This is a genomic window from Paenarthrobacter sp. 10L420, assembly GCF_056395385.1.
Genome location: NZ_JBFTJK010000023.1, coordinates 1 through 55,524, shown reverse-complemented (window position 1 = coordinate 55,524; position 55,524 = coordinate 1). Strand labels below are relative to the sequence as shown.

Sequence of the window (55,524 nt, the reverse complement as noted above, 5' to 3'; positions counted from 1 at the left end):
GGTGTCTGTGAGTTCCGACAATGCTGTGGCAAGTTCCCGCAGGGTCAGGCGATCGGCATCCTTAATGTTCGGTACCGTCAGGCCCCGGGGCGTAGCAGCCGCGATGCCAAGGTTGACGTAGTTGTACTGGATGATCTCCTGGCGCGCCTCGTCCCACCGCGAGTTCAACGTTGGGTTGTTCCGTAGCGCTATCAGGACCGCCTTGGCCGCGATCGTGAGCGGGGTGAGCTTGTAGCCTTCGAACGCTTTGCTGGCCCGAAGCCGCGCGAGCAATTCCATGGTCGCAGTGACGTCGATCGTCAGGAACTCCGTCACATGCGGCGCGGTGAATGCGCTTTGCACCATGGCGGCCGCAGTGAACTTCCGGACACCCTTGATAGGCAAGCGCGTTTCACGCTCGCCGGTCGCTGCGGGCTCTGCTGGTGCTGCGCTTGCGGCTTCCGCTTCACCCGTGAAGTTCTGGACGTCTTCCCGCGTGATCAGTCCTCCCGGACCAGTTCCGTGAACCAACTGCAGGTCAATCCCCAGATCGCGCGCCAGCTTACGGACCGGCGGTGTGGAACGTGGACGCTCAGCCGTGGCTGCGTCAGGGTGAGGGGTTGACTCCCGCGCCACTTCCGCGGGGCGAGCCTGCGGCGTTTCGGCTTGGACGGTTTCGGCTTGGACGGCTTGGACGTGGGCGCGGACGCGGCGCGTCGGCCGTCCGGTGTGCTCGACGACGGCGCCATACCCCACCAGGTTCGGCTCACGTTTGGCGGGACTTGCGGTCGCCCCGCTCGCCTCGACTGGTTGCGACCCGCTGTTCGATCCAGATCCGCTGTTCGATCCAGATCCCCCGTCTGATGCAGGTTCGCTGGTGGACTTCGGTTCGCCGACAGCCTGATGTCCAGCGACAGGTCCGTTGCCCCCGTTGGAGGCTCCGGGGTCGTCCACTTCAAAGGAAACGATCGGTTTACCGACCTCCACCACGGAACCGGGCTGCTCATGCAGGGCCGCCACGACTCCGGCGAAAGGCGACGGCAGCTCGACGACGGCCTTGGCCGTCTCCACCTCCGCAATGACCTGATTGAGGGTGACGGTGTCCCCCACTGCGACCTTCCAGCTCAGGATTTCCGACTCGGTCAGGCCTTCGCCAAGGTCCGGCAGCCTGAATTCCTTGATCATGGTGGCGGTCATCCTTCCAGTCCACTCAGGGAGTTGGGGCGGCCCAAGGTGCGGTCCACGCCATCCAGAATCCTGTCCAGGTCCGGCAAATGGTGCATTTCAAGCTTTGAGTAGGGATAGGGAACATCGAAGCCGGTAATACGGACGGGTGCGGACTCCAGGTAGTTGAAGCAGCGCTCAGTAATGCTGGCCGCAATCTCTGCTCCGAGGCCACCGGATTGTCCGGCCTCGTGCGTGATAACCAGACGGCCCGTCTTGCGCACGGATGCTTCCACCACCGGGTAATCAACCGGAGCCAACGAGCGCAGGTCGATGACTTCCACGGAGACTCCTTCATCAGCCGCAGCCTGGGCCGCATCCTTGGCGGTTTTAACCAGAGGGCCGTAAGCCACCAGGGTGACGTCCGAACCGGCGTTGACCACAGCTGCCTTGTCCAATGGCATCGCTTTGGAGAGGTCGATGGACTCGTCGACGTCACCTTTGTCGTGGTAGCGGCGCTTGGGTTCGAAATAGAGAACAGGATCATCGGAAGCAATGGCCTGCTGGATCATGGTGTAGGCGTCCTGCGGGTTGGACACCGCCACTACCCGAAGCCCTGATGTGTGAGTGAAATAAGCTTCCGGCGATTCCGAGTGGTGCTCCGGCGAGCCAATGCCACCGCCGAAAGGAACGCGGATGGTGATGGGCATCTTGACCCGCCCCTGGGTCCGGTAATGCATCTTGGCCACCTGACTGACGATCTGATCGAAAGCAGGATAGATGAAGCCATCAAACTGGATCTCGCACACTGGGCGGTAGCCCCGGTAGGCCAGGCCCACTGCGGTTCCGATGATGCCGGACTCGGCCAGGGGCGTATCAATCACACGGTGCTTTCCAAAGTCCTTCTGGAGTCCGTCGGTGACACGGAAGACACCACCGAGGGAACCAATATCCTCACCCATGAGGATGACCTTGGGATCGTTTTCCAGTGACTTGCGAAGGCCGGCGTTGATAGCCCGGGCAAAAGTGAGCTGGGACATCAGAGTGCACCTTCCTCGACCGGCTGGTTGAAACTGTTCAGGTAGCACGAATACTGATCCTTCTGGCGTTCAATCCAGGAATTGGGTGTGCTGTAGACGTGGTTAAAGACGTCCAACGGTTGCGGGTCGGGCATGTTGATGCAACCGGTACGGAGCTCGGCGGCAACGGCATCGGCCTTGGCTTTGACTCTGCTCTCAAGGTCTTCGGTGAGCAGGCCCTTGGCGTCAAGGAGCCTCCGCAGACGGAGAATAGGATCCTTTGCAGCCCAGTCCTCCAGCTCATTCGGATCCCGATATCGCGTGGGATCATCGGCGGTAGTGTGCGGACCCATGCGGTAAGTAACCGCTTCGATGAACGTTGGCCCACCGCCGCTGCGGGCGCGGTCCAAAGCCCAACGGGTAGCGGCCATGACGGCCAGGACATCGTTGCCGTCAACGCGCAGGCTGGGGATGCCGAACCCTGTTGGCCTGTCCGCCAATTGAACGTGGGACTGCACGCGGACGGGTTCGGAAATGGCCCAGTGATTGTTCTGGCAGAAAAAGACCACGGGAGCTTGGAAACTGGCGGCAAACACCATGGCCTCGCTCACGTCGCCTTCGCTCGTGGCGCCATCCCCGAAGTAGGCAAGTACTGCCGTGCTGGCGCCGTCCAGTTGGACGCCCATGGCGTAACCGGTGGCGTGGAGGCTCTGGGAACCAATGATGATTTGGGGCGTCGCCATGTTGATTCGCTTTGGATCCCAGGAGTACAGGGCATTTCCCCGCCAAACCTGGGCGATCTCCGAGACATGGGCTCCACGGATGTAGGCGACGCCGCTTTCACGGTAGCTGGGGAAAACAAAGTCGTCGTCGCGCAAGGAACGGCTTGAACCGATCTGGGCTGCTTCCTGTCCCAGCAGCGGCGGCCATAGAGCCAGTTCTCCCTGCCGCTGGAGGGCTGTGGCTTCGGTATCGATGCGGCGGATGACTGTCATGTCCTCCAACAAGGAGCCCAATTGCTCATCGCCGATGTCCTTGATCCAGAGATCAAATTCCGGGTGGCTGATCCGTTCGCCTTCCGGCGACACCAACTGCAGGAGGTTGCCCCCCGTCCGCAAAGGATTATGTGCACTTTGTCCGGGGCGCGGAGCGTCATTTTGCACTCCCTTGCCCGCCTTATCCGTCAACACAGGTGATCGCAACCTTCCGGCTAGGTTTTGTCGGCCCTGCTGGACTTGTGATCCAAGCACAGACCGACCCCCTGGCTCCTTCGCCAGCGTTAATTGTGACCCTACTCACAAGACGCATGGGGTACAACTACCGATGAAAAACTTGAGCATTCTGCCATGTTGGCAGCGGCCAGGCCGTGCTAATCTTGCGCATTATGCAACCTTTGGATGGCACTGACACCCGGCTCCTTTCAGCGATGGCAAAGGATCCCAGAGGGACCGTTGTGGCCCTCGCCCAGAGACTGGGCCTGTCCCGCAATACGGTCCAAGCACGCATGGCCCAACTCGAGAAGAAGCATGCTTTTCTCTCCTTTGAGCGGCGCATCAATCCGGTTGCCCTCGGCTACCCCCTCACGGCGTTCATCACCGTGCATGTCCAGCAACAGAAACTCGCCTCCCTCGCGAAGGATCTTGCGGACATCCCGGAGATCCTGGAAGGTTTTGGCCTCACCGGATCAGCCGACTTGCTCTTGCGGGTGGTGGCGCTGGACGCCGAGGACCTTTACCGAATCAACGGCAAGATCCTTGCGTGCGACGGCGTTGACCGCACCGACACTGCCTTGGCGATGCGGGAAATGATTCCGTACCGAGTGCAACCCCTGCTGGGTCGGCGCTCTGAAGGCTAAACCCCCGGCTTTCACCTGCCGTTTAGTACCTTTTGGCCCTTGCCTGTGGAACCGTGAATGCGATTTGATTCAGATGGACGCATCGGGGGCCGGCCAGCGGTTTCCGGCTACGTGGTGGCGCTGCCGCAGGCTGCCGAAAGGGGCACTACAGTGAGCAACCCGCAGGAACCGAATGGTCGCGACGGACAGCGCAGCGGAAATCAATACGGTGGAAGCGAATACGGCCAGAACCCACCACCCGTTCCGCCCGGCCCCGGGTACTCCCAACCGAACGGGACTCCCCCGCAGTGGCAACAGCCGCCGTCGTCGCCGGGCTCCCAAGGCCAGAACGCCCCTGGACAGTACTCACCGGACCAAAACCCGTACCCGCAAGGCCAGTACCCGCCCGGTCAGTACCCGCAGGGCCAGTACGCGCCCGGCCAGTACGGCCAGCAGTTTCCACCGCCGGCCAAGAGCAGGAAGGTGCTCTGGATTGTCCTGAGTATTGTGGCAGGAGTCATCGTCCTGGCCGTGGTGGGCATCCTGGTGCTGGTGAATGTCGTGGGCAGCGCGACGTCGAAGGCGAGATCGTTGGCTGACGAGTTCACCAACCTGGTTGTTTCAGGGCAAACAGAGCAGGCTTATGACAACTATCTGCACCAGGCCTTGAAGGACGAACTGGATAAGCAGTCCTTCATCGACGGCATTGCCAGCCTGGAACTTGACGACTCATGCAAACCCAATTACAGCTCGGTGAGCGTGAACTCGAACAACGGCAATAATAAAGCGGACATCGCGGGAACCTTGCAGTGCAGTGGCAAGACCATCGATCTCAAGTACGTTTTCGAAGGGACCGACGATCTCAAAATGAGCAGCATCCGCCTCCGTCCATAACGGCGGAAAAATAATCCAGTTTCCACCCATCCGCATCCACTCATGGTCCGAATCACTGTTTGAGAGCCCCGTCCGGGGTTCCACAGGACGGCCGGGAAAGTCCCTGCCATCACCGGAAGGTTCGGACCAATGCGTACTTCGCCCAATCGCTTGATCGCCACCATCTTCGGAGCCGTATACCTCTTGGTAGGCGTGCTCGGATTCTTCGTCACTTCGGGAATCGGGTTCTTCGCCACCGAAGGCGCCAACCTGATCATCTTCGCGGTGAACCCCCTGCACAACGTCATTCACTTGGCCATAGGTGCAGCCCTTCTTTACGCGGGCATGAACAGCGTCACGCTTTCCAAATCCGTTAACAGCGCGGTGGGCGGCGTCTATCTGCTGGTGGGTATCCTCGGCCTTTTCCTCGTGGGTACTTCGCTGAACATCATCGCCCTGAACGGGGCAGACAACGTCCTGCACCTGGCCAGCGCTGTTGTGCTTCTGGGTGTCGCCCTGTCCCAGGACAAGGCCGTCGTCGTCTCGGCCCGCGCCTGATCGCGGAACCCCGCCCACGGAATCCCTGATCGCGGAACCATCGAGACCGAGGACAGCGCCATGGCAGTCAAATATCACCCCACACTGAACGCGGCCGCGTTGTTGTTCGTCTACTTCGCGGCCATGGCCGCCGGGATGGTGGAACTGTCCATTGCGGCTGGCTGCCTGACAGAAGCTGCTGCGCTTGGCTTGGTGGTTGCTGGAATGGTTGCCCTGGCAGCTGGACTCGCTTTCCTGGCGTGGTCTTTATGGGGGCTCCACAGGAACACCCTTGTCTTCGGCCGGCTGGCCTTCCCCGCTCTGGCGGTTGCGGCCGCTACCCACATCGCCGTCGTCGCAGGGGATTTAGCGGCTAGTGAACGCTCGCTTGAAGTGAGCCATCTTGCCGCCTTGGGACTGACGCTGATGGCACTTGGCGGAGGCGGTTGGCTGGGTCGGCAGCAAAAGGCCAACGACGGCGGCGCCCACGGCCTGCCAAGGACCGGGCGGCTTCTGGCAGCCGCGTTCGGGGCCGCCGTCGTTGTTGCGTCAGTTGCCACGCCGGGACTGGCAGCATCCATGGCAGGCCAGCACGCCGTCCCCCACGGCGAACACGGCCAAGCCCCCTCCGAAGGCACACCTCCAGCACAGATTCCAAGCCACCACCACTAGTGGCAATCGCCCGAACCGGCGCACCATCAACATTGCCCACTGTTGATGGTGCGCCCGGTTCGTGGATCATGGAGCCATGGATCCCGTTGAGGCGCTCGAAGAAATCTCCTTTTGGTTGGAACGTGGCCAAGCCCCCACCTTCAAGGTCCAGGCCTTCAGGAAAGCGGCCGACGCCGTTCGGCAGCTTCCGCCCGACGAGTTGGCCAGGCTCGTCCGGAACGGAAGAGTCACGAGCCTGAAAGGTGTTGGGGACCGAAGCGGTGAAGTCATTACCCAGGCTCTGGAAGACAGGGTGCCCGATTATCTGGCCGACCTTCGCGCGCGTGGCGCGGAATCCTTGGCGTCCGGCGGCGACACCCTCAAGGCTGCGTTACGCGGCGATCTGCACAGCCACAGCAATTGGTCCGACGGCGGCTCACCGATTGAGACCATGGTGGCTGCCGCCAAAACCCTGGGCCGTGAGTACCTTGCCCTCACTGACCACTCCCCCAATCTGACCATCGCCAATGGCCTCAGCGTTGAACGGCTAGAGAAACAGCTCGGTGTGGTGGAAGGGATCAATGCCAATCAGGACGGATTCCGCCTGCTCAAAGGCATCGAAGTGGACATCCTGGAGGACGGGACCCTGGACCAAACGCCGGAAATGCTGGACCGGCTGGACGTGGTGGTGGCCAGTGTCCACTCGAAGCTGCGCTCGGACAAGAAGACCATGACCAAGCGGATGCTTGGCGGAATCAGCGATCCCCACACGAACGTCCTGGGGCATTGCACGGGCCGTCTCGTTCAAGGATCGCGCGGCACCCGTCCTGAGTCCGAATTCGATGCCATGAAGGTCTTCACCGAATGTGCCGAGTGGGGCGTCGCCGTCGAAATCAATTCACGGCCGGAGCGGCAGGACCCTCCGGACGCGTTGATCAAGATGGCGCTGGACGCCGGCTGCCTCTTCAGCATTGACAGTGATGCCCATGCCCCTGGCCAACTCGATTTCCTTCAGTATGGCGCCGAACGTGCCGAGGCACTTGGGGTGCCTAAGGAACGGATTGTCACCACATGGCCTTTGGAACAGTTGACCGAATGGCTCAGCCTCAAGAGGTGATTAGTCCTGGCATGCCCGAGGGCTCCCCCGCCGTTTGGCAGAAGGAGCCCCCGTGTTTGGCCCGGATTCTTGTTGAACTTTAGTGATCCACCGCTTTCTCTGCACCAATACCTGTCAGCGAGCGGACTTCCATCTCCGCTTGCTTGGCCGGATCCTCACGGCGCTTGTCCAGGACGGTCCCCAGCCAGCCCAGCAGGAACGCAAGTGGGATGGAAACGATGCCCGGGTTGCTCAGCGGGAAGAACGCGAAGTTGGCTCCCTGGATCATGGACGTCTTTGCACCCGAGACCACGGGCGAGAACGTGATGAGCAGGATGGCAGAAGCCAAGCCACCATACATGCTCCATACGGCACCCTGTGTGGTGAACTTCCGCCAGAACAACGAGTAGACGATTGTTGGCAGGTTGGCCGAAGCTGCCACTGCGAAGGCAAGAGCCACCAGGAAGGCGACGTTCTGGCCGTTGGCGAAGATTCCACCGAGGATGGCGAGAATACCGATGACCACTACGGTGCGCCGGGCCACCTTGACCTCTGTGGTGGCGTCGGCCTTGCCCTTAGAGATGACATTGGCGTAGATGTCATGGGCAAAGGACGCCGCAGCTGTGATGGTCAGTCCCGCTACCACTGCCAGGATGGTGGCGAAAGCGACGGCGGATATGAATCCGAGCAGCAGCGGCCCACCGAGGTGGAAGGCCAGCAGGGGTGCGGCAGAGTTGACGCCGCCGGGTGCGGACTTGATCGTGTCTGCTCCAACCAAAGCCGCTGCGCCGTAACCCAGTACCAGCGTGAACAGGTAGAACAGGCCGATCAGCCAGATCGACCAGACCACGGATTTGCGTGCTTCCTTGGCTGTGGGAACCGTGTAGAAACGCATCAAAACGTGTGGGAGGGCAGCTGTGCCGAGGACCAGCGCCAAGCCCAGGGACATGAAATCCAGCTTGGACGTCTCCGTCTTCCCGTACTGCAGGCCTGGGTTGAGAACGGCCGGGTTGTTGGCGGCCTCGGCCGCGGAACCGAGCAGATTGGAGAGATTGAAGCCGTAGATCGCCAGCACCCAGGCGGTCATGACTGCAGCTCCTGCGATCAGCAGGATGGCTTTGATGATCTGCACCCACGTGGTGCCCTTCATGCCGCCGATCAGGACGTACATAATCATCAAGGCGCCGACGACGATGATCACCAAAGCTTGTCCGCCCCAGTCGCTGATGCCCAAGAGGAGCGAAATCAAGCTACCGGCTCCCGCCATTTGCGCTAGCAGGTAAAAGAAGCAAACCGCAAGGGTGGAGAGGGCTGCCGCTATTCGGACGGGACGCTGGCGCAGTCTGAACGACAAGACATCGGCCATGGTGAACTTGCCGGTGTTGCGCAAGAGCTCGGCGACAAGGAGCAATGCCACCAACCATGCAACGAGGAAGCCGATGGAGTAGAGGAACCCGTCATATCCGTTGATAGCAATGGCGCCAGTGATACCGAGGAACGAGGCCGCCGAAAGGTAGTCGCCCGCGATCGCTGTACCGTTCTGTGAACCGGTGAAGGAACGGCCGGCCGCATAGTAGTCCGCCGCGGTCTTGTTGTTCCTGCTGGCCCGGAAGACGATCACCATGGTGACGGCCACGAAGAGCGCGAAAATACCCATGTTGAGGAGCGTCGTATCCTTCAATGCGGCGACGTTGACCGCGGGGACAAGGGTGCTGATGTGGTTCGTGGTCATTTGGCTGCCCCTCTGATCACATTGCCATCCTTATCGAACTGGTGGCCCTCGATCTCGTTGCGGATCTCGGCAGCGATGGGGTCCAGCTTCCGGTTGGAGTAGCTCACGTACCAAGCGGTGATGCCGAACGTGGTGACAAATTGGAGCAGTCCGAGGATCAGGCCGACGTTGATGTTGCCCCAAACTTTGATGGACATGAAGCCGACGGCGTAGTCGGCCAAGAGAACGTAGGCGAAATACCAAAGCAGGAACGCCACTGCCATTGGGAAGACAAAACTGCGGTGCCGCTTGCGCAGCGTCTTGAACCGTTCCGTTTGCTGGACTTCCTGGAAGTCCACGGACGCTGTTGCGTCCTGGGGTTGGGCCTCATTACCCATGGTTCCTCCTGATTGTGATGTGTCCACATCAGCTCCACACGCTTTGCCAATGTGACTGCAATCACTATCGAACGCGCCGTGCCAGTGGTTCCAGAGAACCAGCTGCCACCGTCGCCCAACGGTCAGGATGCTGCGCCGAACGGTGGGATATCGGAGAACGTTGGGAAAAACGGCGCTGGAAGTGATCGAGCATCGGGAAGAAACCCGGTGGGATATGGGAAAACGTCGGGAAAAACGGCGCAGGATGTGAGCGGGCATCCCGCTACGCTGGCTCTATGCCTGACTCCCCGCTCTTCACCGCAGCTGCGATCGCCGTGATCGTGCTGGCCGTCGCCGTCGTCGTGGGTGTTGGGTTGAAGGTGATTCGCTCCTTCCGGGACCTTGGTACGGATGCTGAACGCGCCACCTACAACACACTCCATGCAGCCTCGCGTGCAGGGCAGCACCTGCGTGGCGGACTGCAAGCCTCTGGCGCGGCCAAGGCGAGCAAGCAACTGCGAATGCTCCTCGGCTGTGATGCGTTGGCCATCACGGACACCGGTTCGGTCCTTGCATGGGATGGGGCTGCCGAGGAGCTGAGGCCCTCCCTCATGCGTCACGCCGCGGAGGTGCTGGCGACGGGCCGGACTGCCGTGGTGCCCCACGCAGGGCATTCGGCGCACGCAAAATCCGAGCACGGCCACCATGACTTCAGTGCCGTTATTGCCCCCATCCGTGCTGGTTCCAGGGTGGTCGGATCGGTGGCTGCCCTTGCGCCTGCGGCTGGCGCCGGACTGGTAAGGGCCACCAGCGAAGTGGCTGACTGGATTGCCGCCCAGCTTGAGCTGGCTGAATTGGAGGCGTCGCGGACTCTGCTCATGGAGGCAGAAGTCCGGGCTCTTCGTGCTCAAATCAGCCCCCACTTCATTTACAACTCCTTGAACGCCATCGCTTCTTTCATCAATACAGATCCAGCACGGGCCAGGGAGCTCGTGGTGGAATTCGCCGACTTCACCAGGTACTCCTTCCGCAGGCATGGCGACTTCACCACGGTGGCCGAGGAACTGCGCTGCATCGACCGCTACCTTCTTCTGGAACGGGCCCGGTTCGGCGAGCGCGTGCAGGTGAGCCTTCGGATCGCACCCGAAGTGCTGAGCACCGTCATACCGTTCCTTAGCCTGCAACCGCTGGTGGAGAACGCGGTCCGGCACGGCCTTGAGGCGAAGGAAGGCCCCGGACACATCACCATTTGCGCCAATGATTCCGGCGCGTTCGCCGAGGTCACCATCGAGGACGACGGTGTGGGGATGGAACCTGAGCACCTGCGGTCCGTGCTTGCCGGACATACGGACGGTGAGCACGTGGGCTTGCGCAACGTGGACGCCCGCTTGCGGCAGGTCTATGGGGACGAGCACGGCCTCGTTATCGAAACGGCCCCCGGTGAAGGAACATTGATCACCATGCGGGTGCCCAAATCCCAGCCAGGACATGACGCCTGACACACCGGGCTAATCTTTAATCATGATCAACGTGCTCGTCGCTGATGACGAACTGCCTGCCGTGGAGGAGCTCGCTTTCCTGCTGGGGCGGGATGCGCGCATCGGGACCATCCATCGCGCCTCGTCCGGGGCCGAGGCTTTACGGATCCTTGACCGGGAGTCCGTTGACGCCGTGTTCCTCGACATCCATATGCCGGCCCTATCTGGTTTGGACATCGCCCGCGCCATCGCGCGCAGCAGCAGCCCGCCCGCCGTCGTGTTCGTCACCGCTGACGAAGACTGCGCGTTGGAGGCCTTTGACCTCGCTGCCATCGACTATCTCCTCAAGCCGCTCCGTGCCGAGCGGCTGGCACGATCCGTGGACCGGATCAGCGAGCTGATCAAGGACGGCGCTCCTGCTCCCGAAATGATCACGGTGGACTTGGGAAGCACTACACGCATGATCCGTCGGGATGATGTCAGCTACGTGCAGGCGCAGGGCGATTACGCCAGGCTGCACACAGCCGAAGCCAGTTACCTGATCCGCGTCCCGCTCAGCGATCTGGAACAGAAGTGGGCCGAAGCCGGTTTTATCCGGATCCACCGCAGCTACCTGATTGCCTTGGACCATGTGGGGCATTTGAAGCTTTCTGCGACTGCCCCCAGCGTAAGAGTGGCTGGCGCGGAACTGCCCATTAGCCGGCGCCACCTGCCATCGGTGCGTGACAAGCTGCAATCCACCCGCATCCGGCCTCAAGGATGACGCGCGTTCGGGTCACGGCACCACACCAAGCAGCCATACCGACCCCCACCCGGTTCCCTTACGGTGGCGAAGTCGCCGAGGATTCGGACGCGGGACGCGTTTTCGTCCGTTCCCTCATCCGCTCGCAACTGCGGCTCGCATTGGTGGTGGCCTGCGGCTTCCTGCTCATTCTCGCTGCGTTCGCCCTGTTGCTGGTCTTCGGACCAGGGGTGGCCGAGACCCGGATCCTGGGCATTCCGCTCGACTGGCTGTTGCTGGGGCTGGGGATCTACCCCGTGATCGGCCTCAGCGCCTGGCTGTACAACCGCGCGGCCGCACGCAATGAAGCCCGATATCGGGACCTTGTGGAGGACAAGTGAACCCTGCTGTTGGTTTGGTCGCCTTTCTGGCAGTTTCGATCACGACGGCGGTCATCGGCTTCTATGGCCTGCGCATCTCACGCACTACTGGAGACTTCTACGTTGCCTCGCGCACAGTCCCGCCGTGGTGGAATGCCTCCGCGATTGGCGGCGAATACCTGTCCGCCGCGAGCTTCCTGGGCGTCGCGGGACTGATCCTGCTCTCCGGAACCGATGCCTTGTGGTTCCCTGTTGGTTACACCGCTGGTTACCTCATGCTGTTGCTTTTCGTTGCCGCTCCCCTGCGGCGCTCTGGCGCGTACACCATCCCGGACTTCACCGAGGCGCGCCTGGATTCCAAGATGGTTCGACGCGTCACAAGCCTGGTAGTGGTGGCCGTCGGCTGGCTGTACATCGTGCCCCAGCTTCATGGCGCTGCGCTCACCATCCGCATCACCACGGGACTGCCGTCTTGGGTAGGTTCGACGGCGGTGGTGCTGGTGGTGTGCCTCACGGTGGTGGCAGGTGGGATGCGGTCCATTACGTTCGTCCAGGCTTTCCAGTATTGGCTCAAGCTGACTGCGTTGGCCGTTCCCGTGATTTTCGTGCTCCTGGTGCTGGCTGGAAACGACACCCCGCACCAAGCCCAGCTCCCGGTCAATCCCACTGGCCAGCCAGCCGCCAGCGCCTACCAGAACATTTCGCTCCTGGTGGCACTGCTCTTCGGGACGTTGGGCCTGCCGCACGTCCTGGTACGGTTCTACACAAATCCAGATGGACAATCGGCACGCCGCACCACATTGATCGTCCTTGGACTGCTCTCTGTGTTCTACCTCTTCCCCACGCTGTCCGGCGCTCTGGGAAGAATCTTCGCCCCGGAGCTGGCACAATCAGGACAAGCCGACGCCCTGGTCCTGCTGTTGCCTGGCAAGCTCGTGGGAGGAACAGCCGGCGAACTCCTCTCAGCCCTCGTGGTTGCCGGCGCCTTCGCCGCGTTTCTGTCCACCACGTCCGGGCTGGTCGTTTCGCTCTCAGGCGTCATCAGCCAGGACCTCTTTGGGGGAAGCGTCCGGGGATTCCGCCTCGCGGCGCTGCTTGCCGCCGTCGTGCCTTTGGGTTTTGCTTTCATGACAGACACTCTGGCCTTGGCCGGGAGCGTTGGACTGGTCTTTGCCTTTACGGCCTCCACCATTTGTCCCGTGTTGCTGCTGGGAATCTGGTGGCGTGGGCTGACCGATGCCGGGGCAATTGCGGGGATGGTGACCGGTGCGCTGCTGTGTGGCGGGGCCATGGTGATGGGCACTGTCATGGGCCAGGGCAATGCTCCTGCCTGGTTGGCGCAACCGGCTGCATGGACGGTCCCCGCTGCTTTCGCAGTGACGGTGGCAGTCTCCGTCTGGACCAAGAACCGTGTGCCGGCTTCCGTGAACCGCGTCATGTCCCGCCTGCACGTTCCAGAACGGCCAGTGGCTACCGAACGCTAGGAAGCTGCACACAAGGCGGCGCCCTGTTGTATTGGCACCCTGTTGTCCGGGCATGGCGCAAGGTGGACAATGACGCCATGTCCGAGGAACCGGGTGCAGCCAGCCCCGAACCGCCCATGACCCTACCGGCGTTGTCGCCCAGCATCAGGGCCCAGCTGCTGGCCACCGAACACTGGAGTCTTCTTGCTTCAAGAAGCACTACACAAGGTGAGGTACTCACGCGCATCAGCATGTTCCTGACGTTCACATCGGCCAGCCTGCTGAGTGTTGCCCTGGTGGGACAAGCTACGCAATTCTCCGAAGCCTTCAGGGCATTCGCGCTGACCATCCTCACCATCGACCTCATGGTGGGGCTGTTAACCCACATACGCGTCATCAGCGTCGGAATGGAGGATCTGATGTACGTCATCGCCATGAACCGGTTGCGAGCCGCGTACGTGGAGCTGGACCCTGGCATGGCGAAGTACCTTATGGCTGCGTCCCACGACGACGAGGAAGGTTCGAAACGTACGTACTACTTCTTCGGCGGCAGGAAGGACTTCAGCCAAGTGGCCGGCAGCAGCATGATATTCATGGCAACTGTAAACGCAGCACTGATCGCCTTGTTGGTTGGCTCGGCGCTGTTGGTGGCAGGACTGCCAGCCGCTGTCGCGGTGGGCGTTGCCGTCGTGGCAGCACTGGCTTTTTTCGTTACAGTGCTGGCTCGAGGGAGGCGCCGTTACCTCGATGTGTGGAAGAACAACCCACCCATCTCCCCAACACCACGTTAGTTTGGAGGCCTTCTCAGTCGATGGCCGCCATCAGTTCAACCACACGATCAAGGAATGCATCCACCTGGGCCTCGTCATAGCCTTCCTCGCCCTTGGCGGCGCGGAAGACGGCGCGGCGAACGGTGTCGACGCTGAGGGGCTGGTCGTGTTCCAGGTAACCGATGAGTTCGGCGCAGAGTGCATCCACGTCCTGGACGTTGTAGCTGCGGACTTTCTTCTTGGCCGGGCGGCGGAATCGTTCGCCGTCGGGCCGGTGCAGCCGTCCGCGAAGGATGCCGGAGAGCTTACCGATCTGCCGCAGCCAGGCTTCCTCGCCCTGCTGGCTGATGAGGTCATCGCGTTCCCGCCTTGCGAAAGCGTCTTCAAGCCGATCCAACGCGGCGTCGACGCTGTTGGCATCGTAACCACCCTTGACCGGGTCAAAAGCTACATCGCGTACATCCGTGCTGGCCACTTGATCGGCGGCACCCACAGGGTTCTCGAAAGAAGTCCTGGCACGGCTAAGGAACGCATCCACTTGCTTGGCGTTGTAGCCATACTTGCTGCGCTCAACGCGATCGAACGTTGCGGGAATCTGGCGACGAATATCCAAAGTCACTAATTTTCCTTCATCGGGGTGTCAGACGCCGCTCAGCAGCGCGAACAGAACATAGGCTACAGGGGCCGCGAAGACGATCGAGTCCAATCGGTCCATGACGCCGCCGTGGCCGGGAAGGATGCTGCTCATGTCCTTCACGCCAAGTTCGCGCTTGACCATGGATTCGGCGAGGTCTCCCGCCGTCGAAGCAGCAACCATGCCGGTAGCCAGCACCAGGCCAACCCACCACGGTTTGTCCAACATGAGGACACACGCAAGAACACCAATGATCATGGCGCCTGCGACAGAACCGGCAAATCCTTCCCAGGACTTTTTGGGACTGATTTTCGGTGCCATCGGGTGCTTCCCGAAGGAGGCGCCCACGATGTAACCGAACGTGTCATTCGATACGACCAGGAGCAGCATGGTGGCGATCTGCCAGGCTCCACCTGGAATGCCGTCCGGCCACAAGCCGACCGGAGTAGCGCCACCGCTGGCATGCAGCGGGAGCGCGGCGAAGCTGATCAGGAACGGTATCCAAGCGAGAGTGAAGACACCCGCGAAGACGCTGCGGGGGGCACCTGCGGCACTCTCAATGGAGCGCCACAGCAGCACTGCGACGCAGCTTGCCGTCATGGTGAACAACAAGCCTTCCAAACCGCCAAAGTAGGCGGAAACAGGCATCACCAGGGTCCCGATCATCACTGGGATGATCGGCATCCTGGTCCCCTGGGCCTCGAGGGCCCTGAAAACTTCCCAAACGCCCAGCACCGCAAACGATGTTGTGAGCAGGACGAATCCGAGCGGGAGGAACAGCAGTCCCCCAAGCACGGCGAAAAGCATGGCAAGCCCGACGCCGATGGCAGCCGGAAGATTACGGCCTGCCTTCGGCGTCGGGTTCCCTCGCAGACGCCTGACGCGTTTGCTCGTATCGCGTGTCGGGACCCGCCCAGCGGGTGCCGGCTCTGCCTGGTTCATTAGACCTCGAGCAGCTCGGCTTCCTTGCGCTTGAGCAGTTCGTCAATGCTGTCGACGTGCTGCTTGGTGATGGCGTCGAGTTCCTTCTCACCGCGTGAACCTTCGTCCTCGCCGGCGTCGCCGTCCTTGACGAATTTGTCGATAGCGTCCTTGGCCTTGCGGCGGATGCTGCGGATGGAGACCTTGGCGTCTTCACCCTTGCCCTTGACGATCTTGACGTATTCCTTGCGGCGCTCCTTGGTGAGCTCCGGGATGGTGACACGGATGATGTTGCCGTCGTTGGAGGGGTTGGCGCCAACCTCGGAGTCGCTCAAGGCTTTCTCGATGTCACGCAGTGCCGTTTTGTCGTACGGCGTGATGAGGATGGTCCGTGCGTCCGGAACTGCGAAGGATGCGAGCTGCTGCAGCGGAGTGGGTGTGCCGTAGTACTCCACGATCACCTTGTTGTAGAGCCCTGGGTTTGCCCGGCCCGTACGGATCGAGGCGAAATCTTCCTTGGCTACCTCAACCGCCTTGTCCATCTTCTCGCCGGCTTCGAGCAAGGTCTCTTCGATCACGGGTTTCTCCTCAGAAAATAGTCGCTGCCCAACTGCGGGCGGCAATGCACGTTACAGGAATGCACAGTAAAGATCCGCCACGAGGGGCGGACGGTCCTAAGAAATATCCTAGCCGCTGCTAGGGAGTAACCAGGGTTCCCAGCGTTTCACCCAGGATGGCGCGGGTAACGTTGCCCTCGCCCTCCATGCCAAAGACCACCATGGAGAGGTTGTTGTCCTTGCACATGGTCATGGCTGTCTGGTCCATGACACGGATGTCCCGGCGCAGGGCGTCGTCATAGCTGAGGACATCAAGCTTTTCGGCGGAGGAATCCTTCTTGGGATCTGCGGTGTAGACGCCATCCACACCGCTCTTGGCCATCAGTACGACGTCGGCGTGGACTTCGAGCGCACGCTGTGCAGCTACTGTGTCCGTGGAGAAGTACGGCAGACCGGCTCCTGCACCGAAGATGACCACGCGGCCCTTTTCCATGTGGCGGATGGCCCGGCGAGGAATGTACGCCTCTGCCACCTGGCCCATGGTGATGGCGCTCTGGACGCGGGTTTCGACGCCCGCCTGCTCCAGGAAGTCCTGCAGCGCGAGGCAGTTCATGACCGTGCCAAGCATGCCCATGTAGTCCGCACGGGAACGGTCCATGCCGCTCTGGGATAGTTCGGCTCCGCGGAAGAAGTTTCCACCGCCAACCACAATGGCTACTTCGACGTCAGCGACGGCAGCGGCGATCTGCTTGGCGATAGCGCGGACGGTCTCAGGATCGACGCCGAGCTTGCCTCCGCCGATGACCTCGCCGGAAAGTTTCAGAAGTACACGGCGGCGGGTCTTCTCGGGCTGGATTGCAGTATTGACGGTTTCCATGGTGCCTTCCCGTTGGTGGACTCTGGCTAGATTATCGTGCTGTGGGTCCGCGCAGATACTACCCGGACGGGTGCATGAAAAAGGGGCGGCCACCGAAGTGACCACCCCTTTTCATGAATTACTAGTTTCCGACTCGGAAACGGGATACTGCGGTTGCCTTGACGCCGGCTTCTTCGAGGACCTGTGCAACGGTCTTCTTGGAATCCTTGGCGAATGCCTGGTCAACCAGGACCTCACCCTTGTAGAAGCCCGTCACACGGCCTTCAACAATCTTGGAGAGGGCAGCTTCCGGCTTGCCTTCAGCCTTGGCAGTCTCTTCAGCGATGCGGCGCTCGGACTCGACCAGTTCGGCCGGGACGTCACCGCGGGTCAGGTAGTTCGGAGCCATGGCTGCCACGTGGACGGCGATGTCGTGTGCTGCGGTGGCAGCGGCTTCGCCTTCACCATCAACAGCGAACAGGACGCCGACCTGTGCAGGAAGGTCCTTGGAGGTCTTGTGCAGGTAAGCGTCAACCGTGGTGCCCTCAACGCGGGAAATACGGCGGACAACAACCTTTTCGCCGAGGACAGCGCCCTCTTCGATGACGATCTCGGACAGCGGCTTGCCGTCGACCTCGGTAGCGAGCAGGGTTTCGAGGTCGGCAGCGCCGGACTCGACTGCAACGTTGAGGACCTTGTCAGCCAGCTGGATGAACTTGTCAGCCTTGGCGACGAAGTCGGTCTCGCAGTTGACCTCGATCATTACGCCCACGCCGTCGGTAACCTTGGCAGCAACCAGGCCCTCAGCGGTGGAGCGGCCTTCGCGCTTGGTAGCGCCCTTGAGGCCCTTGATGCGGATGATTTCGATGGCCTTCTCGGCGTCACCGTTGGCTTCGTCAAGAGCCTTCTTGACGTCCATCATGCCGGCGCCGGTGCGCTCGCGCAGGGCCTTGATGTCAGCAGCAGTGTAGTTCGCCATGTGAACCCCTCTGTCTAGAAAGTTGTGTGATTACGGACTGACAGGACAGCAGCCCACCGTGTGAGCCGCCATCCTGTCAGATGCCCCCGATGCCGTCTCCGGTCTCAGGGAAGGTCCAAATTTACTTGGTTGCTTCGGCTTCGCCGGCTGCAGCTTCAGTAGCTTCGGCAGCGGGAGCTTCAGCAGCCTCGGCGGCCGGAGCTTCTTCAGTCTTGCTGCCTTCGAGGAGCTCGCGCTCCCACTCGGCCAGCGGCTCTTCCGGAGCCTCGGTGGTGCCGGTGGCGCGCTGGTTGCGGGCGATGAGGCCCTCAGCAACGGCGTCGGCAACAACGCGGGTAAGCAGGTTGACGGAGCGGATGGCGTCGTCGTTGCCCGGGATCGGGAAGTCAACTTCATCGGGATCGCAGTTGGTGTCCAGGATGGCAACAACCGGGATGTTCAGCTTCTTGGCTTCGTCGACAGCAAGGTGTTCCTTCTTGGTGTCAACAACCCACAGAACAGACGGGGCCTTGGTCAGGTTGCGGATACCACCGAGGTTGGACTCAAGCTTGGTGAGTTCGCGCTTGAGGAGCAGGAGCTCCTTCTTGGTGTAACCGGAGCCGGCGACGTCCTCGAAGTTGATCTCTTCGAGTTCCTTCATGCGCTGGATACGCTTGGCGACGGTCTGGAAGTTGGTGAGCATACCGCCCAACCAACGCTGGTTCACGTACGGCTGGCCAACGCGGGTAGCCTGCTCGGCAATTGCTTCCTGAGCCTGCTTCTTGGTGCCGACGAACAGGACGGTGCCGCCGTGGGCGACAGTAGCCTTGACGAACTCGTAGGCGCGGTCGATGTAGGACAGCGACTGCTGAAGGTCAATGATGTAGATGCCGTTGCGCTCCGTGAAGATGAAGCGCTTCATCTTCGGGTTCCAACGACGGGTCTGGTGTCCAAAGTGGACGCCGCTGTCAAGCAGCTGGCGCATAGTTACGACGGGCATGCCGACGCTCCTTCCGGCAGGTCATTCATGAGAGAGCCCATGGGGCTGCTCTTACCCTGCCAATAGTTGACGGTTGTTTAGCCTTTGCCCGGACGGGCGCGGCTCCTGGCATCCATTGCACTTCTCATCCGATGTGGGGCCACAAGGCTCAACCGGACCGCAAGAGGCACAATCCTCCGCAGCCTAAAGCCAAGAGGCTTCGCTGGTGGAGGGCTGGATACGCGTAGTCAGCTCTGGACCCTCACATATCTGAATGAGACATGCTCCTGAATTAGCTTGAGGGCACAGCAAACTGCTCCACCAAGTGTACTACAGCAGCACCACTCGTTTGACCGACCGAACGCGATGTTGTCCACATAGGACAGCCCGGGGATGGTACGGCAGGGCGGGAGCGGAAAGCCTTGGTACATGGCCATTTTGAAGCTCTCCATATCCACTTTTGTCCTCGCCGCCACCCTGGCCGGAATCCCGGGTGCAACGGCGCCGGCAGAGGAGCGGTGGGCTTGGCCACTCTCCCCCAAGCCCGCCATCCTTCGCGCGTTCGATCCGCCGGACAAGCCGTGGCTGAGCGGACACCGCGGCGTGGACCTGGGGCCAACGTTCGACGGCGCCCCGGTCACCTCGCCATCCGATGGCGTGGTGACCTTTGCTGGCGTCGTGGTTGACCGTCCGGTCCTGACGATCGATCATGGCGAGGGCCTTCGCAGCAGCTTTGAGCCGGTGATCAGCGACCTAAAACCCGGAGATGCCGTGCAAAAGGGCCAGGTTATCGGCTCCCTGGTCCCCGGACACTGCAGCTCTACTGCTTGCATACATTGGGGCGTCCGCCGCGGCGAGGATTACGTCAACCCTTTGGGATTCGTGGAGGATCTGAGGCCATCCATCCTGTTGCCGCTGGAATAGAGGGCATTGGTGCGGGGCTTTGTACCTGGACGATGGCAGAAAACCTACACGATGGCCGAAACTCCCGTGATGGCGCGTCCAGTCACCAGGGTGTTGATCTCGTGCGTGCCTTCGTAGGAGTAGATGGCCTCCGCGTCGGAGAAGATCTTTGCCATTTCGTAGTCCGTGACAATGCCATTGCCACCCAGGATCCCGCGGCCAAGGGCAACACTTTCCCGCATGCGGGCGGTTGTGAACGCCTTCGCCAACGCTGACTGCTCGTCCTTTGCAACCCCCGCATCCTCAAGCTGGGCCAACCGCACCATCATGCCCATTGATGCCACCGCATTGCCCAGGATCTGAACCAACTGGTTCTGCACCAACTGGAAGGCCGCCAGGGGCCTGCCAAATTGCTGGCGCTCCACCGCGTAGGCTCGGGCCACATCGAAGGCAGCGAGCTGAAGCCCCACGGCTTGCCAGGCGACGGCGAGCCGGGTCACCTTGAGGACTTTGTTGGTATCGCGGAAGCTGTTGCCGTTGGCCAGCTTGAAGAAGTCCGGCACCACCACGTTGTCCAGGATGATGTCGGCGTTCTGCACAGTACGCAGGGAGATCTTGTTCTCGATCTTGCTTGCCGAGTATCCGGGCAGTGAGGTGTCCACGAGGAATGCCTTGACGTGGTTGTCGGCCACATCCTTGGCGTAGATGACCACCCAATCGGAGAACGTGGCGTTGCCGATCCAGCGCTTGGCGCCGTTGAGGATCCAGTTGTCTCCATCGCGCTGCGCGGTGGTCCGGGTACCTCCTGCCACATCCGAACCGCCCAGGGGTTCGGTCAAACCGAAGGCGCCGATCTTCTTCAAGGAGTAGATGTCCGGAAGCCAGGCATCCTTCTGCTCCTGGGAAGCAAGGGTTTCGATGGAGCCGGTGAACAGACCATCATGGACACCCATGAACGTCGCAATGGAAGCGTCGGCGCGGGTCACTTCCGCATGGAGGATGCCGGCGAAGAGATTCGAATAGCCTTGCCGGCGCACAGGGCTGACGAGGTCGATTTCCGCCAACTTAGGGATGAGCTCCATCGGAAACTCAGCGCGGTTCCAGCAGTCCACGGCGATGGGCTTGACCTCGCGGGCCAGGAACTCCCGAACCTCGGCCAGGCGGTCCTGCTCCTTGCCCGTCAGCATCTGCTCGAAGGCGTAGAAGTCACCATCGGCATAAGGAAGGTTGTTGGCGTCGAATGCAGCGTTGGACATGTGCGCTCCTTCAAGGGTGGTCACCTGCGACCACGTCACGGCCCCGGAAGTTACCGGCGAGTAGTAAGTTACTGATGAGTAACATACCGCAGTTGCACGGTTCACCGCAACGAGATGAATGGAGGAATTCAGGCTTCGGGGATTTTCACACCGGGATCCCTTACCCGGCCGATTGCGCACAGCGGCAACGCAAAGAAGCCGTGGCTGACGTATGAAACGCCAACCACGGCTCCCGTGTAAAGGTAGGGCTACTCGGACTTGAACCGAGGACCTTAGGATTATGAGTCCCGCGCTCTAACCAGCTGAGCTATAGCCCCGTGACGCCCCGCCAGCCGCTAAGAAGCAGCTGTTGGGGCAAATGCACTCTAGCAATACTAATAGCTACTTGAGAGTGCTTTTGTCACACCACCATGTCCTCGTAGGAAGCCCCGCGGTAGAGGTCCTCGAACGTCTGGAGTGTCCCGTTGATGCTGTGCGGCTCCACCATCTCGCGGCTTACCTTGCCCATGGCTTTCAGTTGGTCTTCGGGAAGCTCCACCAGCTTGGTGATCTTCGACGCGAGCTCCGTGCTGTCGTTCGGTGTGAAGAGGTATCCGTTTTCGCCGTCGCGGACCAGATGCGGGAGTGCCATGGCATTGGCCAAGAGCACCGGAGTGGAGGCAGACATTGCTTCGAGTGTCACCAACGATTGAAGTTCAGCGGTGCCTGGCATGCAGAAGATGTCGGCCTTGATGTAGGCCTCGCGCAGCTCTTCATCGCTTGCCAGTCCAAGGAATTTCACCCGCTCCCCCAAGCCAAGCTTGGCCACCTGTGCTTCCAAGGCCGGGCGCACTTCCCCGCCGCCCACGATCTCAAGGTGGACGTTGAGTTCTCGCGGGGTCTTGGCAATGGCGTCGATCAGCACATTAACGTGCTTCTCTTCCGCAAGGCGTCCCGCGAAAAGAACAGTCGGATTGGCATGGGGTTCGATCGTCTCGCCGGGCTGAAGCTCATAGGCGCCGGAGTCAATTCCATTGGACAACGGCAAGACCTTACGGAGGAAAGCGTGCTGGTGCATCGCCTTGGCGGCCAGAGGAGTGGGTGTTGTGACGACGTCAGCCTGGCCCATCACCTTGCCCATGTCCTTCCAGGAGATGCGCCCTACGATGTTCTTGAACCACTGCGGGAAGGGCAGGAACGGGTTCAGGTTTTCAGGCATGAAGTGGTTAGTGGCGACAATCCTGATGCCGCGCCTTACGGCCTCGTAGAGTACGTGTTCCCCAATCATGTAGTGGCTTTGGATGTGCACCACGTCCGGTTGGACTTTGTCGAACAGGAGGCTGATTTCCTTCTTGATTTCCCACGGGAAGCAGATGCGGAAGTATTCGTGGGTGAATACTCCATGCGAGCGGAGGCGGTGCACGGTGGCCTCGTCACGGAACTCGGTGTAGCTCTTGCCAGTGTCCGGACGGCAAGCCAACACGTGCACGTTGTGTCCGCGCGCCGTCATTCCCTTGGCCAGGCGGTAGCCGAACTGAGCGGCACCGTTTACGTGCGGCGGGTAGGTGTCCGCAGCGATCAGGATGGTAAGGGGTTTGTTGGTGTCGGGAATGGTCACGTGGAGAACTCCTGATGGTCACGGTGCGGAACAGCGTTGAACGGGTCAATGCCGTGGTGTCGCCGGGTTGCCGGACCGCTGGAAAGCGGCGGCGCAAGTTAAAGCTTTGCCTAGGCCTTCCGGCTTGCAGCCGCCTTCGCGTCCTTCTTACGCTTGGTGACTTCCGGGTGGTGCCGGCTCAAGGCAATAACCCCCACGATAGCAAGGGAAGCTGCGACGGCCATGCTGATTGCCATCACAGCATGGACATCGGGACGAAGCTCACCAAGGATAACGATGCCGATGGCTATGCCCACCATGGGGTCCACCACGGTGAGTCCGGCTATGACCAAATCCGGAGGGCCGCTTGAATAGGCGCTCTGGACGAACCAGGAACCCAGGCCACCGGCGGCCGCGATGGCAATGAGCGTGTACCACTGGACATTGAGCAGGAACAGACCGTTGGGATCCAGCAGATGCTTGCCGATGATTCGGGTCAGGACGGCCACGAAGCCAAACAGTATGCCTGCTCCCAAGATGTAAATGAAGGCGCTCATACGGTGTTTAAACACCACGGCCAGGGTGCCGAAAAGGCCCACGGCCAGGGCCAGGAGCATCACGATTGTCAGTTCGTCTGCAGCGCTGACGTGGTGGTTTTCCTGCGTGACAAACACAGCCAGGAGTACGAACAAGGCGGACCCAGTGACGCAGGCCGTGATGGCCACGACGGTGGCGCGGTTGATGCTCAAGCCTTGATCCTTGGCGTTGACCACAGTGGTAATGACCAGTGCGATCGCACCAATCGGCTGCACCACCGTCAGGGGTGCCGATACAAGGGCGATCGCATTCATCACCATGCCCAGGCACAACAGCAAGAGCCCAAGCATCCATCGTGGATTGCGTAGAAGCCGCAGGAACCCGTTGGAACTCAGGGCCAGGCCGCCGGTATCGGCCTTGACCGCGCTTCCTTGGCGTTGGGCGCCAATGGCAAGGAAAAAGGCACCAAGTACGGCAAGGGAAACCGCCAGCCACACCATCAGCCGTGTCCGCCGTCGTTGGACCGCAGTTCTTTGCCTTTACGCAGGATGGCCCAGTAGTAGTTGTAGGCCGCGATCCAGTGGCCCAGCAGTCCGAGGCCGAGGAAAACCCAGGCGGCGGCGAAGTAGGCGTCCGTGTAGGGAATCGGCAATTTGGAAAGAACCAGCAACGGCGTGCCCACCAGCAGGAACCCGGTGCGGATCTTGCCGATGATGCTCACGGGAAGGTCCGGATGGCTGCGGAAGTAGATCAGGGAGGCAATGGCCAGAATGGCGTCCGGCACCACCAGTGCGGCCAGGTACCACCACTGCACGACGCCGGCAATCGCCAAAGTGACTGCTACGGCTATGAGCGCCGCCCTGTCCGCCAGGGGGTCCAGGATCCTGCCCAGCTTGGAGGTTTGGTCAAAGCGGCGGGCGATGTAGCCATCCACCCAGTCAGTGCTGCCCATGATGACCAGCACGAGCACAGCGAAGCCGTATTCCTTCTGCCACAGGACCAACCACACAAAGAGCGGGACGCCCATGAAGCGCAGAACTGTGAGCATGTTGGGAACAGTGAAGAGGAGGTCGTGGTCCACCTGGGGACGGTCCGGATGCGAACCAGCACCGATAAACCTCATGGTGTCCCCCTTCCTCTACTCCAGTGTGTGCGGTACTGCGGCAGGCTGCTACTTCTTCAGCAGCTTCCGCAGGGCAACCACGAAGACTGCAGCAGCGGCGGCGAAAGCCACGAGGTCCTTCCACCGGGAAGCAAGGCGTCCGGTGAGGTCCTCAGGGACCGCCTCTCCTAGGTCAGCGAACTTCGCTGAAGCAAAGTCCTTTCCCTCCTGGAGTTTCACTGTGGCCGTGCCCAGCAAAGCCTGGCCCTGCTTTTTGACGTCCAACTGCTCGCCAAGTTCATCGCGCACGCCCGTGAGGTGTTCGCGTCGCTTGTCCAGGCGCAGGCGGAGTTCTGCTTCGGTGGGTGCCTTGACGGCGTCCGCTTCCTTGGCTGCTTCCTTTGCGGCCTTTTCTGCCTTCGCCTTTTCAGCGGCAGCTTCCTTCGCGGCCTTCGCCGCCTTGGCAGCGGGCGAATTGGGATCGAGGATCGATTCGTCGAAGGCCGAGCCTTCCTTCGCAATTCCCAGATCGTGCTTGAGTCCACGGATGGTGTCCTCAGGGATCAACGGCATGGCCTTCTTGAACTTGGCGACGCCGATCAAGGCCCCGAGCGCGACGATGACAAGAAAGACCGCTGCAACGATCAACGCCGCAAGCCAACCCGGCATGATGGTAGCCAACCCAAGAATCGCGGCCACCACCAGCGCGATCACAAGGAGCGACATGAAAACAAGGGCTACGCCAAAGAACGCGCCGGCCACCCCAACCTGGGTGGCCTTGCGCTTGAGTTCGACCTTGGCAAGGGCGATCTCATCGTTGAGTTGCCTGGGAGCCAAACGGGCAACGAGCTTGAGGGTCTTCGGCAAAGTACGGATGGCTGGTCTCGTGCTGGTCCGGCCGGTGTGACGTCCACTCATTGGGTTCCGCCTAACTGCTTCCTCTGGGCATCGTGTCGGGCGAACGCGGCCGGAAAGAGATCGCCGCGGGCACCTGTCCTCAAAACTATCATTCAGGTTCCGGCTCAACTTTCGCCCATGACACCGCGGCGCGCCTGAGGTAGCTGCATAAATATGATGTGACGGCCATAGGATAGATGATCGTGACCAATCCCATTGCTCCGGGCGATTCCCTGAGCCGACGCGAAAAGCTTGTCTACATTGTCCTTCTCGGTGCCCTGACCGCTTTGGGGCCCTTCACTGTGGATCTCTACCTTCCTGCGTTCCCTGCGCTGGAGGAGAGTTTTGGCGTTTCAGCCACGGCTATCCAGCTGACACTGACTGGCACCACCGTCGGGTTTGGCCTTGGGCAGCTGGTGGTTGGTCCCTTCAGCGACAAGTTTGGCCGTCGCCTGCCCTTGATCCTCGCCACTGCCCTTCATATCGGATCATCGTTGGGCGCTGCTTTGGCTCCGGACATTGGGTTCCTGTCCCTCTTCCGCGTGCTCATGGGTATCGGTGCCGCCGGTGGCGGCGTCGTCGCAATGGCCATGGTTCGGGACCTGTTCCACGGCTACTCGATGGTCCGCATGTTCTCCCGGATGTCCTTAGTCAACGGGCTTGCCCCGATCCTTGCCCCTATCATCGGTTCCCAGTTGCTGCTGGTGTTCCCGTGGCCCGGTATCTTCTACTTCCTGGCCTGCTACGGCACGTTGGTGATATTGGCCGCGATCTTCTTCATTCGCGAAACCCTGCCGGCGGAACGCCGCGGGAAGTCCGCAGTCACAGTGCGGCAGCGGTACAAGACGGTGCTGACGGACCGGATCTTCGTGGGCATGTTAATGGTAGGCAGCCTTAACTTCGGTGGTTTGTTCGCTTACCTGTCGGCCTCCACTTTCCTGTTCCAGAACATTTACGAATTCTCTCCCCAGGAATACGGCCTCCTCTTCGGCGTCAATTCGCTGGGCATCGTGGCTGGCGTCCAGATCAGCTCAAGGTTGATCCGACGCGTGGCCCCGCAGTGGATCGTGGCCGGAGCCACGGTGTTCATGCTGCTGATGGCGGCCCTGATTATCGTGCTCGATCTCCTGCACGTAGGTCTCTGGGGCATCCTGATCCCGCTGTGGTTCTACATTTGCGCTACAGGCTTCCTGTTCCCCTGCGTCCAGGTCCTCTCCTTGGCGAACCATGGAGCCCAAGCGGGGACGGCGGCATCGCTCCTGGGCGCGGCGCAATTCATGATGGCGGGCATCGTCCCCCCTGTGGTCGGCTGGCTCGGTGTCGATTCAGCGGTACCCATGGGCGCGGTCCAGGCGGTCTGCATCACCGGAGCCATCGCCGCGCTGTGGCTCGTGGTCCGGCCGCGGACGGTCCCTTCAATCCACTAGGCCCGTCAATCCACTAGTACGGCATTCATCAAACCGGACCATAGGCTGTGACCATGACCAAGAAACCGCACCGCAACGGCAGGGGCCTTTTCCTCGGGGCCGTGCTTGGCGCCGTCGTCGGGGCGTTGTTGGGCCGCCTGGCCGGGAGTGCACTGTTCGGGGCGATACTTGGCGCCGTCATTGGAGCCGCCCTGCTGTACCGGGTGAACCCGGGCCCTTGGCATCGGGACTAACCGTAATCGGGCCTATCGGCCCCGGGTCCATCGGCCCCGGGTCTATCGACCCCCGTAAGCCCTCCCCTTAGGGCGCCCGGCAGGGCAGAATGGTGGCCAGCCGGGGGTTTCCCCCGCTTCGCCGGTGAAGGGGACATCACATGAGTGCGGCTGTGGGATATCGGGGCACTGTTTACGGCCTGGCGGCCATACGACGTCTGCCCCTGACCTTGGGACTCGTGCTGTTCCTTTGGCTTGTCGGCGCAGTTACGGGGAGCCTCATCGCCGGCCCCAACGAGGCACTCCTGGAACAAGTCGGGCTGGGTTTGGCGCTGGATCCGGGGCCGGGTTGGTCCATCTTCACCTCGTCATTCTTTGCCTCATCCTTGCTGGACTATCTGGCATGTACCGTTCTGATCCTGGTGGGCGTGGGCATCGCCGAGCGCAGTATGGGTCCATGGTTGGCCCTGGCAGCATTTATCTTTGGTTCCGCGCTCAGCGCCTTGGTGCTGATGGGGCTCGTTGCTTTTGGGACGGACAACAGCGACCAATGGCTTAGTTTCCTGGGTGGCGAGTACGTTGTGGGCGCGTACGGTGGTGCCGCCGCTGCCTTGGGATATTCGACGGCGACACTGGAGGCACTCTGGCGTCGTCGCCTCCGGACATGGCTGCTGGCAGCAACGCTCATGTTTGCGTTGTTTGTAGGCGTCGCACAAACACTGCAGGCCCTTGCCGGCGCTGTCATCGGCATTCTGGCCGGTTGGGCCGTTCAGGCCCTGGTGCTGCGACGGCGTGCGGGCTCGCTTCATTCCTCGAGCCTTCGTGAGACCCGGTTCCTTGTGGGCACTGTGGTGGGTGTCTTCGCCCTTGGCCCCTTGCTCACCCAGTTAACGGGCACGTTGGAGGTGGGGCCGCTTTCTGTGGTTTCCGAGGTGATGCTTCAAGCGAGCCCCAGCGTGGACGAAGTGAAGGAAGCCTGCGACAACGACAAGAGCTGCGTCACGCTGCAGAGCGTTGTGGGCGTGCAGAGTTTCGGTGCCACCATCCTCACAGTGATCCCGGTGCTGTTGCTGCTTGTCTGTGCCGAGGGGCTGCGCCGTGGTCGCCGCCTTGCATACCGACTGACCCTGGTCATCCAGCTGTACCTGGCGTTCGTGACCAGCGTGGCAATCCTGCAGTACGTGACGGATCCGGAAGTGACACTCGGCAATGACGACATCGGCTACCTCCTGCTCTATGCCGTTCCCGCAATCCTGGCACCGCTGATCATCGCGGTCCTGCTGGTGATCAACCGCCACAAATTCCGGGTGGAGTCCAGCGATGCCGGATATCGCGTCCTGGGCAGGACTACCCTCATCATGGCTGCTGTGGCGGCGGTCCTTTACGTGGCCTTCTGGTTCGTAGAGGGCAACCCGAGCCGCTCATCGCTGTGGGACCTCGCAGGGCAATTGACCCACATCCTGGTCCCCTTCCCCGTTCCGTTCGTCGTTGAGCTGCCGCAGGGACTGCTGAGCACTGTTCTCTACGGACTGGGCGGGGATGTCATCTGGCTCTGCATCCTTTTGATGGTCCTGAACAATTTCCAGCGGTTCCGGACGCTGGCAAAAGACCCTGCTGCAGATCTGGGACACACTCGTGAATTGCTTCACGACGGCGGGGGCACCCTGTCCTGGATGGCCCTGTGGGACAACAACCAATACTGGTTCACTCCCGACAGGAGGGCTGGCCTCGCCTACCAAGTGCACAACGGAGTTGCCCTGACCGTGGCGGGTCCGTTCGGGGCCCGCCAGCACCATACCGAGGCTGCGACGGGCTTCCTGGCCCATTGCGCGGCACTGGGCCTCACACCGTGCTTCTACTCGGCCACGGCGGAGCTCGACGAGGCCCTCCTCCCCCGCGGCTTCCGCAAACTGGAGGTGGCCGAAGAAACGCTGCTGAACATCCAGGCGATGACGTTCAAAGGCAAGGAATGGCAGAACGTCAGGACCGCGGTGAACAGGGCTGAGAAGCTGTCCATCAGGGACCACTGGTACCACTACGCGGAGATGCCACCGGGGATCCGGGCACAACTGGCCGAAATCTCGGAAGAGTGGGTGGCGGACAAGGCCCTTCCCGAGATGGGGTTCACGTTGGGCGGACTGGATGAACTGAAGGATCCCGAAGTCATGTGTTGCGTGGCTGTGGACGACGACGGCCTCGTCCATGGGGTCACGAGCTGGCTGCCGGTCTTTACCGACGGCGTGGTGTCGGGTTGGACCTTGGACTTCATGCGCCGCCGAACCACTGGATTCAAAGGGGTCATGGAATTCCTGATCGCCTCTGCCGTTACGCACTTCAAGGACGACGTTCCCCACATCTCGCTGTCAGGCTCCCCGCTGGCCAATACAGGGGCCGCGACGGACGACGGTGACCACAGCGCCTTGGACCGGGTCCTGGCAATGCTGGGCAATGCACTGGAACCCATGTACGGCTTCAAGTCCCTGGCAGCTTTCAAATCGCGGTTCCAGCCCGAGCACCGCACTCTGTACATGTATTACCGGGACCCGCTGGCCCTGCCTTCCATAGGTCTTGCCGTTGGCTCGGCGTACTTGCCGGGTTTGTCTCGCGCACAGAGCGCCGGTTTGCTACGGCAAATGGTTGCCCGGGAGCCGGCCGCGTGACCGCCACCGGACGGATGCGGCAGTCATGAAGGGCCTCCTGGAAATCGAGATCAGCGGCCCGGTGGTCATGACGATAGCCGTGGTCATCGGCGTCGGGCTTTTCCTGTTGCTGTTCCTCAGGCCGTCTTCGCGCTGGGTGATCACTGCAGTGGTTGGCATTGTGGTAACAGCGGCGCTGGGTTGGTTTACGGTCTGGATCGTTGAGGATGTCCTGGACGTCTTCCACGTGGGGCTGACACCTCGCGTGTGGTTCTGGGTGATCACCGGCTTCGCTGCCCTTGGGCTGGCCGTGGTTAGTTTTCGCCACACTCCCCGGTGGCGGAAGGTGGTGGCGGCCATATCGATTCCTGTGTTCCTCCTGGTCACTGCGCTGGGCGTCAACATGGAGTTCGGGCTCAACAGGACCCTGGGCTCAGCGCTGGGGATTTCCACTGAGGAAGCCATCCAACTGAGCAAACCGGACCCGGACGCTCCCCTCCCTTCCGGACCCCTCTGGCAAAACTGGAAACCGCCAGCCAACATGCCAACAAAGGGCGAGGTGGGAACGCAGGTCATTCCAGCCACCGCCTCGGGTTTCAATGCCCGCCCTGCCGGGATCTACTTGCCACCTGCTGCCCTGACGGAGAACCCTCCCCGATTGCCCTTGTTTGTCCTCATGATGGGCCAGCCGGGCCTCCCCGACCCCCAGTACGTTTCGGCCGCGTTGGATGAATTTGCTGCGAAGAACAATGGCCTTGCCCCCATCGCGATCGTGGCCGACCAGATCGGACCGGATCAAGACGACACTCTGTGCCTGGACACAGCCAAATACGGAAACGTGGAGAAGTACATCAACGTTGACGTGGTGAACTGGGCCAAAGCAAACCTGAACATCCTCCCGGACCGCGACCATTGGACCATCGCCGGATACTCCAACGGCGGGCAGTGCGCCATCTCGTTTGCGCTCAAATACCCGAAGATGTGGGGCAATGTGGTGGACATCTCCGGTGAGGAGTTCCCCGGCGCGGAGGATCCTGCAGGCAACCTGGCCGAGATCTTTGGTGGCAACCAGGCAGCCTATGACGCACAGAAGCCCATCAACATCATGAAAGGTAAGCAATTTCCCGACACCACTGCCGTTTTCACCGTGGGCTCGGATGACGTGACGTATGTTGCAGCTGCGAAGGCTGTCTCCACAGCTGCCAAAGCTTCCGGAATGACGGTGACCTATTACGAGGTGCCAAACGGCGGGCATGTAGGCATCGCATTGAACGCCGGCCTGACCAAGGGCTTCGAGGTGCTCTATCCGAGACTCGGTTTGTCCGGTTAGGCAGGGCCTGTTGCCGGCCCGTCCCCGGCGATAAAGTTGAGATGTGCCACATTGGCAAGAGCTGCAGCCGCTTCCGGCACCTTGGCAGCGTCGGGATGAACGCATCCTGCCGCTCTGGTGGGATCGCCTGTGCTCTGTGACCAGTCCCCAGTCCGCGGCGCTCTACGCTGCTGGCCTTTTCACGGATGATCGCCGCCGGCCCATCGCCCAGTGGTACAACCCGGACGTGGACGCCGCGTTGCTGGTTGCCCCGGAGACGTCACCCGAGTGGCCGGTCCAGCGCTTTGGAATCTTCTATGCGCCACCGGGCGGAGGTTTCACCCGCGTTTACTCCGCTCCCCACGAGTGGCATCCTCGTGAACCCCGGACACCCCCGACCGAACAGGAAGCATTCCTGGCAGCCGTGGCCGAAGCCGCACGCTTCCTTCAGGTGGAGATGGATTTCGTGTAAAAAAGGTGGACCCCGCACCAGTGTGAAACCGATGCGGGGTCCTTGCGCTCCTCCGACTGGACTTGAACCAGTAACCCTTCGATTAACAGTCGAATGCTCTGCCAATTGAGCTACGGAGGAATGAAGCGGTTATGACTTTAGCAAAGGTTTTATGCGAATGCGAATCGGGCGGAGATACCCCCTGGGGGTATAAAAATACCCCCGTTCCGAAACTCCGGAACGGGGGTATTGTGCGCTCCTCCGACTGGACTTGAACCAGTAACCCTTCGATTAACAGTCGAATGCTCTGCCAATTGAGCTACGGAGGAATGAAGCGGTTACTAGCTTAACAGGGCCCCGCCGGAAAACGAAATCGAACCTCCAGGCCACTTCCGACGGTCCTCGGCAGGGGCCCTCAGGAGTCTGAACGCAAGGCTCGACGCTGCATTTCCAACACCATCAGTTCCCGGTTCAGGCGCTGGAATTCCTCGGGAAATGCAGTTGCATCAAGGCGCTGCAGTTGGCCCATCTTGTCCGCTTTAATGCGCGTGATCTGCAGCTCGAAAAGCCTTGCCAAAATGTCCCGGCAATATCGTTGCATAGCTTCCGGGGTGCTGGCCGGCAAAGGAGTTACTGCCAACTCAGAAACCAAGGGGCGCAGAGGCTCCGGGACTTCCTGCCTGATGTGCTCCACCCATGCCACGGGATCAGCCGCGTGGGCCAGTCCTGTGGCACGCACGGCTGCGTGGACCGCCGCGTAGGCAGGAGTAGCAAAATGGGACGCCTCAAAGCGCTCCCATGCCCCGTCGCCCAGGACTGAGGGCTCTTGGAGGACCACTTCCAACGCTTGGCGCTCCATGCCTGCCACGGGGTCCCGCGGGTCGGGACGGTTGAAGGCCTGAATGTTCGACGCCTGACCGTTCGACGATGCTGCCGTCGTCGTCGTGGATTGCTCCGCAGCGCCGGACTGAGCCCCGCCAGATGAAGCAGCGCCAGATGAAGCAGCGCCGGATGCCGCGCGCTTGGCTGCGGCCCCAACGTAGCGGCTGACTTCCTCAATCGGCATGCCCAACCAACCGGCTAGTTCGCGGATGTAGGCGGGGCGGATGGCGGAGTCGCGGATTTGTGCCACAACGGGCGCCGCTTCCCGAAGCGCCGCGACGCGACCTTCTACCGTGTCCAGGTTGTGCCTGCGGAGCGAGGCCCGAATGGCGAACTCGAAGAGCGGCTTCCTGCTATCGATGAGTTCACGTACTGCGGCATCGCCCTTGAGTTGACGAAGATCACAGGGATCAGCGCCAGTGGGCTCTACCGCGACGTACGTTTGCGCGACGAATCGTTGGTCTTCCTCGAAGGCGCGGAGGGCGGCCTTCTGGCCGGCGGCGTCTCCGTCGAAGGTGAACACTACTTCTCCCCCGGTGCCGTCGTCCGAAAGCAGGCGCCGGGCGATCTTGATGTGTTCGGTGCCGAACGCGGTGCCGCAGGTGGCGACCGCCGTCGTGACTCCTGCCAGGTGACAGGCCATGACGTCGGTGTACCCCTCAACCACCACCAGCTGCCGGTCCTTGGCAATGTTGCGCTTGGCGATGTCGATCCCATAGAGGACCTGGGACTTTTTGTAGAGAGTCGTTTCAGGGGTGTTCAGGTACTTTGGACCCTGATCGTCCTCGTAGAGTTTCCGGGCGCCGAAGCCGATGGTATCCCCGGCAATGTCCCGGATGGGCCAGATGAGCCTGCCACGGAAGCGATCATAGATGCCCCGGTTCCCTTCGGAAAACATGCCCGTAAGTTTGAGTTCGGCATCCGTAAACCCACGGCCGCGCAGGTGCTTGAGGAGCGAGTCCCAGCCCTGCGGCGCATAGCCCACGCCGAAGTGCTCGGCGGCCGCGCGGTCAAAGCCCCTGCCGTCGAGGAAGTTGCGGCCCTCGGCGGCTCCGGGCGTCAGCAGTTGGGCACGGAAGAACTCGTCGGCGATCTTATGGGCATCCAGGAGGCGCTGGCGCTTGCCCACTTCTTCACGGTTCGGACCGGTGCCGCCGTCCTCGTAACGCAGCTCGTAGCCGATCCTGGCGGCCAGCTTTTCCACTGCCTCGTGGAAGGAACTGTGGTCCATTTTCTGGACGAAGGAGATGGCATCCCCGTCTTCGCCGCAGCCGAAGCAGTGATATCTGCCCACTTGGGGGCGGACAGTGAAGGATGGTGAGCGTTCGTCGTGGAAGGGGCACAGGCCCTTGAAGCTGCCCAAGCCAGCGCTCTTCAGGGTGACGTAACCGTCAACGACTTCCTTGATATCCGTGCGCTGGCGTACTTCGTCGATATCTTCACGTTTGATCAAGCCAGCCACGTGACCATCCTAGCCGCTTGCCCCAGGAATCCCCGCCGTTAACGGACCGACGGAAGCGTTACCAGAGTGACGGCAGGCTCCCCACCAGGCGCTCGTACATGGCCAGCGCTGAACCATCCGTCAGCGACGCTACTTGGTCAATCACTACCCGCAGCCGCGCACCGTCGTCGGCGGCGTCACGCCAGTCAGCGGCGAACATCGGTTCGAGGTGGCGGTCGCCTGTGGCGTTCAGCACGCCCACCAGGGCGTGCAGGACTTCGCGCTGGCGTTCATAAACGGGCTGGCGGTGGTCCGTGGAAATGACGAACGTGGTGGCCAGGCCCTTCAGGACCGCGATTTCGGTCACAGTGTCCTCCGGGACCATCAGCTCGGCGCCATAGCGGGTCAGGTTGGCCGGGCCAAAATGGTCACGCGTGGTTTCCATGGCGCTTTGGCAGAACCGTCCGATGAGCTGGCTGGTCATATCCTTCAGCGCCGCCATGGACTTTCGGCTGCCATCGGCCTCACGGACCCACACCGTGGTGGCCTCAAGCCTGGAAAGGGCAGCATCAATGTCAGCAGGATCGTTGTGTGGGAGGTACCACTGCTTGGTGTAGCCCACGACGCGGGCGCGGTGGTCCGGATTCTCCATCCACTTCAGTTGGAAGTGGCCGGCAACGATTGCGTCCTCGACGTCATGGACGGAATAGGAAATATCGTCCGCGAGGTCCATCACCTGGGCCTCAATGCAGGAACGGTTGCCCGGAGCGCCTTCACGCAGCCATTCGAATACGGGAAGATCGTCCTCATACGCGCCGAACTTGCTGGTGCGGTGGCCATGGATGACGGGGGCGTCGACGGCGGACCACGGGTACTTGGACGCAGCATCAAGGCTGGCGCGGGTCAGGTTGAGCCCGGCGGGCCTGCCGTCCTCAGCAAGGACTTTCGGTTCCAGGCGCGTTAACAACCTCAACGTCTGCGCGTTGCCTTCGAAGCCACCAATGGTGTGTGCCACCTCATTCAGGGCAGATTCACCATTGTGGCCAAAAGGTGGGTGACCGAGGTCATGGCTAAGGCACGCGGTATCCACGACGTCCGGATCGCAGCCCAGCGAACGGCCAAGCTCGCGGCCCACCTGCGCAACCTCCAGGCTGTGCGTCAGACGGGTGCGAACGAAATCGTCCGTGTCCGGGGCAACAACCTGCGTTTTCGCCCCCAGCCGTCGCAGGGCGGAGGAATGCAGGACCCGTGCCCGGTCGCGTTCAAAATCGGAGCGGTACGTGGTCTTTCGCGACTCTTCGACCCACCGCGCAGAATCCGCTTCGGTGTAGCCCGGAATTGCCAGCACGTAGTCGTGTGGCGTTCCGGTGCGGCCCAGCATCGCTTCGGTTCCCATGGGTATCTGCCTCCTTCAAGCGCCGTTGTAGTGGTGCCTCTTGAGCCAGTCTTACACGTGTGAAGCTAGCCGCCTGACACGTCCAGCTCAGCTGCGGAGATTTCGGCACTCTGTTCCGCGTTCAGCTGACGGCTCACGAGCCAATCCTTGGGCAGCGCCGGCTTTTTCGGTGATCCGGCACGGCCACGCGGACCCTCGGAATCGATGCCTGGATACGGCAAATCCATGTCAAGCTCTTCGAGGAGTCCGCGCAGGACCTCAAGGGTAGGAACCGTGGCCAGCTTGGCGCGAAGTTCCCCGCCCACCACGTATCCCTTGAAGTACCAAGCCATGTGCTTTCGGATTTCCCGCAACGCCTTGTACTCGTCGTTGCCGAAGGTTTCCACCATGAGCTCTGCATGCCGGTACACGCCTTCGGCGACCTCCCGCAGGCCCGGACGGTGCCGCTGGTCGCTGCCTTCGAAGGCCGCCTGCAGATCACCGAACAGCCACGGACGGCCCTGGCAACCACGGCCTACCACCACGCCGTCCACACCGGTTTCCCGGACCATGCGGACAGCGTCCTCGGCGGACCAGATATCACCGTTTCCCAGCACCGGAATGTCAGGCAGCGCCTCACGAAGACGCGCAATGGCGGACCAGTCAGCCTGGCCGGAATAGAACTGGGCGGCCGTCCGGCCATGGAGGGCGACGGCGGCCACTCCCGCATCGCGGGCGATACGTCCGGCGTCGAGGTATGTCAGGTGGTCCTCGTCAATGCCCTTGCGCATCTTGATGGTGAGCGGAATACCGCCCTTGGAAGCTTCTTTAACCGCGGTCTGGACGATGGACGTGAACAGGTCGATCTTCCATGGCAGCGCGGAACCGCCACCCCTGCGGGTGACCTTGGGTACCGGGCAGCCGAAGTTGAGGTCGATGTGGTCAGCCCGGTCTTCCTCGACGAGCATGCGGACTGCCGCGCCGACCGTTACGGGGTCAACACCGTAGAGCTGCACGGAACGCACTTTCTCATCCTCGTCATGGGAGATGATGCGCAAAGATTCCGGAGTCCGTTCCACCAGCGCACGCGATGTCACCATCTCGGCCACGTACAGGCCACCACCGTATTCGCGGCAGAGCCTGCGGAAGGCTGAGTTGGTGATGCCCGCCATGGGGGCAAGGATCACGGGAGTGTCCACGGTGATCCCGCCGAGTTGCAAAGGCGGAAGCTCAAGCTTTGGGGCAGGGGGCGTTGCTACTACAGTCACCCATCCATTGTCGCAAATCAGGGCAAATCGGCTCCCGGGCGACTATTCGGCACAGCACGTTCCCGCGTCTGTTCCGTAATTCCCTACAGGAGCCAACCGTTATCGGCAGCGATTCGTACCGCCTCGGCTCGTGTCCTTCCGCCGGTCTTGGCCATCGCCGCCGAGAGGTAGTTCCGCACCGTCCCTTCGGAAAGGATCGCCGTCCTGGCAATGTCCGCAACAGTTCCACCGGCAGCGGCAGCCCTCAACACTTCCGTCTCACGCTCCGTCAGGGGGCTGTCGCCGGACGTCAGCGATTCCGCAGCGAGTGCCGGATCCACAACTCGAAGCCCCCGGTGAACGCGGCGCACCGCATCGGCCAGTTGTCGCGCCGGGGTATCTTTGACGACAAACCCCGATGCTCCGGCCTGCATGGCGCGTTTTAGGTAGCCAGGCCGCCCAAAGGTGGTAACCATCAGTACCCGGCACGAAGGCGCCGCCCGGCGTACGGCAGCTGCTGCGCTGATTCCATCCAGGCCCGGCATCTCGACATCCAGCATCGCGACGTCCGCGGAATGCTCCACCACAGCAGCGGCGACGCCCGTGCCATCGCCCAATTCTGCAACCACCTCAATGTCTGGCTCCAACCCCAGCAATGCCACCAAAGCCCCACGCACCAGTGCCTGATCGTCAGCGATCACCAATCGGATACTCATACGTCAACTGCCAATCTGAACCCTCCAAGGTCACTGGTGCCGACGCTGACGCTTCCGCCAGCCACAGCCGCCCTCTCCCGTATGCCATCCAGCCCGCTTCCCGGACGGGCTTCGGGAGCCGGCCCCACGCCGTCGTCCTCCACCAGGACCCCGGACGCCGTCAGCAGGACGCGGCAACGCGCGGCGCCGGAATGCCGCACAACGTTGGTGATGCCTTCCCTCAATACCCAGCCGAAGAGCTCGCGATGCCGGGCGGGAACTTGCTCAACCGTCCCAGGCAACTCGGCCTCGATGCCTGCCGATTCCAGCGCACTCCTGGCAGCTGCGAGTTCGGCGAGGACATTGACGCCGCGATAACCGGCGACAGTGGCCCTCACATCAGCGAGGGCGCCGCGGGCAAGGTCCTGCACGTCGCTGATTTCCGCCGCTGCCCTGTCCAAGGACGGCCCAGCGGCTCCTTCCATCAATCGGCCGGCCAATTCAGCCTTGACGGCGATCACCGTCAGTGAGTGTCCCAGGATGTCATGCATGTCCCGGGCAACCCGGCTCCGCTCGGCAGCAACGGCCGCATCCGCCAGTTCGCTTTGTGCCGCCCGCAACTGGGATGTTTGCCGGATCATCCGTGCAAAGGAAGACATCATAAGACCCAACGACAAGATGAGCGCGGGCTGGGAGAAGGCCTGCTCCGGTGCGCCTGTGGACAGACCAGTAGCCAAAGAGACTGCGGCAAGCGCCATGATCAAGGCGAAGTCGACGCGGGGCGGCAACACGGTCATGGCAATCGCGCACGCGAGGAACGGCCACGTCCAGAGTGCCTCCGGGCCGACCAGGAAAATCACCAGGCCGTTCAGCGCCAACAGAATGCTGACGCACAACAGACCGGTCCCGCTTCCCCGGCGTCGGCTGTACATCGGAAGAATGGCATAGGCGGCGAAGAAGGCGATCAACGATGTGGAGGCTGCAAGCTTCCAGGGAAGTGGTTCGTCGACCGACCACACCAGGTTCCACGTAGGCCAAGCCCAGAGAAGAATGGAAAAGCCTGCGCCCACAAACCATCTTCTGGGTCCAGGCCCACGGAACATGCCACCGGTCTTCTCGGAGCTCATGACTCCCACCCTAGTCAAAGTGGACAGGATCAGACGCGCTTGGTGTCGCGGCGAAATGCCAGCGCGGCTCCACCAACGAAGATCGCCAGCCAGATCACGACGTTAACGATCCACATGGCGTCGAACTGTCCAGTTATGGGGCTCCTGGCCAACTGCCCGATCCCATATGCCGGGGTGAACTTGGCGATGGCACCAAAGGTCTCGCCCATGATCTCGATCGGCATAAAGAGCCCGCCAAGCATGGCCAGGATAGCCAGCGCCGGGCCCAGGATCTGCATGACATTCTGGCTTGGCATGAGATACCCCACGAACAAGCCCAGCGCGGCGAAGACCAACGAACCCAGCCAGGCAACCAATCCAGCTGTCACCCATGTCTGGAGGTCCATGGTGACCCCGGCCAAAGCGCCGATGACGAATTGGGCGATCACAGCGACGAGCGACAACGTCAGGGCTGCCGCAGCCTTGACAGCAATATAGGCACCGGGAAGCAGAGGAGTAAGCCGGAGCTGCCTGCTCCACCCTTGCGCACGTTCCACCGCCACCTGGCTGCCGGCTCCGGTGGCCGCAGTCATGGCTGCGTACACCGTCAGACTGATCAGGATGTACTGACCATAACTATGGCCGTTGGGCAACTGCTGGTTCTTGTTGGACAGGCCGAAGATGAAGAAGAAGATCGCGGGCATGACGACTGTGAAGATGACTGTCCTGCGGTTGCGGAGCATCCGCTTGATCTCGATCCACAGGAACGTCCGGTTGATACCGCCCGCGGAGGGCTTGCGGTCCTGCATTGCTGTTGCCGTACTCATGCCCGGTCTCCTTCGAGTGCGGGTTCAGTGGTTTCTGATTCTGCTTCATCCCCTGTGAGCGCCACGAAGGCCTCCTCAAGGTTGTTGGCCACGACTTCCAGATCGTGGGCTGCGGTGTTGTTCAGCAGGTAGCGGACTACGGAGTCCGAGTCCGCCGTTCGCACGGTGAGTCTTCCGGCGTCGTAGTCCAAGCTGTCCGATGTTGGGAGTCCAGCCAGAAGATGCTGGTCGGCAGCTGGCAGGGAAGCCTTGACCGTGCGGCCGGAGGCAAGGTTCTTGATCTGGGCCGCCGTGCCATCGGCAACTACGGTGCCTTGACGGACCAAGACGATCCGATCCGCGTAAGCGTCCGCTTCCTCAAGGTAGTGGGTGGCGAAGATTACGGTGCGGCCCCGCGAGGCGTCCGCCCTGATGGCGGACCAAAAATCGCGGCGGCCAGCGACATCCATGCCGGTGGTCGGTTCGTCCAGGATGAGCAGTCCGGGATCCGACACCAGGGCCATGGCAAACCGCAGGCGCTGCTGCTGGCCGCCCGAGCATTTCTCCACCTTGCGGTTGGCGATATCCAGGATGCCGGCACGAGTCAGCGCCTCCTCCACAGGTCGGGAGGAGTCAAACATTGCTGCGGTTAACTGCACGGTTTCCCGAACAGTGATGTCCCGAAGCAATCCGCCGGTCTGCATGACGGCGGCCACTTGCCCTCGGGCGATGGCGCCGCGGGGCGAGTGGCCGAAAATCGAAACCTCACCTTGGTCGGGGGTGCTAAGACCGAGGATCATGTCGATGGTGGTGGTCTTGCCTGCACCATTGGGCCCCAGGAATGCCACCACTTCCCCTTGTTGCACGGTCAGATCCAAACCACGGACGGCACGGACCTCCCCGAAGCTCTTGTGCAGTCCGACGGCGTGGACTGCCGGCACTCCCGTGATTCCCATTGTTCTCCCTGATTGGCGGTCTTGTTCCACCATCCATTCAAGCCGGGATTGCCCACCTGCACCCGTGGAGGGTGTCACCGATCGGGGATGACAAATGTCATGGCCCCGCCGTCACATGGAGTTGCGCGCACCATCATCGTCTCCGCGGCGCTCCGCCTCACGCTGGGCACGGCGACTCCCCGGGCGGGCAGACTTGCCGACCGCGCGGGAGGACCCGCCGTCGTCGAGCCTTTCCATTCGGCCAGAACCCACGACGGCGGCCGCGGCAGCGAGGGTACCAGTATCGTCCACGTCGTCCGGATTCACGGACAGAGCCGGCGCCGGGGCGGCACCCTTCACGCCAGTGGCCTTGACCACCAGCACCGCGATCAGCGTAGTCACGGGAATGGCCAGCACCAGGCCGATGGAGCCCACTAGCGTGCGGATGACTTCTTCGGACAACTCCGCACTGGTCAAGGCCTCTGCAAGTGGGCGGTCGTAAAGCATCACGATGATGAGGATCGGGAGGGCGGCGCCAGCGTACGCGAAGGCAATCGTGTAAACAGTGGAGGCGATGTGGTCCCGGCCAATCCGCATTGCCGATGAAAACAGCTTGCGGGCACTGGTATTCGGGGCCAGTTCGTAAAGCTCCCACACAGCAGAGGACTGGGTAATGGTGACGTCGTTGAGGACGCCGAGGCCTGAGATGATCAAGCCGCACAGGATGATGCCGGAGATTGAAATCTTGTCCGACATATTTATCAGCGTCGCGGCGTCATGGTCGCCGACGCCCGCAAGGTTTGCGGCATCTGTTGCCCACGCCGCCAACAGCGCAGTAATGCCCAACCCGAAAATGGTTCCCAGCAGGGCTGTGGAGGTCCGCGCCGAGAATCCGTGGGCGAAGTACAGGACCCCGATCATGATCACCGTGGAACCCACCAAAGCCAGCATGAGCGGCGGCTTCCCCTCCACAAGCCCCGGCAAGATGAAGCTGACGAGCACGGCATAAGCGCCAACCAGGCCAAGGAGGGCCCGGAAGCCACGCCAGCGCGCCACAGCGATCACTACCACCGCATAGAGCACTGCCAGCAGGGCAATCGGCAGGCTCCGCACGAAATCCACAAAAACGTACGACGGCGAGCCGTTGCCCTGCGATGCGCCTTGGACACCGGAAAGGTTCAAATAGCGGATCGAGTCCCCCACATCCACCCCATGGGACTTGGCGACGTCGGGGTTGATCACTACCTTGACTGGTTCCCCACCCTTGTCCGGCTGGGTGAAGGCAAAGGTGCAATCGGATCCGCCGGGCTGGCCTGCACCGGGTTGGCCCGCACCGGGTTGGCCCGTTTGACCGGTATCTGTTTGTCCCTGCGTGGATTGTCCGGTTTGGGTGCAGCTTTCCTGCACCACGCTCTGGATCTTGCCGGTGTCAAAGGTCACTCCCGGGGCAGCCTGGTAAGGGCTCGCGAAGGAGATTCCGTCCCGGCTGCCTGAGGGCCACATCACCATCATGGCGATGACAGTGAGCACACCAAGTGGAACCAGCACGGCAGCCAGGAGCCAGTTGGCGCGCTTCCGGGATGCAATTGCCTGGGGGGTTGGCTCGGAACTTTCAGAATGACCGTGACCGTGGGAGTGTCCGTGACCCATCAGCTGCAAAACCTCATGGCTTCAAGCCTAGCCGGGCAACATGCAAACCCTTCCCTCAGGCGGGTTTGATGTTCTGGTTCACATGGAAAAGGTTGCCGGGATCGTACTTGCTCTTGACCTCCACCAGACGATCCCAGTTGGGGCCATAGTTGTCAGTGATCCTGTTCTGGTCTTCAGTGTCCATGAAGTTGATGTACCCGCCCAGCGCCGAGTGCGGTGCAAGGGCCGCCGCATAGCCTCGCGCCCAGGCGATGTTGGCTTCGTTATCCGTAGGTTCCATCCATTGCGCGGCAATGACCGGCGCGAACTTCATGTCCCGGTGCGCAAAAGCTGTGTCGTGGACGCCAACGCGTGAGACGGCGCCGTCGATCGGGTAAACGTGGACGGACGTATTGACGCTGGTGACCGTCGCGCCGTGTTCAGCGTGAGCTTGGATGGCGCCATCACTGAGCTCGGGAAGGAAGTTCGCTTTCCAGTAGCCCTGCATTCCTTTCTGGTTCAGGGCGTCGAAAGCCACGTTCAGGGCTGGATAAGGCATAGGAGCTACCAGCGAGCCGGCAACAGGAGCGGCGTCCAGGAAGGGCTGCCACCGTGCTTCGCCTTCTCCCATGTCCCCTGTCCACATCCCCACCACCACACAGACAGGCTTGCCGTGCCACTCTTCGGGAAGGAACGGGACTGGCGGGCCTTGGTGGAAGCCCAGAAAGGCGCCAAACTCTTCCGGCGCATTCGCAATGTAATCGCGGTAGAAGCGGGCAACAGTGTCCGTATGCTCGGCACTGTAGAGAATGACTCCGGCATGAACCATATCAACGGGATGGAGTTTGAACTCGAAGGAGGTCACCACGCCAAAGTTGCCGCCACCACCCCGGAGCGCCCAGAACAGGTCCTCGTTTTGGTCTTCGCTGGCCACCAGGAACTTTCCATCCGCCGTGACCACATCGGCGGAAATGAGGTTGTCGCAGGAGAGGCCGTACTTGCGGGCGAGGTAGCCAATCCCGCCGCCCAAGGTCAGGCCGGCCACTCCCGTGGAACCGACGATCCCGCCAGTGGTCGCCAGTCCGAAGGCATGGGTTGCGTGGTTGAAGTCAGCCCACGTGGTTCCACCTTCGGCCCGCGCAGTGGCGGTTTCTGGATCCACCCGGACCCCTGTTCGGTTGACGAAGTCCAGCACCAGGGCGTCATCCGCTGTTCCAAATCCAGGGGCACTGTGTCCGCCACCCCGGATGGCGAGGGGTATGGAATTCTCCCGTGCGAAGTTCACCCCCGCGATCACATCCGCCACTTGGGCCACCCGGACGATTCCCGCCGGACGTTTGTCGACCATGGCGTTAAAGACTGCCCGTGCCGAATCATATTCAGGGTCTTCAGGAGTGATGAGCTGTCCACGCAGCTGATCCCGCAGCCCGTCCAAGGCCGTACCGTTCATTTGTTGTTACCGCCGATTCAGAGGAGACCGGAGCTGGTCCACAGACGCCGCTTCCCTCCGAGTGTGCCGGCGCGTGGCTTACGTCGCCTTCCTACTCCTGCGCCATGGCCGCGTCAAGGCTTTTCCACCATGAATGCGGGCTGAGCTTAAAGCCAGGATCCCGCCCTGCCCATCGGCGATGGGCAAAGCGGGATCCGGACGTGCGAAATACGTGGTCAGTCGCTCACGATCAGTGTGTCAGCACCACGAACGTGGGCCTTGCCCGACTCCAGCAAGGGAGCCAGGACACCGCGCAGGGCCGTCATCGATTCGTCCACTTCCAACAGCACGGGGTGCTGGTAGGCAATGAGCGCCAGGAGGTCCCGAACGGCGGCCTCTGCGTCGTCGACGGACAGCTTTGGATCGTGACCCAGGAAGACATCCGAAGGTTCCTCGGAGTTGCCTTGGGCATAGCTGATCGCAAAGGCCTGGATCTTGCCTTTTCGGCTGGCCGGCACTCCCCCACCAAAGGCGCTGGCCTTCGGTGCACGCAGCACGATGGCCCCATGCGCCCCGGTGAGATCGTGCAGGAAGAGCCGCTGCACCGTGGCAATGCTGAGCTCACCCGGGCTGTCCCAGTGATGGACGGCCGAGTAGTAGCTGCCCACCACTTCGCTGAGTTCCACGGATCCGGTGGCGAGATCCTCCACGCGCTCAGACGCAGCTTCCTCGGAACCGTCGCCGAACCGCGGCAGCTTCAGGGGCTCAGGCTCCACCACTACCAATTGGGAGCGCTGGATGGGTCCAAGACCGGCCGCGTCTGCGAAAGCGGCGCCCGGCGTGCCAGGCTCCACTTTGCTGCGGAGCTTGGAAACGCCCGACGGCGAGTTCCCGGCTTCGCGGCGCAGCATGGTCAGCAGGGTGGCCCCAACGCCGTTCCGGCGATGGTCCTTGGCAACCTCGATGTAGGCCCAGAGACGTTCCGGGTGCAGCGAAGCTTCGTGAACTACGCCGGCAGCAACGGGGATGCGAACGCCGTCAACGACGTCCTCGGCAACGATGCAGCGGCGCCAGGGCTGGTTGCTCGAAGGCGCCAATGCAGCACGAAACTGTTCTGCTGGGAGGGTCTCCGGGCCGCCCCAAATTTCCAGGAGGGCGAGGTCGTCGCCCTCCTTCCATTCGCGGTATTCCAAAGCCACGGTCAGGCGCCGATCAGTCGTGCTGCCAGGTAGGCCTCAACCTTGTCCAGCGACACGCGTTCCTGGCTCATGGTGTCGCGCTCACGGATGGTCACGGCCTGGTCTTCGAGGGTATCGAAGTCCACGGTGATGCAGAACGGAGTACCGATCTCGTCCTGGCGACGGTAACGGCGGCCGATGGCGCCGGCGTCGTCGAAGTCGATGTTCCAGTTCTTGCGCAACTGGGTGCCCAGCGCCTTGGCCTTCGGGGACAGGTCCTCGTTGCGGCTCAGCGGCAGGACAGCTGCCTTGACCGGGGCAAGCCGCGGATCCAGCTTCAGGACGGTACGGACGTCGACGCCGCCCTTGGCGTTGGGTGCCTCGTCCTCGGTGTAGGCGTCAATCAGGAAGGCCATGAACGAGCGGGTCAAACCGGCGGCGGGCTCGATCACGTACGGGGTGTAGCGCTCGTTGGTGGCCTGGTTGAAGTAGCTCAGGTCCGTACCGGAAGCCTCGGCGTGTGTGGAGAGGTCGAAATCCGTACGGTTCGCGATGCCCTCGAGCTCGCCCCACTCGGAGCCTTGGAAACCAAAGCGGTACTCGATGTCCGTGGTGCCCTTGGAGTAGTGGCTCAGCTTCTCAATCGGGTGCTCGAAGAACCGGAGGTTTTCTTCACGGATGCCCAGGCTGGTGTACCAGGACATGCGCTCCTTCATCCAGTACTGGTGCCATTCCTCATCCGTGCCGGGCTCGACGAAGAATTCCATCTCCATCTGTTCGAACTCACGGGTACGGAAGATGAAGTTGCCCGGAGTGATTTCGTTGCGGAAGGACTTGCCGATCTGGCCAATGCCGAACGGCGGCTTCTTCCGGGACGTGGTGAGGACGTTGTTGAAGTTCACGAAGATGCCCTGGGCAGTTTCCGGGCGCAGGTAGTGCATGCCTTCATCGTTGGCCACCGGGCCAAGGAAGGTCTTCAGGAGGCCGGAGAATTCCTGCGGTTCGGTCCACTGGCCACGGGTGCCACAGTTGGCGCAGGCAATGTCCTTCAGGCCGTTCTCGGCCGGACGGCCCTTCTTTTCCTCGTACTCTTCCTCGAGGTGGTCAGCACGGTAGCGCTTATGGCAGGACAGGCATTCCACCAGAGGGTCTGAGAAGACCTCTACGTGGCCGGAGGCTTCCCAAACCTGACGGGGAAGGATGACTGAGGAGTCCAGGCCAACGACGTCTTCGCGGCCGCGGACCATGCTCTGCCACCACTGGCGCTTGATGTTTTCCTTCAGTTCCGCACCAAGGGGTCCGTAATCCCACGCCGAACGCGAGCCACCATAGATTTCACCGGCCTGGAAGACAAAGCCCCTCCGCTTGGAGAGGGAAATGACCTGGTCAAGGACGGATTTTGCTGCCATGGGTACTCCATTTGTTCTACAGGGCCGCTGGGTGCGGTCCGCGGTGGTTGCCCCGGAATCCGGACGAGGTTGTCCGGCGGGGTGGGCTGGGGAATTGGTGCGGATAATAACTGTGCAGAAAGCTGCGTGTCCTAGCCTACCGGCCTTTGCCCGGGACCTTTCGTACGAATGCTCCCCGGGGCCAAGGCAACGTGGCCACGATGATCGCCGCGAGCGTCAGCACCGTACCCAACACCGTGGGCAAGGCGACCACCGCACCGGGACTGGGGATCACGACGTCGAGCACTAAGGAACCCACCAACTGGCCGGCGATCATGCCCAAACCGGTGACCAGCACGCCAAGGCTGCGGACAAGCAGTGCTGCAAGCCCAATGAAAAGGCAACCCATGGGGCCGCCCAGGTAGAACCACCATTCACCCGGAAGTGGGTTGCCCGCGCCCGCCACGGAAAGTTTGATGAGCCAAGCGATCCAAAGGATGACGGCACCGGCGATGAAGTTGACCAGCGTGGCGGCCACAGGCGTCCCGTAGTGAACAGTGGCGGTTCCGTTCATGGCCTGCTGGAAACTCATGAGGAAGCCCGCCGCCAGAGGCAGCAGGACGGGCAGCACCAGGGAGGCGATATCGGTATTGCCCCCGAACCGAGGGGAAACAGCCCAGGCAACTGCGGCAACCGTCAGCACGCTGCCCAGGATCCGCACTCCAGTAATGGACCTTTTACCGCCGGGACCGATGCCCATGCGGTCCACGAGGAGGCCGCTCAGGGTCTGCCCCGTGACCGCAGCAACCGTGAACAGGGCCACACCCAACAGGCCAATGGTGAAGGACTGGGCAAAGACGAAGAGAGCGCCGATCCCGCCGGCCATGATGTAGAAGCGGGGAAAGCTCCGGTTGCGGACTGCCGGGACGATGCGCCGAAGACCCGCCCTGCCTTTCGGTGTGGCAAGGGAAATGGCCGCAATGAGCACCAGGCCTGTGGTGAAGCTCACCACAGCAGCGGCGATGCCATCGTTCAACCGGGCCCCGAGCGCCCCGTTGATCCTTCCTTGAAGCGGAATGACCAGGCCGGTTGCTACTGCAACAGGGAGGCCAACGGCGAGCGGAAGGGTTGAACGGAGAGAAGGCTGCGGCACTGACCCCACACTACTTCAGGCATCATTGCTCTATGAGCAACCCGGAAATCGAAGAGATCCCCATCCGCGACGACATGATCCGCCTCGGCCAGCTGCTGAAGCTCGCCAACCTCGTGGAGGACGGCGTTGAAGCTACGGAGCTCATCAAGAACGGCTTGGTCAAGGTCAACGACGAAATCGACGACCGCCGCGGCCGCCAACTCCACGCCGGAGATACCGTTACCGTCAACGGCCAGACCGTCCGGATCACCACCGCCTGAAGCAACGCGGGGTCACTTATGGCCCATTGTGAGGCTTCCAAGGGGCCATATGTGACCCCGCGTTGCTTTTCTAGTCGGTGGAGAGCACTTTGTGGGTCAGGAATTCGCCCACGTGGCCGATCTCCTGCTGGTTGATGCCATGCCACATGCCTGTGTAGAGCACCTTGGTGAGGTCCACATGATTGCGCACCCATCCCATGGTGTATTCGATCTTGTCCGGAGTAATAACGGGGTCCTGCTGGTCGCGGCCCCAGAACATCGGCAAGGTGCCGTCCAGTTCAGCATCGCGGAAAGCGGCGTCTTCGCCGGCGTCCACCACAAAACCTGAAAGCCCGACGACGGCAGCGAAGTCCGCGGGACGGTAGCGGAGCATGGTGGTCGCCATGGCCATGCCCATGGAGAAGCCAAGCAGTGTCACTGAAGAATGGTTCGCTTTGACCGTGTCCAACCATTCAAGGGCATACTCAGCGGCAAGCTTTACTGCTTCCAGGGAGTACTCAATTGATGCGGTGAGCGGGAACCACGTGAAGCCGGGGCCCATGGGCATTGGCGCCCGCAAGGAAGCCACCGCAAATCCCTCGGGAAGCAGGCCGGCGAGGCTGAAGAGATCGTCCTCATTGGAGCCGTAGCCGTGCAACAGCAGCAGAAGCGGTTTGCCCTCCCGCTCGGCTTCGTCATGGGACCACAGGACAACGGGCGCGGGGAATGCAACGGCTTCAGTCATGGATCTATTCTTGCAGTTACCGATGGGTAACAACCTACGGTGGCGTAGGTTTGCAGGTTCAAGGCAGGATGGAAAGCGTGAGTGACGTCAATTCATTGGTGAAGCCGGGCGACCCGGTCCAAACTCACCCTTGGAGCCGTTACGTGGCACTGGGGGATTCGTTCACGGAAGGCATCGGCGATCCCGAGCCGCAGAATCCCGGCGGCTTCCGCGGGTGGGCTGACCGTGTAGCGGAAGAACTGGGCCGCGGCCACGAAGATTTTGCCTACGCCAACCTTGCCATCCGTGGGCGGTTACTGCAGCAGATCGTGGATGAACAAGTTGGTCCTTGCTTGGAACTCCAGCCGGACCTCGTCTCTATTTCGGCCGGCGGCAATGACCTCATCCGGCCCGGCGGCGACCCGGACCTTTTGGCGGAGAAGCTGGATGCTGCCGTTCAGGAACTGGCCTCCAGTGGTGCCACCGTGGTGTTGTTCAACGGACCGGACACCGCATCCTCCGTCTTGGGCCGCATCCGAGGCAAGGTGGCCATCTACAACGAAAACCTCAGGACGGTGGCTGCACGGCACGACGCCATCATCGCCGATATGTGGTCCCTAAGGCAGTTGGCCGATCCCCGGATGTGGGACGAAGACCGCCTGCACTTCTCACCGCTGGGACACCACACGATCGCGATGATGGTCCTGGAAGCGCTGAACGTCCAGCACACCCTCGAACCCCTGGTGCCGAAACCCCTGCCGGTCCGCACCTGGCGTGAGGCCCGTTCCTCGGATCTGGTGTGGGCGCGTGAATACTTTGTTCCCTGGGTTATCCGCAGGTTGCGGCATCGATCCTCCGGCGACGGCATTACTCCCAAACGCCCGACGGCGGGACCGGTCTTCGGTCCCAACGGCACCATGCTGCCGCGCGGCTAACGTGCGGATCGCTTGCAGGACTAACGCCCGGAAAGAGCTCCGCTATGCACGCTGACATTTCACTGGCGCCGGCTGATGTTGTGCACTTCAGGCTTCGGCGTCAGCAGTTGCGGGCTCCTTACGGTGAAAGCGTTGATGAGGTGCTGCGCAACCTCCTCGCGGTCCAGTCGCAGGAATTTCCGTACGCGAGGTGGACCGTTGCCCAGCGAACGCCGGGTACCACTGCCGATGAGGTGGAGCAGGCGGTGGCTGACGGCAGGATCCTCCGGACACATATCCTGCGGCCAACGTGGCATTTTGTGCATCGTGAGGACCTCGGCTGGTTGATGGGGTTATCTGCGGATCGCCTTCATCAAGGCAACAAAGGCATGTACAGGCAGACCGGACTTGATGAGCACGCCGCTGCCAGGAGCGGAGACATCCTTGCCGAAGCCGTGGCCGGTGGAGCCCACAAAACCCGCGAAGAATTAGCCGCGGTACTGGAACAGGCGGGTTTCCCCGGGAAAGGACTTGGCCTCGTTTACCACCTCATGCACGCAGAGATCAGCAAAATCTTGGTGAGCGGTGCGCCGGTCCGTTCTGCAGGGGGTGCGCTCAAACAGACATACGCCTTGTTCCAGGAACGTGTGTCCGCCACGGGCAACGTGCCCTTGATTGGGGACGACCGCGAATGGGCTTTGGGTCAGCTGGCGCTGCGATACTTCACCAGCCGGGGGCCTGCCACCATCAAGGACTGTGCCGCCTGGTCCGGACTGACCATGAAGGATGTGCGGCTTGGCTTGCAGGTAGCTGAAGAGTCCCTTCCGGGCGCCTTGGCAACTGTGGCGATTGACGGCCTGGACTTCTGCTTGCCAGCAGAAGACGTCGAACCCATTTCAGCGACTCCTCCAGCTGCCGCTGGGCCGCCGCTCCCCCGGGTCGATCTCATCCAGTGCTACGACGAGTACGTGATGGGCTATTCCCAATCGAGGCACTACCTCGGCGGAAGGGCGCCCTATTTCCCGGAGGGCGATGCTCCCATTCACGTCGTGTTGCTGGAGGGCAGGCTGTCCGGATGGTGGCGCCACGGCTTCTCCGGTGGGATCTGCGAACTCGACGTCAGAGTAAACCGACCCTTCACAACAGCGGAACAACAAGCGTTGGAGGCCGAGGCGGAACGCTACGGAAGGTTCCTGGGCATGAAGGCAAAGCTGGTGTGAAAGTGCGGGACTAAGCTGGGTTAAGACCTAGGAGGCCTGCACCGTGAACAATCTGATCTTCTGGATCATCGTCTGCTCGTGGCTGATTCCCATGGGGATCCGCCTTTATAACAGGTCCCGGGCGCGGCGGCTTCAGGACCGTAATTTCCAGGACCGCAACTTCCCGGGCCAGAACTACCCTGCCCAGAACTACCCGCCCCAGAACTACCCTGGCCCCGGCTATCCCCCGCAGAATCTTCCGGGACCGGGTTACCCGCAGCAGAACTACCCTGCCCAGAACTACCCGGGCTATCCGGGCGAGCCAATCCACGTCCGCCCTGCCGATGCGCAACCGCCGGCAGGACCGCCGTCGAACGCTTCTTCACCTACGTTTCCCAGCAACAGCGGCTCTGAGCACCAAGGCTTCCGCGCGCGCAAGCTGGCCGAGCTGGACCTCAAGTTCAGCAACGGCGAGATCGCCATGGAGGACTACATGAAGCAGCGCGGCGAGATCATGAACGGCTGAGCCGGCTTACGCGAAGAAGGCCTGATGCAGTTGGGCTGACAGTTGCCCGATTTCGGTGAGGAAGCCGTCGTGTCCGATGGGAGCCTCGATCACGTGGACGGGCACATTGCCGGGCAGGTTTTGTGCCAGTTCCAATGACTGGGCCGGGAAGTAGAGGCGGTCCGAGTCGACGGCTGCCACAAAGAATTCAGCAGTGGCGCTGGCCAAGGCTTCCTGCAAGGTGCCCCGGCCCCGGCTGATGTCGTGGGACATGAGGGCCTCGGTGATGGCGATGTAACTGTTCGCATCGAACCGGCGCACCAGCTTGGTGCCTTGGTGGTCGAGGTAGCTTTCCACCTGGTAGCGGCCACGCTCCCCCAGGACCGGAGCAGCCAGGGGCGTCTCTTGGTGCTGGGCTTCGCGGCCGAAGCGGAAATCAAGCTCCAGGGCTGATCGGTACGTGATATGCGCTATCCGTCGGGCCAGGGCAAGGCCCGCCTCGGGAGTTGGTCCACCGTAGTAATCGCCGTTGTTGAAGTTCGGGTCCTGGCGGATGGCGAGCGTCTGCGACTGGGCGAAAGCGATTTGCTCGGCTGTGCTGTAGGCGCCGACAGAAATGACTGCGCACCTCTGAACACGCTCGGGGAAGGTCACCGCCCATTCAAGTGCCCGCGCCCCGCCCATGGAACCGCCGAGGACTGCGTGCCATGCCTTGATGCCCAATGCATCCGCGAGACGGGCTTCAGCCACGGTGCTGTCGCGCAACGTGATGAGAGGAAAGCGGGATCCCCAAGGCCGCCCGTCCGGAGCCTGGGACGATGGTCCCGTGCTGCCGTAACAGCCGCCCACAATGTTGATGGAGATAACGAAGAACCGGTTGGTGTCGATCGTCGCGCCGGGACCAACGAGTTGCTCCCACCAGCCTTCCTCGTCGGTGGCACCGCGGGCCACGTGCGTGCTGCCCGTCAGTGCGTGCTGAACGAGAACGGCGTTGGACGCATCTTCGTTCAGCTGCCCCCAGGTTTCGTAGGCCAGCACAACATCCGGGAGAAAACCGCCGGCTTCAAGTTCCAGCGAACCTACGCCGGCGTACTTGACCGTCCCGTCTTCTTTGCCCGGTTTTGGGGGTGCTGTAGCAGTAATGGTCATTCCTTTGACACCTAACCTCGCGCTTGCCTGCCGCCTTGCGTGCGACAGGCCAGGTCTTCACCCGGGGCACCCCACCGCGGAGGAGGGTTGCCGGCCAGCAAGCCGGGGCTGTCACTGGCACTCATGACCTAATACGTAGAGTCTAGGAAAAATACCGCTGTTTTGGCGAAGAATGTGACAGCTGTGTGACGGTTTGGGGTCCCTTCGTTCAGGAACACGCAGCGAGAAGGGCCGCCCGGCGAATTTTCGTCGGCGGGCAGCCGCTCCGCTAAGCGCCCTTGGCAGCCCGGAAACCAGCCTCCAAGTCAGCAATGATGTCGTCCACGTGCTCGATTCCCACCGACAGGCGGACAAGGCCGGGATACACGCCCGCAACCAGTTGCTGTTCGACCGTGAGCTGGCTGTGGGTAGTCGACGCCGGGTGGATAACCAGCGAGCGGACGTCACCGATGTTGGCAACATGGGAGTGCAGCTCCAGGCCATCGACGAATCGCTTGCCGGCCTCGACGCCACCCTTGATGTTGAATGCCACCACCGCGCCGGTACCCCTCGGCCCGTACTTCCGGCCGCGGTCATACCAAGGGCTGGACGGCAGACCCGCGAAGGCAACCGATTCGACGTCGTCGTGGGCTTCCAGCCATTCCGCCACTTTGGTGGCGTTCGAGACGTGACGCTCTACGCGGAGGCTCAGGGTTTCCAGCCCTTGGGCGATGAGGAATGCGTTGAACGGGGAAACGGCCGAACCCAGATCGCGCAGCAACTGCACGCGTGCCTTGAGAATGTAGGAGAGGTTGGCTCCGAGCGCGCCGTCCTTGCCAAGGTCCCGGGCGTAAACGAGTCCGTTGTAGCTGGGGTCCGGAGTATTGAATCCAGGGAAGCGTTCCGGGTCCTTGCCGAAATCAAAGTTTCCGGAGTCCACGATCACGCCGGCGATCGCCGCACCGTGGCCGCCCAGATACTTGGTAGCCGAGTGCACCACAATGTCCGCACCCCATTCGATGGGTCGAATGAGGTACGGGGTGGAGAGCGTGTTATCCACGATCAGCGGCACGCCAGCTTCATGCGCGGCGCGTGAAATACCCTCGATGTCCAGCACGTCCTGGCGCGGATTTGAGACCACCTCACCAAAGAACAGCTTGGTGTTGGGCTGCACGGCGTCGCGCCACTGGTCCAGGTTGTCCGGGTCTTCCACGAATGTCACGGAGATACCGAACTTCTTCAGTGTGTGTGCCAGCAGGTTGTAGGTGCCGCCGTACAGGCTGGGGCTGGCGACGACATGGTCGCCGGCCTCGGCAATGTTCAGGATGGCGAAGGTTTCCGCGGCCTGTCCAGAACTGAGGAGCAATGCGCCCAGTCCACCTTCGAGGCTGGCGATCCGCTGCTCCACGGCATCCTGTGTCGGGTTGCCGATACGGGTGTAGATCGGGGCGAGCTCGGCCAAGGCAAAGCGGTTGGCTGCGCTCTCTGCGCTGGGGAAAACGAAGGACGTGGTCTGGTAGATCGGAAGCGACCTCGCTCCCGTGGCAGAGTCAGGCTCCTGCCCTGCGTGGATCTGGCGGGTTTCGAAAGACCATCCTTGGGACATTGAATTCTCCTCTTAGTGGCGCGCGGGTTTGCCGTTGATCGCTGTAGGCGTGGGCTGGGGCCAGTCTAGGAAGGGCCCGGATACTTGGACAGCTTTGTGACGAAGGCAGTATTTTTCGGTCTTTGGGCGACCCGGCATGACGCAGTCGAATGGCATACAGCAAGGTCCCATGTTAGTTAGGCTTCCCTTAGCTGAGACCCCGATCACAAAGTGCCAAGATGAAGCCATGCGCATGGATCACGTCTCTTACGCTTGTGAACGAGATGGCCTTTTGGCCACTACCGAACGAATTTCCGCAGCTCTGGGAGTGGACGCAGTCCGGGGCGGAGTGCACCCGCGCTTCGGTACCCGGAACATGATCATTCCCTTGGCGGATAACAAATACCTGGAAGTCGTAGAGGTCCTGGACCATCCTGCTTCTGACAAGGCACCCTTTGGTCAGGCAGTCCGAGCACGCTCGGCGGCTGGCGGCGGTTGGATGGGCTGGTGCGTCGCCGTTGACGACCTCGCCCCCTTCGAAGAACGCCTCGGCCGTTCCGCAGTTCCGGGCAACCGCAAGTTCCCGGATGGCCGCGAACTCGTGTGGCAGCAGATCGGCATTCTCGGCTTGATCGCCGATCCCCAGGTGCCGTACCTGCTCAAGTGGGAGGGCGACCCCTCACTGCACCCGTCCAAGGTCTATGACAGTGACGTCAAGATGTCCAGCCTCACTATTGCGGGCTCGGCGGAACGCGTTACCGAATGGCTGGGCGAACCCGTTGAGAAGCCGCTCGAGGACGTCGCTGTCCAGTGGATGGCCCCGCACGGTACGCCTGGCATCATGTCCGTCACTTTCGAAACAGCCTCCGGCGCCGTCACCATCTGACCCGTCACTTCCCTTGGGGGCCTGCTCCCCTCCCCGGTCCTGTGTGTCCGGTCAAGCTTCGGCCGCCATCAGCGGGTGCCAACGACGTCACCCACCGATGGCGGCCGAATTTCTTTAACCGCGCGCCTAACCAAGGCCTATCGCCTTGCCGAAGAGGCTGAAGCCAACGAACGCGACGATGTCCAGCAGCGCATGGGCAATGACCAAAGGCATTACCCGCTTCGTCTTGGTATAGATCCAGGCGAAAACCAACCCCATCGCGAAGTTGCCGATGAACGGTCCGAAGCCTTGATACAAGTGGTAGCTGCCGCGAAGGGCCGCGCTCACAACGATGGCCAACGGGGTACTCCAACCGAATTTTCCGAAACGGTCCATGAGGTATCCCACGACGATCACTTCCTCAACGATCGCGTGGCGAACCGCGGAGAGAATCAATACAGGCACGGTCCACCAGTAAGCCTCCAGGCCGCTGGGCACAATGGCGGTGGTGATTCCGAGTGCGCGACCGGCCGCGTACAAGCCAAGTGAAGGGATGCCAATGGCGGCTGCGAGGCCCAGCCCCTGCAAAAGGTCCTTGCCCGGGCGCGCGAAGTTGAACCCCAACCGGGCAAAGCCTGAGCCACTTGCACCTTCCCGGCCACCCTGTGAATGCGATGACAGGAAGTAGAACACCAGGACCACCGGAACCAAAGCGAAGATAATGTCCAGCAGTTGGTACGTGAGATCGAAATACTCGCGGGTGCTTTGGGACCTGTTAAGCGTCGAAGTTGCCTCGGACAACGGCGCGCGTGTCATCTTGTCCAGAAGTTGCACCACGGAGTACACGGCTGATTGGCCCAGAGACAGGCCCAGTACGATGAGTACTTCGGCGCGCAGGCGGCGGCGGGAAGCAAGGAGCATGTACCTATCTTGCCTGCAGTTCCTGCCACTTTGCCGTGAACTGCGCACGTTCCCGCTCCACCCGTAGGCAGACCCTATGCTTGGTGGGATGAGTGCCCCAGGGAGAATCTTCATGATCCGGCACGGCCAGTCCGCCGCGAATGCCGACACGTCAATCTACAACCGTGTGCCGGACTACCGCATCCCGCTCACCGAACTAGGAGTTGAGCAGGCACGGATAGCCGGCGAGGCCCTCAGGCGGAAGCTCGACGGCGAGCAGGTCTGCGTCTACGTGTCCCCCTACTTGCGGGCATACCAGACTCTTGAGGCGTTGGACCTCGGCCCGCTGATCGAGCGCGTGATCGAAGAACCCAGGCTACGCGAGCAGGACTGGGCCAACTTCCAGATCGCCGGGGAGATAGAGGACCAGAAGGAGCTTCGCAACCTTTACGGCCACTTCTTCTACAGGTTCCGCGAGGGCGAGTCAGGCTCGGACGTCTACGACCGCGTCTCCTCGTTCATGGAGACCCTTTACCGCCACTGGCAAAAGCCGACGTACGCCCCAAATACCCTGATGGTCACCCACGGACTGACCATGAGGCTGTTCTGCATGCGCTGGTTCCACTGGACTGTTGAGTATTTCGAGTCACTGAACAACCCGGACAACGCCGAACTACGCACACTGATAAGGACCGACGACGGCCAGTACAGTCTGGACGAGCCGTTCAGCCAGTGGGTGCCAAGGGATGTTGACGATTCAGTGCTTCACGCGCCGAGAATGCGTTTCTAGTGCCGCGTGTCTAAAGTAGTTTTATGGTTGGTGTTTGGGAGAATTGGGCATGGCTCATCCTCCCGCTCCTGCTTTGGATATTCGTGATGGCGACTTTGAGGTGTTGTCGCGGTGGTCCCGTTCCTCGGCGATGAGGGCAGGGCT

The 55,524-nt window shown here is 61.7% G+C and carries 54 protein-coding genes, 3 tRNA genes and 1 riboswitch (1 of these 58 only partly in view); of the genes, 22 read left to right on the top strand and 35 right to left on the bottom strand.

Translation table 11 applies throughout. From position 1 onward, the window contains the following. The 3 genes in view from AC1DD5_RS22605 to pdhA are tightly spaced (each overlapping or abutting the next) and all read right to left on the bottom strand, a layout consistent with a single transcriptional unit that may run on beyond the window. Positions 1–1,176, bottom strand: partial view of a dihydrolipoamide acetyltransferase family protein gene (locus AC1DD5_RS22605; RefSeq protein WP_477522814.1) — the 5' portion only. Its footprint begins 303 nt before the window's first position; 1,176 of the gene's 1,479 nt are visible here — the first part of the coding sequence; it begins with the start codon at positions 1,174–1,176; the stop codon falls past the left edge of the window. Next, positions 1,173–2,183, bottom strand: coding sequence for an alpha-ketoacid dehydrogenase subunit beta (locus tag AC1DD5_RS22600; RefSeq protein WP_477522813.1), 1,011 nt, complete (start codon positions 2,181–2,183; stop codon positions 1,173–1,175). The genes AC1DD5_RS22605 and AC1DD5_RS22600 overlap by 4 nt, the downstream gene beginning before the upstream one ends. Beyond that, entirely contained in the window at positions 2,183–3,352 is a 1,170-nt protein-coding gene (pdhA, locus tag AC1DD5_RS22595) for a pyruvate dehydrogenase (acetyl-transferring) E1 component subunit alpha (RefSeq protein ID WP_477522812.1), read from the bottom strand. The genes AC1DD5_RS22600 and pdhA overlap by 1 nt, the downstream gene beginning before the upstream one ends. A gap of 194 nt (positions 3,353–3,546) precedes the next feature. Between pdhA and AC1DD5_RS22590 the strand changes: the two genes are divergently transcribed. From AC1DD5_RS22590 to AC1DD5_RS22570, 5 genes are all read left to right on the top strand, one after another. Then, a complete protein-coding gene (locus AC1DD5_RS22590) occupies positions 3,547–4,017 on the top strand; it encodes an Lrp/AsnC family transcriptional regulator (protein WP_442006251.1) in 471 nt (156 codons plus the stop codon). A gap of 57 nt (positions 4,018–4,074) precedes the next feature. After that, the gene (locus AC1DD5_RS22585) at positions 4,075–4,890 is read left to right on the top strand and encodes a hypothetical protein (RefSeq protein ID WP_477522811.1); all 816 of its coding nucleotides are present in this window, start codon (positions 4,075–4,077) and stop codon (positions 4,888–4,890) included. A 129-nt stretch (positions 4,891–5,019) separates the two neighbouring features. After that, a complete protein-coding gene (locus AC1DD5_RS22580) occupies positions 5,020–5,427 on the top strand; it encodes a DUF4383 domain-containing protein (RefSeq protein WP_442006249.1) in 408 nt (135 codons plus the stop codon). Between the two features lie 60 nt (positions 5,428–5,487). Continuing rightward, positions 5,488–6,078 (top strand): hypothetical protein, encoded by a 591-nt coding sequence (locus AC1DD5_RS22575; RefSeq protein ID WP_477522810.1) that lies wholly within the window; start codon positions 5,488–5,490, stop codon positions 6,076–6,078. Between the two features lie 76 nt (positions 6,079–6,154). Continuing rightward, a complete protein-coding gene (locus AC1DD5_RS22570) occupies positions 6,155–7,174 on the top strand; it encodes a PHP domain-containing protein (RefSeq protein ID WP_477522809.1) in 1,020 nt (339 codons plus the stop codon). Positions 7,175–7,253: 79 nt separating this feature from the next. Here the strand turns inward: AC1DD5_RS22570 and AC1DD5_RS22565 are convergent, their stop codons facing one another. Continuing rightward, complete coding sequence (locus tag AC1DD5_RS22565) at positions 7,254–8,885, bottom strand: solute symporter family protein (protein WP_477522808.1); 1,632 nt, start codon at positions 8,883–8,885, stop codon at positions 7,254–7,256. After that, on the bottom strand, positions 8,882–9,262 hold the full coding sequence (locus AC1DD5_RS22560) for a DUF485 domain-containing protein (protein WP_477522807.1): 381 nt from the start codon (positions 9,260–9,262) through the stop codon (positions 8,882–8,884). The genes AC1DD5_RS22565 and AC1DD5_RS22560 overlap by 4 nt, the downstream gene beginning before the upstream one ends. A 275-nt stretch (positions 9,263–9,537) precedes the next feature. On the opposite strand from AC1DD5_RS22560, the gene AC1DD5_RS22555 reads away from it, so the two are divergent. The 5 genes from AC1DD5_RS22555 (at position 9,538) to AC1DD5_RS22535 (ending at position 14,074) form a co-directional block, all read left to right on the top strand. Then, a complete protein-coding gene (locus tag AC1DD5_RS22555) occupies positions 9,538–10,740 on the top strand; it encodes a sensor histidine kinase (RefSeq protein WP_442017006.1) in 1,203 nt (400 codons plus the stop codon). Between the two features lie 22 nt (positions 10,741–10,762). After that, positions 10,763–11,482 (top strand): LytR/AlgR family response regulator transcription factor, encoded by a 720-nt coding sequence (locus AC1DD5_RS22550; RefSeq protein ID WP_442017005.1) that lies wholly within the window; start codon positions 10,763–10,765, stop codon positions 11,480–11,482. After that, positions 11,479–11,841: a hypothetical protein gene (locus AC1DD5_RS22545; protein ID WP_442006242.1), complete on the top strand. Its 363-nt coding sequence runs from the start codon at positions 11,479–11,481 to the stop codon at positions 11,839–11,841. Before AC1DD5_RS22550 ends, AC1DD5_RS22545 begins: the two co-directional genes overlap by 4 nt. Further along, entirely contained in the window at positions 11,838–13,304 is a 1,467-nt protein-coding gene (locus AC1DD5_RS22540; protein ID WP_442006241.1) for a sodium/solute symporter, read from the top strand. Before AC1DD5_RS22545 ends, AC1DD5_RS22540 begins: the two co-directional genes overlap by 4 nt. Before the next feature lie 77 nt (positions 13,305–13,381). Beyond that, complete coding sequence (locus AC1DD5_RS22535; protein WP_477522806.1) at positions 13,382–14,074, top strand: hypothetical protein; 693 nt, start codon at positions 13,382–13,384, stop codon at positions 14,072–14,074. Positions 14,075–14,087: 13 nt separating this feature from the next. Here AC1DD5_RS22535 and AC1DD5_RS22530 read toward each other — a convergent pair whose 3' ends face one another. From AC1DD5_RS22530 to rpsB, 6 genes are all read right to left on the bottom strand, one after another. After that, positions 14,088–14,672, bottom strand: coding sequence for a DivIVA domain-containing protein (locus tag AC1DD5_RS22530; protein WP_477522805.1), 585 nt, complete (start codon positions 14,670–14,672; stop codon positions 14,088–14,090). A gap of 21 nt (positions 14,673–14,693) precedes the next feature. Then, positions 14,694–15,629 (bottom strand): phosphatidate cytidylyltransferase, encoded by a 936-nt coding sequence (locus AC1DD5_RS22525; RefSeq protein ID WP_431119376.1) that lies wholly within the window; start codon positions 15,627–15,629, stop codon positions 14,694–14,696. Continuing rightward, positions 15,629–16,186, bottom strand: coding sequence for a ribosome recycling factor (gene frr, locus AC1DD5_RS22520; RefSeq protein WP_216925335.1), 558 nt, complete (start codon positions 16,184–16,186; stop codon positions 15,629–15,631). The genes AC1DD5_RS22525 and frr overlap by 1 nt, the downstream gene beginning before the upstream one ends. Before the next feature lie 118 nt (positions 16,187–16,304). After that, positions 16,305–17,042, bottom strand: a complete 738-nt coding sequence (pyrH, locus tag AC1DD5_RS22515; protein ID WP_224092194.1) for a UMP kinase — start codon at positions 17,040–17,042, stop codon at positions 16,305–16,307. Positions 17,043–17,163: 121 nt separating this feature from the next. Further along, on the bottom strand, positions 17,164–18,000 hold the full coding sequence (tsf, locus tag AC1DD5_RS22510) for a translation elongation factor Ts (protein WP_477522804.1): 837 nt from the start codon (positions 17,998–18,000) through the stop codon (positions 17,164–17,166). Positions 18,001–18,121: 121 nt separating this feature from the next. Beyond that, complete coding sequence (gene rpsB / locus AC1DD5_RS22505) at positions 18,122–18,979, bottom strand: 30S ribosomal protein S2 (protein WP_442006237.1); 858 nt, start codon at positions 18,977–18,979, stop codon at positions 18,122–18,124. Positions 18,980–19,387: 408 nt separating this feature from the next. On the opposite strand from rpsB, the gene AC1DD5_RS22500 reads away from it, so the two are divergent. After that, positions 19,388–19,882, top strand: coding sequence for a M23 family metallopeptidase (locus tag AC1DD5_RS22500; RefSeq protein ID WP_442006236.1), 495 nt, complete (start codon positions 19,388–19,390; stop codon positions 19,880–19,882). 44 nt (positions 19,883–19,926) lie between these two features. On the opposite strand, the gene AC1DD5_RS22495 is transcribed toward AC1DD5_RS22500, so the two are convergent. The 6 genes from AC1DD5_RS22495 to AC1DD5_RS22470 all read right to left on the bottom strand — a co-directional run bounded on the left by AC1DD5_RS22495 (position 19,927) and on the right by AC1DD5_RS22470 (position 25,250). Then, a complete protein-coding gene (locus AC1DD5_RS22495; RefSeq protein ID WP_442006235.1) occupies positions 19,927–21,117 on the bottom strand; it encodes an acyl-CoA dehydrogenase family protein in 1,191 nt (396 codons plus the stop codon). A gap of 243 nt (positions 21,118–21,360) precedes the next feature. Further along, positions 21,361–21,434, bottom strand: a tRNA-Ile gene (locus AC1DD5_RS22490). Between the two features lie 83 nt (positions 21,435–21,517). After that, positions 21,518–22,714: a glycosyltransferase gene (locus AC1DD5_RS22485; protein WP_442006234.1), complete on the bottom strand. Its 1,197-nt coding sequence runs from the start codon at positions 22,712–22,714 to the stop codon at positions 21,518–21,520. A 110-nt stretch (positions 22,715–22,824) separates the two neighbouring features. Then, the gene (locus AC1DD5_RS22480) at positions 22,825–23,730 is read right to left on the bottom strand and encodes a DMT family transporter (protein WP_442006233.1); all 906 of its coding nucleotides are present in this window, start codon (positions 23,728–23,730) and stop codon (positions 22,825–22,827) included. After that, positions 23,730–24,353, bottom strand: coding sequence for a CDP-alcohol phosphatidyltransferase family protein (locus AC1DD5_RS22475; RefSeq protein WP_442006232.1), 624 nt, complete (start codon positions 24,351–24,353; stop codon positions 23,730–23,732). Before AC1DD5_RS22475 ends, AC1DD5_RS22480 begins: the two co-directional genes overlap by 1 nt. 48 nt (positions 24,354–24,401) lie before the next feature. Beyond that, positions 24,402–25,250, bottom strand: coding sequence for a phage holin family protein (locus AC1DD5_RS22470; RefSeq protein WP_442006231.1), 849 nt, complete (start codon positions 25,248–25,250; stop codon positions 24,402–24,404). Positions 25,251–25,426: 176 nt separating this feature from the next. Here AC1DD5_RS22470 and AC1DD5_RS22465 point away from each other — a divergent pair, with 176 nt between their 5' ends. The 5 genes from AC1DD5_RS22465 (at position 25,427) to AC1DD5_RS22445 (ending at position 31,288) form a co-directional block, all read left to right on the top strand. Beyond that, positions 25,427–26,656, top strand: a complete 1,230-nt coding sequence (locus AC1DD5_RS22465) for a multidrug effflux MFS transporter (RefSeq protein WP_442006230.1) — start codon at positions 25,427–25,429, stop codon at positions 26,654–26,656. A gap of 53 nt (positions 26,657–26,709) precedes the next feature. Further along, positions 26,710–26,889, top strand: coding sequence for a glycine zipper domain-containing protein (locus AC1DD5_RS22460; RefSeq protein WP_442017001.1), 180 nt, complete (start codon positions 26,710–26,712; stop codon positions 26,887–26,889). 140 nt (positions 26,890–27,029) lie between these two features. Continuing rightward, a complete protein-coding gene (locus AC1DD5_RS22455) occupies positions 27,030–29,528 on the top strand; it encodes a bifunctional lysylphosphatidylglycerol flippase/synthetase MprF (protein WP_477522803.1) in 2,499 nt (832 codons plus the stop codon). 25 nt (positions 29,529–29,553) lie between these two features. Then, positions 29,554–30,837, top strand: coding sequence for an alpha/beta hydrolase (locus AC1DD5_RS22450; protein WP_442006227.1), 1,284 nt, complete (start codon positions 29,554–29,556; stop codon positions 30,835–30,837). Between the two features lie 43 nt (positions 30,838–30,880). Next, positions 30,881–31,288, top strand: a complete 408-nt coding sequence (locus AC1DD5_RS22445) for a hypothetical protein (RefSeq protein WP_442006226.1) — start codon at positions 30,881–30,883, stop codon at positions 31,286–31,288. A 47-nt stretch (positions 31,289–31,335) separates the two neighbouring features. On the opposite strand, the gene AC1DD5_RS22440 is transcribed toward AC1DD5_RS22445, so the two are convergent. The 14 genes from AC1DD5_RS22440 to AC1DD5_RS22375 form a co-directional block, all read right to left on the bottom strand. Continuing rightward, positions 31,336–31,408 (bottom strand) — tRNA-Asn (locus AC1DD5_RS22440). A gap of 115 nt (positions 31,409–31,523) precedes the next feature. Further along, positions 31,524–31,596: transfer RNA gene (locus tag AC1DD5_RS22435), tRNA-Asn, on the bottom strand. An 86-nt stretch (positions 31,597–31,682) separates the two neighbouring features. Next, on the bottom strand, positions 31,683–33,611 hold the full coding sequence (dnaG, locus tag AC1DD5_RS22430; protein WP_442016999.1) for a DNA primase: 1,929 nt from the start codon (positions 33,609–33,611) through the stop codon (positions 31,683–31,685). Between the two features lie 58 nt (positions 33,612–33,669). Next, a complete protein-coding gene (locus AC1DD5_RS22425; RefSeq protein WP_477522802.1) occupies positions 33,670–34,986 on the bottom strand; it encodes a deoxyguanosinetriphosphate triphosphohydrolase in 1,317 nt (438 codons plus the stop codon). Between the two features lie 65 nt (positions 34,987–35,051). After that, positions 35,052–36,233 (bottom strand): tRNA dihydrouridine synthase DusB, encoded by a 1,182-nt coding sequence (gene dusB / locus AC1DD5_RS22420; protein ID WP_431119345.1) that lies wholly within the window; start codon positions 36,231–36,233, stop codon positions 35,052–35,054. Between the two features lie 83 nt (positions 36,234–36,316). After that, a complete protein-coding gene (locus AC1DD5_RS22415; protein WP_442006222.1) occupies positions 36,317–36,928 on the bottom strand; it encodes a response regulator transcription factor in 612 nt (203 codons plus the stop codon). Then, positions 36,925–38,034: a sensor histidine kinase gene (locus tag AC1DD5_RS22410; RefSeq protein WP_477522801.1), complete on the bottom strand. Its 1,110-nt coding sequence runs from the start codon at positions 38,032–38,034 to the stop codon at positions 36,925–36,927. The genes AC1DD5_RS22415 and AC1DD5_RS22410 overlap by 4 nt, the downstream gene beginning before the upstream one ends. Before the next feature lie 29 nt (positions 38,035–38,063). After that, the gene (locus AC1DD5_RS22405; RefSeq protein ID WP_477522800.1) at positions 38,064–38,840 is read right to left on the bottom strand and encodes an ABC transporter permease; all 777 of its coding nucleotides are present in this window, start codon (positions 38,838–38,840) and stop codon (positions 38,064–38,066) included. Then, entirely contained in the window at positions 38,837–39,775 is a 939-nt protein-coding gene (locus AC1DD5_RS22400; protein WP_477522799.1) for an ABC transporter ATP-binding protein, read from the bottom strand. The genes AC1DD5_RS22405 and AC1DD5_RS22400 overlap by 4 nt, the downstream gene beginning before the upstream one ends. Positions 39,776–39,886: 111 nt before the next feature. Beyond that, on the bottom strand, positions 39,887–41,404 hold the full coding sequence (locus tag AC1DD5_RS22395; RefSeq protein WP_477522798.1) for a YibE/F family protein: 1,518 nt from the start codon (positions 41,402–41,404) through the stop codon (positions 39,887–39,889). A gap of 55 nt (positions 41,405–41,459) precedes the next feature. Next, complete coding sequence (locus AC1DD5_RS22390; protein ID WP_442006217.1) at positions 41,460–42,833, bottom strand: FAD-binding oxidoreductase; 1,374 nt, start codon at positions 42,831–42,833, stop codon at positions 41,460–41,462. Between the two features lie 215 nt (positions 42,834–43,048). Continuing rightward, positions 43,049–44,011 carry a GNAT family N-acetyltransferase gene (locus tag AC1DD5_RS22385; protein WP_442006216.1) on the bottom strand — a complete coding sequence of 321 codons (963 nt, stop codon included), beginning with the start codon at positions 44,009–44,011 and terminating at the stop codon, positions 43,049–43,051. Between the two features lie 2 nt (positions 44,012–44,013). Continuing rightward, complete coding sequence (locus AC1DD5_RS22380; RefSeq protein ID WP_442006215.1) at positions 44,014–45,399, bottom strand: glycine--tRNA ligase; 1,386 nt, start codon at positions 45,397–45,399, stop codon at positions 44,014–44,016. Positions 45,400–45,535: 136 nt separating this feature from the next. Further along, positions 45,536–46,540 carry a DMT family transporter gene (locus AC1DD5_RS22375; RefSeq protein WP_477522797.1) on the bottom strand — a complete coding sequence of 335 codons (1,005 nt, stop codon included), beginning with the start codon at positions 46,538–46,540 and terminating at the stop codon, positions 45,536–45,538. 23 nt (positions 46,541–46,563) lie between these two features. Between AC1DD5_RS22375 and AC1DD5_RS22370 the strand changes: the two genes are divergently transcribed. Then, entirely contained in the window at positions 46,564–46,791 is a 228-nt protein-coding gene (locus AC1DD5_RS22370) for an RNA-binding S4 domain-containing protein (protein ID WP_477513677.1), read from the top strand. A gap of 70 nt (positions 46,792–46,861) precedes the next feature. On the opposite strand, the gene AC1DD5_RS22365 is transcribed toward AC1DD5_RS22370, so the two are convergent. Continuing rightward, positions 46,862–47,515 (bottom strand): alpha/beta hydrolase, encoded by a 654-nt coding sequence (locus AC1DD5_RS22365; RefSeq protein WP_477522796.1) that lies wholly within the window; start codon positions 47,513–47,515, stop codon positions 46,862–46,864. Between the two features lie 68 nt (positions 47,516–47,583). Here AC1DD5_RS22365 and AC1DD5_RS22360 point away from each other — a divergent pair, with 68 nt between their 5' ends. Genes AC1DD5_RS22360 through AC1DD5_RS22350 form a run of 3 tightly spaced genes read left to right on the top strand, consistent with a single transcriptional unit; the run spans position 47,584 to position 50,133 of the window. Further along, complete coding sequence (locus AC1DD5_RS22360; protein WP_442006211.1) at positions 47,584–48,429, top strand: SGNH/GDSL hydrolase family protein; 846 nt, start codon at positions 47,584–47,586, stop codon at positions 48,427–48,429. A gap of 44 nt (positions 48,430–48,473) precedes the next feature. Further along, a complete protein-coding gene (locus AC1DD5_RS22355) occupies positions 48,474–49,628 on the top strand; it encodes a winged helix DNA-binding domain-containing protein (protein ID WP_477522795.1) in 1,155 nt (384 codons plus the stop codon). Between the two features lie 43 nt (positions 49,629–49,671). Further along, positions 49,672–50,133, top strand: a complete 462-nt coding sequence (locus tag AC1DD5_RS22350; RefSeq protein ID WP_477522794.1) for a hypothetical protein — start codon at positions 49,672–49,674, stop codon at positions 50,131–50,133. Between the two features lie 6 nt (positions 50,134–50,139). On the opposite strand, the gene metX is transcribed toward AC1DD5_RS22350, so the two are convergent. Both metX and AC1DD5_RS22340 read right to left on the bottom strand, forming a co-directional pair. Continuing rightward, positions 50,140–51,261, bottom strand: coding sequence for a homoserine O-acetyltransferase MetX (gene metX, locus AC1DD5_RS22345; protein WP_477522793.1), 1,122 nt, complete (start codon positions 51,259–51,261; stop codon positions 50,140–50,142). A 14-nt stretch (positions 51,262–51,275) separates the two neighbouring features. Next, positions 51,276–51,390, bottom strand: a riboswitch (SAM riboswitch). Positions 51,391–51,529: 139 nt separating this feature from the next. Next, positions 51,530–52,846 (bottom strand): bifunctional o-acetylhomoserine/o-acetylserine sulfhydrylase, encoded by a 1,317-nt coding sequence (locus AC1DD5_RS22340; protein ID WP_477522792.1) that lies wholly within the window; start codon positions 52,844–52,846, stop codon positions 51,530–51,532. Positions 52,847–53,072: 226 nt separating this feature from the next. Here AC1DD5_RS22340 and AC1DD5_RS22335 point away from each other — a divergent pair, with 226 nt between their 5' ends. Then, positions 53,073–53,711, top strand: a complete 639-nt coding sequence (locus tag AC1DD5_RS22335; RefSeq protein WP_442016988.1) for a VOC family protein — start codon at positions 53,073–53,075, stop codon at positions 53,709–53,711. A gap of 126 nt (positions 53,712–53,837) precedes the next feature. Here AC1DD5_RS22335 and AC1DD5_RS22330 read toward each other — a convergent pair whose 3' ends face one another. Continuing rightward, positions 53,838–54,611 (bottom strand): CPBP family intramembrane glutamic endopeptidase, encoded by a 774-nt coding sequence (locus AC1DD5_RS22330; RefSeq protein WP_477522791.1) that lies wholly within the window; start codon positions 54,609–54,611, stop codon positions 53,838–53,840. A 112-nt stretch (positions 54,612–54,723) separates the two neighbouring features. On the opposite strand from AC1DD5_RS22330, the gene AC1DD5_RS22325 reads away from it, so the two are divergent. Next, positions 54,724–55,380, top strand: a complete 657-nt coding sequence (locus AC1DD5_RS22325; protein ID WP_477522790.1) for a histidine phosphatase family protein — start codon at positions 54,724–54,726, stop codon at positions 55,378–55,380. Positions 55,381–55,524 lie beyond the last annotated feature (144 nt).

What these genes read in the sequence shown, in the direction of transcription:
- AC1DD5_RS22500 (WP_442006236.1), top strand. Translation starts at nt 19,388, where the DNA reads ATGGCCATTTTGAAGCTCTCCATATCCACTTTTGTCCTCGCCGCCACC.
- AC1DD5_RS22470 (WP_442006231.1), bottom strand. Translation starts at nt 25,250, where the DNA reads ATGAGTGGACGTCACACCGGCCGGACCAGCACGAGACCAGCCATCCGT.
- metX (WP_477522793.1), bottom strand. Translation starts at nt 51,261, where the DNA reads ATGACCATTACTGCTACAGCACCCCCAAAACCGGGCAAAGAAGACGGG.
- AC1DD5_RS22460 (WP_442017001.1), top strand. Translation starts at nt 26,710, where the DNA reads ATGACCAAGAAACCGCACCGCAACGGCAGGGGCCTTTTCCTCGGGGCC.
- AC1DD5_RS22455 (WP_477522803.1), top strand. Translation starts at nt 27,030, where the DNA reads ATGAGTGCGGCTGTGGGATATCGGGGCACTGTTTACGGCCTGGCGGCC.
- AC1DD5_RS22570 (WP_477522809.1), top strand. Translation starts at nt 6,155, where the DNA reads ATGGATCCCGTTGAGGCGCTCGAAGAAATCTCCTTTTGGTTGGAACGT.
- tsf (WP_477522804.1), bottom strand. Translation starts at nt 18,000, where the DNA reads ATGGCGAACTACACTGCTGCTGACATCAAGGCCCTGCGCGAGCGCACC.
- AC1DD5_RS22550 (WP_442017005.1), top strand. Translation starts at nt 10,763, where the DNA reads ATGATCAACGTGCTCGTCGCTGATGACGAACTGCCTGCCGTGGAGGAG.
- AC1DD5_RS22565 (WP_477522808.1), bottom strand. Translation starts at nt 8,885, where the DNA reads ATGACCACGAACCACATCAGCACCCTTGTCCCCGCGGTCAACGTCGCC.
- rpsB (WP_442006237.1), bottom strand. Translation starts at nt 18,979, where the DNA reads ATGCCCGTCGTAACTATGCGCCAGCTGCTTGACAGCGGCGTCCACTTT.
- AC1DD5_RS22340 (WP_477522792.1), bottom strand. Translation starts at nt 52,846, where the DNA reads ATGTCCCAAGGATGGTCTTTCGAAACCCGCCAGATCCACGCAGGGCAG.
- pyrH (WP_224092194.1), bottom strand. Translation starts at nt 17,042, where the DNA reads ATGGAAACCGTCAATACTGCAATCCAGCCCGAGAAGACCCGCCGCCGT.
- AC1DD5_RS22370 (WP_477513677.1), top strand. Translation starts at nt 46,564, where the DNA reads ATGAGCAACCCGGAAATCGAAGAGATCCCCATCCGCGACGACATGATC.
- AC1DD5_RS22525 (WP_431119376.1), bottom strand. Translation starts at nt 15,629, where the DNA reads ATGAACCAGGCAGAGCCGGCACCCGCTGGGCGGGTCCCGACACGCGAT.
- AC1DD5_RS22335 (WP_442016988.1), top strand. Translation starts at nt 53,073, where the DNA reads ATGCGCATGGATCACGTCTCTTACGCTTGTGAACGAGATGGCCTTTTG.
- AC1DD5_RS22325 (WP_477522790.1), top strand. Translation starts at nt 54,724, where the DNA reads ATGATCCGGCACGGCCAGTCCGCCGCGAATGCCGACACGTCAATCTAC.
- AC1DD5_RS22365 (WP_477522796.1), bottom strand. Translation starts at nt 47,515, where the DNA reads ATGACTGAAGCCGTTGCATTCCCCGCGCCCGTTGTCCTGTGGTCCCAT.
- AC1DD5_RS22590 (WP_442006251.1), top strand. Translation starts at nt 3,547, where the DNA reads ATGCAACCTTTGGATGGCACTGACACCCGGCTCCTTTCAGCGATGGCA.
- AC1DD5_RS22450 (WP_442006227.1), top strand. Translation starts at nt 29,554, where the DNA reads ATGAAGGGCCTCCTGGAAATCGAGATCAGCGGCCCGGTGGTCATGACG.
- AC1DD5_RS22535 (WP_477522806.1), top strand. Translation starts at nt 13,382, where the DNA reads ATGTCCGAGGAACCGGGTGCAGCCAGCCCCGAACCGCCCATGACCCTA.
- AC1DD5_RS22410 (WP_477522801.1), bottom strand. Translation starts at nt 38,034, where the DNA reads ATGAGCTCCGAGAAGACCGGTGGCATGTTCCGTGGGCCTGGACCCAGA.
- AC1DD5_RS22415 (WP_442006222.1), bottom strand. Translation starts at nt 36,928, where the DNA reads ATGAGTATCCGATTGGTGATCGCTGACGATCAGGCACTGGTGCGTGGG.
- AC1DD5_RS22580 (WP_442006249.1), top strand. Translation starts at nt 5,020, where the DNA reads ATGCGTACTTCGCCCAATCGCTTGATCGCCACCATCTTCGGAGCCGTA.
- AC1DD5_RS22480 (WP_442006233.1), bottom strand. Translation starts at nt 23,730, where the DNA reads ATGGTGTGGCTGGCGGTTTCCCTTGCCGTACTTGGTGCCTTTTTCCTT.
- AC1DD5_RS22465 (WP_442006230.1), top strand. Translation starts at nt 25,427, where the DNA reads ATGATCGTGACCAATCCCATTGCTCCGGGCGATTCCCTGAGCCGACGC.
- AC1DD5_RS22560 (WP_477522807.1), bottom strand. Translation starts at nt 9,262, where the DNA reads ATGGGTAATGAGGCCCAACCCCAGGACGCAACAGCGTCCGTGGACTTC.
- AC1DD5_RS22400 (WP_477522799.1), bottom strand. Translation starts at nt 39,775, where the DNA reads ATGGGAATCACGGGAGTGCCGGCAGTCCACGCCGTCGGACTGCACAAG.
- AC1DD5_RS22405 (WP_477522800.1), bottom strand. Translation starts at nt 38,840, where the DNA reads ATGAGTACGGCAACAGCAATGCAGGACCGCAAGCCCTCCGCGGGCGGT.
- AC1DD5_RS22555 (WP_442017006.1), top strand. Translation starts at nt 9,538, where the DNA reads ATGCCTGACTCCCCGCTCTTCACCGCAGCTGCGATCGCCGTGATCGTG.
- AC1DD5_RS22545 (WP_442006242.1), top strand. Translation starts at nt 11,479, where the DNA reads ATGACGCGCGTTCGGGTCACGGCACCACACCAAGCAGCCATACCGACC.
- AC1DD5_RS22330 (WP_477522791.1), bottom strand. Translation starts at nt 54,611, where the DNA reads ATGCTCCTTGCTTCCCGCCGCCGCCTGCGCGCCGAAGTACTCATCGTA.
- AC1DD5_RS22380 (WP_442006215.1), bottom strand. Translation starts at nt 45,399, where the DNA reads ATGGCAGCAAAATCCGTCCTTGACCAGGTCATTTCCCTCTCCAAGCGG.
- AC1DD5_RS22360 (WP_442006211.1), top strand. Translation starts at nt 47,584, where the DNA reads ATGGAAAGCGTGAGTGACGTCAATTCATTGGTGAAGCCGGGCGACCCG.
- AC1DD5_RS22585 (WP_477522811.1), top strand. Translation starts at nt 4,075, where the DNA reads ATGCGATTTGATTCAGATGGACGCATCGGGGGCCGGCCAGCGGTTTCC.
- AC1DD5_RS22475 (WP_442006232.1), bottom strand. Translation starts at nt 24,353, where the DNA reads ATGAGGTTTATCGGTGCTGGTTCGCATCCGGACCGTCCCCAGGTGGAC.
- AC1DD5_RS22600 (WP_477522813.1), bottom strand. Translation starts at nt 2,183, where the DNA reads ATGTCCCAGCTCACTTTTGCCCGGGCTATCAACGCCGGCCTTCGCAAG.
- AC1DD5_RS22495 (WP_442006235.1), bottom strand. Translation starts at nt 21,117, where the DNA reads ATGTCCAACGCTGCATTCGACGCCAACAACCTTCCTTATGCCGATGGT.
- AC1DD5_RS22395 (WP_477522798.1), bottom strand. Translation starts at nt 41,404, where the DNA reads ATGGGTCACGGACACTCCCACGGTCACGGTCATTCTGAAAGTTCCGAG.
- AC1DD5_RS22355 (WP_477522795.1), top strand. Translation starts at nt 48,474, where the DNA reads ATGCACGCTGACATTTCACTGGCGCCGGCTGATGTTGTGCACTTCAGG.
- AC1DD5_RS22575 (WP_477522810.1), top strand. Translation starts at nt 5,488, where the DNA reads ATGGCAGTCAAATATCACCCCACACTGAACGCGGCCGCGTTGTTGTTC.
- AC1DD5_RS22390 (WP_442006217.1), bottom strand. Translation starts at nt 42,833, where the DNA reads ATGAACGGTACGGCCTTGGACGGGCTGCGGGATCAGCTGCGTGGACAG.
- AC1DD5_RS22425 (WP_477522802.1), bottom strand. Translation starts at nt 34,986, where the DNA reads ATGGGAACCGAAGCGATGCTGGGCCGCACCGGAACGCCACACGACTAC.